Here is a 57,250-nt window from a genome sequence, read left to right on the forward strand (position 1 = left end):
GGGGAGGAGGCGGCTCATGGTGACGCTGCTACTGACGATCGCACTGGTGCTGGCGGTGCTGGCGTTCATCGTCTTCGTCGTCGGCTACAACAAACTGCGCTCGGCCGACGTACGCGTCGCCGAGGCGCTGAGCGGAATCGACGTCGAGCTCACGCGTCGCGCGTCGCTGATCCCGAGCCTCGTGCACACCGTGCAGACCTTCGCCGCGCACGAGAAGGGCATCCTCGACCACGTCACCAACGCGCGCGCCGCCCTGACCTCGGCCACCACCGGCACATCGGTGGCACAACGAAGCGCCGCCGAGAAGCAACTCGACACCGCGCTGGCCCCGCTGTTGGCGCTCGGCCAGGACTACCCGCAGCTGAACTCGTCGAACAATTTTCTCAACCTGCAGGAAAATCTCACCGACAGCGAGAACAAACTGGCGTTCGCGCGCCAGTACTACAACGACTCGGTCGCCACACTGAACCGGTTGATCACCACGATCCCGTGGATGTTCGTCGCACCCATGACCGGCGTGTCCGAACGCGAGTACTACCAGACCCCGCGCTGAGCACCCGGACGTCGTCACCGCCGCCGTCTCTAGACTGGCGCGGTGCGCATCGTCTTCGCCGGCACCCCGGAACCCGCCCTGCCTGCGCTGCGCCGTCTGATCGAATCGCCACGTCACGATGTTGTCGCGGTGCTGACCCGCCCCGATGCGGCATCGGGTCGGCGCGGCAAGCCTTCACCGTCGCCGGTCGCGAGGCTGGCGCTCGAGCACGACATCCCGCTGCTGCGGCCGTCGAAGCCGAACTCCGACGAGTTCATCGCCGAACTGACCGAACTGGCGCCGGAATGCTGCGCGGTGGTCGCCTACGGCGCTTTGCTCAGCGAGCGACTGCTCGCCGTGCCCGAACACGGCTGGGTGAACCTGCACTTCTCGGTGCTGCCGGCGTGGCGCGGAGCCGCGCCGGTGCAAGCGGCGATCGCGGCGGGGGACACCGTGACCGGCGCGACCACGTTCCTCATCGAACCCGCCCTCGACTCCGGTCCCGTCTACGGTGTCGTCACCGAAACCATCCGACCGACGGACACGGCAGGTGATCTCCTTGAGCGACTGTCGATTTCAGGTGCGGAGCTGCTCGATCGCACGCTCGACGGAATTGCCGACGGCACGCTGACGGCGGTACCGCAGCCCTCGGAGGGAGTGACGATCGCTCCCAAGATCACCGTCGACGAGGCGCGCGTGCGGTGGGATCTGCCCGCCCATGTCGTCGAGCGGCGGATCCGCGCCGTCACACCGAATCCTGGTGCCTGGACGATGATCGGCGACCTCCGCGTCAAAGTCGGTCCCGTTACCGTCGACGAGGACTCGCAGGCCATGGCGCCCGGCGCGATCCGCGTCAGCCGCGACGGCGTGCGCGTCGGCACCGCGTCGCAGCCTGCGCTGCTCGGACAGATTCAACCACCGGGCAAGAAGCTCATGGACGCGGCCGACTGGGCCCGCGGCGCCCGCCTCGATAATTCGGCACGAGCCGAATGACCGCCGAATGATCAAGCCGCGCAGCAACCGTCCGCAACGGCGCAAGCCTCTGGACCCGGCTCGCCGGGTCGCGTTTGACGTGTTGCGCGCCGTCTCGGAAAAGGACGCCTACGCCAACCTCGCCCTGCCGGCGTTGTTGCGGGAACGCGGCATCAGCGGCCGTGACGCGGCCTTCGCCACCGAACTCGCGTACGGCGCCTGCCGAACCAAAGGACTGTTGGACGCGGTCATCAGTCACGCCGCGGGCCGCGCCACCGACAGGATAGACCCCGTTCTCCTGGACCTCCTGCGCCTCGGCGCCTATCAGCTGCTGCGCACGCGGGTCGAGCAACACGCTGCGGTGTCCACCACCGTGGAGCAGGCCGGTATCGAGTTCGATTCGGCCCGTGCCGGTTTCGTCAACGGCGTGTTGCGCACCATCGCCTCGCGAGACGAACAGTCCTGGGTCGCGGAGCTGGCGCCCGACGCGGCGACCGACCCCATCGGTCATTCGGCGTTCGTGCATGCGCACCCCCGGTGGGTCGCGCAATCGTTCGCCGATGCGCTGGGCGTCGACGCCGGTGAACTCGATGCGCTGCTCGCCGCCGACGACGCTCGGCCCGCCGTGCACCTCGCCGTGCGCCCAGGGGCGTTGACCGCGCAGGAACTGGCCACGCAGGTCGACGGCACGGTCGGCCGGTATTCGCCCTACGCGGTGTACCTCACCGGCGGTGACCCGGGCCGGTTGCAGGCGGTGCGCGACGGCAATGCGCTGGTGCAAGACGAGGGCAGCCAACTCGTCGCGCAGGCGCTGACCCTGGCCGGAATCGACGGCGCCGACGGCGGACGCTGGCTGGATCTGTGCTCGGGCCCCGGCGGGAAGACGGCCATGCTGGCCGCGTTGGCGCCCGACGGCGCACGGGTCACCGCGGTGGAACCCGCGCCCGCGCGCGCCGATCTCGTCGAACAGAACACCCGCGGCCTCCCCGTCGACGTGCTTCGCGTCGACGGTCGCGAGCCCGGCGTGGAACCCGGCTTCGACCGGGTGCTCGTGGACGCCCCCTGCACGGGCCTCGGTGCGCTGCGGCGCAGGCCCGAGGCACGGTGGCGGCGCAGGCCCGGGGATGTGCCGCCGCTCGCGAAACTGCAACGTGAACTCTTGGCGTCGGCGATCCGGCTGACGCGGCCGGGCGGCGTGGTGCTCTACGCCACATGTTCGCCGCACCTGGCCGAGACCGTGGGCGTCGTCGCTGACGCGCTGCGCCGACACCCCGTGACGGCGCTGGACACCCGGCCGCTGTTCGCGCCCGCGGACAATCTCGGAGCTGGGCCCTATGTCCAGTTGTGGCCGCACCGCCACGGCACCGATGCGATGTTCGCCGCCGCGCTCAAAGTAGGGTAGGCCCATGGCAGGACCCCTGATCGCGCCGTCGATCCTGGCGGCCGACTTCGCCAGGCTCGCCGACGAAGCCGAGGCCGTGCGCGGTGCGGACTGGCTGCACGTCGACGTGATGGACAACCACTTCGTGCCGAACCTGACCATCGGTCAGCCCGTCGTCGAATCGCTGCTGAAGGTGACCGACATCCCGATGGACTGCCACCTGATGATCGAGAACCCCGAGCGGTGGGCGCCGCCCTACGCCGAAGCGGGCGCCTACAACGTCACGTTCCACGCCGAGGCCACCGACAACCCGGTCGGCGTCGCCCGCGACATCCGCGCCGCGGGCGCCAAGGCGGGGCTGTCGGTCAAGCCGGGCACCCCGCTGGAGCCGTACCTGGAGATCCTGCCCGAGTTCGACACGCTGCTGATCATGTCGGTGGAGCCGGGATTCGGCGGGCAGAAGTTCATCCCGGAAGTGCTGGTGAAAGTGGGTACGGCCCGGCGCCTCGTAGACGCGGGCGAGTTGACGATCGTCGTCGAGATCGACGGCGGCATCAACGCCGACACCATCGAGCAGGCGGCCGAGGCGGGGGTGGACTGCTTTGTCGCGGGCTCGGCCGTATACAGCGCAGAGGACCCCGCCGCGGCGGTGGAGTCGTTGCGCAGGCAGGCCGCCGCCGCCTCCAAGCATCTGCGGGCATGAATCTCGAAGCCGCGATGCGGCTGGCGGTCCAACAGGCGGAGAAGGTCAAGGGCACGACCTATCCCAATCCGCCGGTCGGAGCGGTCATTCTGGACCGCGACGGCGAGGTCGCCGGTGTGGGGGCCACGGAGCCTCCCGGTGGGCCGCACGCCGAGGTGGTCGCCTTGCGTAGGGCGGGTGAGCGCGCCGCCGGAGGCACCGCCGTCGTGGCGCTCGAACCGTGCAATCACTACGGCCGCACCCCGCCCTGCGTGGATGCGCTTGTCGCCGCCGGTGTTTCGGCGGTCGCGTATGCGGTCGCCGACCCGAACCCGATCGCGGCGGGTGGGGCAGCGCGGCTCGCCGAGGAGGGGGTGGCCGTGACCGCGGGTGTGCTCTCCGACGCGGTGGCGGGCGGCCCGCTGCGCGAGTGGCTGCACAAACAACGCACCGGGTCGCCGCATGTGACATGGAAATTCGCGACCAGCGTTGACGGTCGCAGCGCGGCGGCCGACGGCAGCAGCCAATGGATCACCAGCGAAGCCGCCCGCGCGGATGTGCACCGCAGGCGCGCCGTCGCCGATGCGATCGTGGTCGGAACCGGCACCGTGTTCGTCGACGATCCGGCACTGACGGCGCGACTCCCCGACGGCGCCCTCGCCGATCGTCAACCGCTGCGGGTCGTCGTCGGAGAGCGTGAGATCTCGCAAGAGGCAAGGGTTCTCAACGACGACTCACGCACCATGGTGATCCGCACCCGCGATCCCCACGAAGTGATCAAGGCGCTGTCCGATCGCACCGATGTGCTGCTCGAAGGCGGTCCGACGTTGGCAGGCGCATTCCTACGCGCCGGCGTCATCAACCGGATCCTGGCCTACGTCGCACCGATCCTTCTCGGTGGCCCGATTACCGCGGTCGACGATGTCGGTGTGCTGAGCATCGCGCACGCCCAGCGGTGGCGCTTCGATCAGATCGACCCCATCGGCCCCGACGTGCTGCTGAGCCTCATTCCGGGGTAGCCGCGTCCTCGGCGTCCGGCGCGCTATCGTCCTTCTCGCTCAGCGGGCTCCCGTCTAATTCGCCGCTCAGCGGGCGGTGCTCGATGAGGTCGCGGACTCCGGTCATCCCCAACCGTTTTCGGAAAGCCTGCACGGTGTAGCCCACCACGGTCGCCTCGGTGCGCGCCTTGGCCGTCGCGGACCGAGGCAGATGGAACAGCGGCCCGATCTCGCCGAAGTAGTCGCCTTCGGTCGCCACCTTCAGCGATTCCTCACCGCCGCCGGCCAGTTCACGCATGATTTCGATCTCGCCGTCATCGACGATGTAGATCTGGTCGCCCATGGTGCCCTGCTCGAACAGCACCTGACCGGCTTCCAGCTTTACGGTCTCCGGTGGGCGGTCGGTGGAGGCGAAGTTCGGCACCATCTCGACGACCCGATCGGCCAGCGGCAGGATCCGGCTGTCATGTGTCGCCACGACCACCATCCGATTATCGGACGCCAGCTCGCGGATCAGCTTCAGCACCTCTTCGACCTGGATGAAATCCAGATGTGCCGTGGGCTCGTCGGCCAGAATCAGCGGGGGATCGAGCGCGATCGCCCGGGCCACCGCCACCCGCTGCTGCTGTCCGCCGCTGAGGTCACCTGGCCGGTGGTCGAGACGGTCCTGCAGCCCCACCCGTGCCAGCAGCTGTTCGGCCCGCTTCCGGGAAGCCCGGCGCGACATGCCGTTTGCGCGAAGCGGCACCATCACGTTCTCGACCGCGGTCAGGCTGGGCACCAGGTTGAAGGCCTGGAACACGAATCCCACCGTCTCGCGACGGTATGTCGCGAGCTCGTTGGCGTCGAGCGAGGTCACCTCGACGTCGCCGAATTTGATCGCACCCGAAGTGGGTTGCAGGATCCCGCCGAGGCACGACAACAGCGTTGTCTTCCCACATCCGCTGGGGCCCATCAGGATCACCAGCGAGCCGGCCGCGACGTCGAGGTTCAAGCCGTCGATCGGGCGCACGGCGTGCCCGCCGCTGGTGTACTCGACGACGAGATTCTGGATCGACAGATCGCCCATGGGCTCACGGCCCCCCGAACGCCAGGGCGGGATCGACTGACACCGCACGACGTAACCCCGCCGCGCTGGCGATGAGGCCGATCACCACCGCGACCACCGGCAGCGCGACGAAGGCCTCTGTGGGCACGATCACCTGCATGGGGAACAGCGGTCCAAGCAACAGCGACAGCCCGGCGCCGACCAACGCGGCCAGCAGCGCCACGATCACCGCCTGCAGGGCGAGTCCGGCCATCACCGAACGGGTAGGCACCCCAATCGCTTTGAAGACGGCGAAGTCCCGCAGCCGTTCCAGCGCGGACAGGTAGACGACCGAACCCACGATCAGCGCGGCGACGATCCACAGCAGGACCGCGACGATGGTGATGGAGTTGACGGCCACCTTCAACGGCCGCAGCAGATCCTCGATCGCTCCGGCGCGGTCGACCGCTCGATAGCCGTTCGGCACCTGCTCAAGGGAACCGCGGACGCCGATGGAGGCAACCAGTCGCTCACCGCCGTACACCAACTGCTGTGCGCCCTCTGTGGTGAGAAACACATTGGGCAGGTTCGCCAATGCGGTCGAGTTCTCCACCAGGCCGACGATACGCAGCGTCTGCGAGGCGATCTCGACCTCATCGCCGACGCCACGACCCAATGTGGTGGACACCGCGACTTCGTCGGGGGTCGTGGGCGCGCGCCCTTCGATGACGGCCGGCATACCCGGTCCGCGTTCGGGCGCGCCGAAGATGTCGACGTTGCGCGTCGCCCCGTCGAGAGTGGCCGTGCCGCCGGCATAGGCCAGGGGAGCGGCGGCGTCTACGCCGGGAGCGGCAGCGATACGGCGTAATTCCACGGGCGCGAACGGTGTGGCACCCACGAACGGACCCGACGCGCCCGCCTTCACGATGAACTGGTCGACACCGAGGCTGTCGACGGTTCTTTCGGCCTCGGTCTGGAAACCGTTGGCCAAACCCGTGAGCACCAGCGTCATCCCGAAAATGATCGCGGTGGACAACACCGCGATGGCGAAACGTCGCCTTCGCCACTGCATGTCGCGCAGCGCGGCGATGAGCATGTCGGCGACGTTACCCCGGCTGTGGTCCTCGGCGCGTGGGGTTTCGGCTACTTCGCGAAAGCGCTGACCAACGTGTTGCAGAAGGCCGGCAGGTCATCGGGTTTGCGGCTGGACACCAAAGTGTTTGGCCCGCGCGAGCATTCGACGACCTCGTCATCCACCCAGTTGGCTCCGGCATTGACCAGGTCGGTCTTCACGCTGGGCCACGACGTCATGGTGCGTCCGCGCACGACGTCCGCCTCGACGAGGGTCCACGGTCCGTGGCAGATGACCGCGACCGGTTTTCCCTCATCGAAGAAACTCTTTGTGAACGCGACCGCGTCGGCGTTCATGCGCAGGTTGTCCGGGTTGGCCACGCCGCCGGGCAGCACCAACGCCGCGTAGTCGGACGCCGACACCGAATCGGCGGACTTCTCGGCGTCGAACGTGTCGGCGGGGGTCAGGTGGTTGAACGCCTGGATCTTGCCGACCTCCGTCGACACCAGTTCAGGGGTGCCCCCGGCCTGCTCGACGGCCTTCCACGGCTCGGTCAGCTCGACCTGCTCGACACCTTCGGTCGCAACCAGGAACGCAATCTTCTTGCCATTCAGTGAACTTGCCATGAGCTTTCTCCGTTGACGTTAGGTGTGATGCCCCGCATACCCCGCGCGTCGAGGAGTCAATCAGCACGTTCACGTCGGTACACTCGTACCAGAGTGGGCCGCGTACGGCCCGCCGCAATCGCGCTTTCACCGACGATTTGCGCGCTGGTGAGCACGAACAAAGGACGACGACCCATGACTGCACTGCAGGACTGGCTCAGCTATCGCCCGATGCACCCCCGGACCCTCAAGGCGTTGATCTGCGGCACCTTCCGGGCTCAGCCCGACCAGGCTGTCGCAGAGGAGGCCGCACCGGTCAAGCCGGCCGAGCCGATGCTGCTGCGCCCCGGCCTCGAGCGCTGCTAGGCGCCGTCGCCGCGATCGGCGGGCGTTTCCCCGACCAATTCCGCCGGTTCGTCGGCGTGCTCCTGCTTGCCGCCGATGAGCAGGCCCAAAAGAGCGCCGACGACGCAGACCACGACCGTGACGAGGAAGATGTCGCCGTACTGCAGCACGTAGGCCTCGCGGTAGCGGGTCGCTTCGGCGGCCAGTCGTTCGGCGAGGGTGTCGGCCCCGGCCGGGAACGGCAGCGTCTGTAGGTGCTGGTTGAGCCGGTAGAGGCCCCACGCGGTTAGCGCGGCCAGGCCGATCAGCATGCCGATCATCCGGGCCACCACCACAGCCGCCGACGCGATGCCGTGCTGGGCGGCGGGAACCACGCGTAGCGTCGCCGACGTCAACGGCCCGATCACCAAGCCAAGGCCGAGACCGGCGATCGCCAAGTCGGTGTCGAGCACCGGCAGAGTGATGAACCCGAGGTCGTGGTGGGTGCTCAGCACGTCCGTGCCCCACATCGAGATCAGGTAATAACCGCCTCCGGCGATCATCAGGCCGACGAAGGCCACCAGTCGGTCACCGATGCGGGTCGCGACCCACCCGCCGATCACGGCGCCGATGGGTAGCGCAATCAGGAAGCGCAGCAGTAGAAGGACGGCGTCGGTCTGGTTCTTGCCGAGCACGCCCTGCCCGAACAGTTCCACGTTGACCAGCGTCACCATCAGCGCCGCGCCCGCGCACAGGGACGCGCCCAGCGCAGCGAGGAACGGTCGGAAATGCACGCCGGCGGGTTCGATCAGGCGTGTGCGGGAGTACCTCTCCCAGACGAAGAAGGCCACGACGGCCACCAGTGCGGCCAAAAGCACCGGAAGCCCGTAACTGGGCAGGATCTTGCGGCCGTCCGGTGCCGGGTTGTAGAGCCCGATCACCGCCAGGCCGAGCGCGGCGGCCAGCAGGACTCCGCCGACGACGTCCACCCGTTCAGGGTTCTCGGGTTTGAGGCGCGAGGGCAGGCTGAAGTGAATCAGCACCATGGCGACGGCCGCCAACGGCAGGTTGATCCAGAAGACGTCGCGCCAGGTGTTCAGCACCGCCACCACGGCGATGCCGTACAGCGGCCCCAGCACACTGCCCAACTCCTGCGCGGCGCCGATCCCGCCGAGCACCGTGGCGCGGTTGCGGCTGGCCCACAGGTCGGCGGCCAGCGCCAGCGTGACCGGCAAAAGCGCACCGCTGGCGACACCCTGGATCGTGCGACCGATCACCATGGGGACCAGGTCGTTCGACATCGCGGTGACGACTGACCCGACCGCGAAGCCGGCCAGGCTCACCTGAAGGATGAATTTGCGGCCGAACCGGTCCGAGGCGCGGCCCAGCAGCGGCATCGCGGCGATGTAACCGAGCAGGTAGCAGGTGATGATCGGGGTCACCCGCTGCAGCTGGTTTATCGGGATGCCGAGATCGATGATGATGTCGGTGATGATCGCGACCACGACATAGGTGTCGAGCGCACCGAGCAGTACCGCGAGGCTGCCCGCGCTGATCGCGATCCGGCGGCGGTTCGGCGTCGTCGCCGCCAGAGCCGCTTCGTGGCTGGTGGCCTGCGCTGGAACCGCCATCAGGCCGCCGGCTTGGTGACCGTCACCGGCTTACCCCATTCCGACAGGGTCATCGTGAGGCTGGTGTCGGCGTCGATCTGCAGGCTGACCTGCTGGAGCTTGTGATCGCCGCCCTCCTCGATCCAAGCCGAACCGGGCACCGGGCCGGTGGCCTCGATCTGCGGCGCGATCTTGTTCACCGCGTCGGCGCTGACGTTTCCGTTGACGCGGACCGACTCGACTCCGTTGATCGTCTCGCGGCTCTCGGCCTTGGGGTCGGCGTAATTGCGCAACGCGTTGGCCAGGCCGGTTTCGGGGTTGAGCACGGCCGAGGCGTCGAAGATTTCAGCGGCCGGGCCGAAGTCCTGGAACCCGCTGCCTGCGCTCATCGCGGCATACAGGTTGCCGTCGGCGACCACGAACTCCACACCCTCGAGGCGCTGGCCCATGAACATGAGGTTGGCCTTGCCCTGCGCGGCGACCGCGGGGGCGTTGGTGAGGTCGGCCTCGAGCTGCTCGATCGGCAACTTCTCGATCGTGCCCTGCACCTGCAGCTTCAGGTGCACGCTGGTCTGCTTCTCGGTCGTTTCGCTGGACTGCTGCAGCAGGGTCGCGCCGTCGGGGAGGTCTTTCGTGGACTCCTCCGATGTGGAGGAGCAACCGGCCAGAAGGGCGATGACGGCAACGAGGGCGGCGAAGATCGTCAGGAGGCGCGTGGGCATGAGTGCATCGTAAAGGGTCCGAGCGCACCGACTCGGCGCGCGGGCGCTGCCAGGGCGAACAGGTCCACGCCGGAGGAGGCGGCGATATCGATAGTCTGGCGAGGTGTTCACCGGAATCGTCGAAGAGGTCGGCGAGGTCGTCGCCAAGGAGGATCTCGGCGATTTCGCGCGGCTCGCCATCCGCGGGCCCCTCGTCACATCGGACGCCCGCCACGGGGACTCGATCGCGGTGAACGGCGTCTGCCTCACCGTGGTCGAGGTGCGCCCGGATGCGACGTTCACCACCGACGTGATCGGGGAGACGCTGAACCGGTCGAGCCTGGGCCGGCTCGCGTTGGGCGGCCGGGTCAACCTCGAGCGTGCGGCGGCGGTGAACAGCCGCCTCGGCGGGCACATCGTGCAGGGCCACGTCGACGGCACCGGCCACGTGATCGCGCGCACCCCGTCGGAACGCTGGGTCGTGGTGCGCATCGCACTTCCGACCGCGCTGTCGCGGTATGTGGTGGAGAAGGGCTCCATCACCGTCGACGGTGTCTCGCTGACGGTGTCCGGGCTCGGACACGACTGGTTCGAGGTGTCGCTGATTCCCACGACGCTCGATCTCACGACGCTCGGCCGCGCCGAGGTCGGTACGCTGGTCAATCTCGAGGTGGACGTGATCGCCAAGTATGTCGAGCGGCTACTCGCTCCCCAAAGCGATTGAGCCGCCGCCACTTTGGAGCAGCGGTGGTCAACGTCTAGTAGCCGAGTGGCCCACGGAACTGCTGAATGATGGTGAAGAAGTCGCTGACCTGAGTCGCGGTCGGAACGAAATCGTTGAAGAACCGGTCGACCGCGCCCATCTGGTCGGGCGGGGCCACGTTTCGGGGCACGTACTGCTGCCACATTCCTTCGAGCACTCCCACTGCCGGGATGACGTCGGACGCGGTGGGGCCGGGTCCCGGAGGAGCAATGTCGCTCGGCTGGGCGGCCGCCGACGGTGCGACGGCAAGGAACACACCGGAGGCGGCCACAGCGCACGCGGCGAAGAGCAGCCTTCCAGCGGTGAAACGTGACGCATTCATATGAGTCCCTTTGAGCGTGACCAGGAAACGTAGCGTAGACATCCGGCGACTCGGCCAAGGAGCAATCCCGAAAATACACAGAGGTTCCACAGAGCGCCGCCGACGGCGAAAGCAGGAGTAAATGCCCAGCTCAGCGGCCTGGCAATAAGTTTTGAACCCCGGTGGTTCATACTGATGTGGTGACGAGGCTTGACACTGTTGAGCGCGCGGTGGCAGATATCGCCGCGGGCAAGGCCGTCGTCGTGATCGACGATGAGGATCGCGAGAACGAGGGCGATCTCATCTTCGCCGCCGAAAAGGCGACGCCGGAGCTTGTTGCGTTCATGGTTCGCTACACCTCGGGCTACCTCTGCGTTCCGCTGGACGGCGCGATCTGCGACAAGCTGGGTCTGCTGCCGATGTATGCGGTGAACCAGGACAAGCACGGCACCGCCTACACCGTCACGGTGGATGCGAAGAACGGTGTGGGGACGGGTATCTCGGCTGCCGACCGGGCAACGACGATGCGGTTGCTCGCGGATCCGTCAAGCATCGCAGACGATTTCACGAAGCCGGGCCACGTCGTGCCACTGCGGGCGAAGGACGGAGGCGTGCTGCGCCGCCCCGGCCACACCGAGGCCGCCGTCGACCTGGCCCGCCTCGCCGGGTTGCAGCCGGCCGGCGCGATCTGCGAGATCGTCAGCCAGAAGGACGAAGGCTCGATGGCGCAGACCGACGAGCTGCGCATCTTCGCCGACGAACATGACCTCGCGCTGATCTCGATCGCCGACCTGATCGAGTGGCGGCGCAAGCACGAGAAGCACATCGAGCGCATCGCCGAGGCCCGGATACCAACCCGCCACGGCGAATTCCGCGCCGTCGGCTACACCAGCATCTACGACGACGTCGAGCATGTCGCGCTGGTCAAGGGTGATATCGCAGGCCCGACCAGCGACGGCCACGACGTGTTGGTGCGGGTGCACTCCGAATGCCTCACCGGTGACGTGTTCGGCTCTCGACGCTGCGACTGCGGACCCCAACTCGACGCGGCCATGGCGATGGTCGCCCGCGAAGGCCGCGGCATCGTGCTGTACATGCGCGGCCACGAAGGCCGCGGTATCGGCCTGATGCACAAGTTGCAGGCCTACCAACTGCAAGACGCCGGTGACGACACGGTCGACGCCAATCTCAAGCTCGGCCTGCCCGCCGACGCCCGCGACTACGGCATCGGAGCGCAGATCCTCGTCGACCTGGGCGTGCGATCGATGCGGCTGCTCACCAACAACCCGGCCAAGCGGGTCGGGCTCGACGGTTACGGGCTGCACATCATCGAACGCGTGCCGCTGCCGGTGCGGGCGAACAAGGAGAACATCCGCTACCTGATGACCAAGCGGGACCGGATGGGCCACGACCTGAGCGGTCTGGACGCCTATCACGAGGCCACCACCATGGCCGACTACGACGAGGGCGTATACCTGCTCGGTGACCGCCGGCCGACCGATCTCGGTGGAGCCCTGTGAGTGGTACAGGCGTACCCGATCTTCCAGACATCGACGGATCGGGTCTCAAGCTAGCCGTCGTGGCGAGCACCTGGCACGAGACCATCTGCGACGCACTGCTCGACGGGGCACTCAAAGTGGCTGCCGGCGCGGGGATCGACAATCCCACGGTGGTGCGGGTGCTGGGCGCCATTGAGATTCCCGTTGTGGCACAGGCGCTGGCGGCCGACCATGACGCGGTCGTGGCGCTGGGCGTGGTGATCCGCGGGGAGACACCGCATTTCGACTATGTGTGTGACGCGGTGACGCAGGGCCTGACCCGGGTGTCGCTGGATGCGTCGACACCGGTTGCCAACGGCGTGCTGACGACCAACAGCGAGCAGCAGGCCCTCGACCGGGCCGGGCTCCCGTCGTCGTCTGAGGACAAAGGCGCGCAGGCGGCGGCGGCCGCGTTGTCGACCGCGCTGACGTTGCGCGACATTCATTCGCGCTCATGACCGGCTGGGATGTCGAGATACGCCCGCACCTGGCACCGTATTTCGCTTACGGAGCCGCAGCGCTGATCCTCGCCGCGCATGTGACGGTCGGCGCATTGTTGAAGATCAGCTCGACCGGGGTGATCTTTCGGACCGCCGACCAGGTGGCGATCGCGCTGCTCGGCGTCGTCATTGCCGGGGTGGTCTCGATGTTCGCCCGGCCCCGGCTTCGAGTCGGCGCAGCCGGTGTGAGCGTGCGGAACCTCGTCAACGACAAGACGATTCCGTGGTCCGACGTGGTCGACATCTCTTTCCCAAGGGGCGCGCGGTGGGCGCGCGTGGACCTGCCCGACGACGAGTACATTCCGATCATGGCGATCCAGGCCGTCGACAAGGGACGAGCCATCGACGCGATGGACCGCGTCCGCGACGTCCTCGAACGTTACAAGGGCCTCAACTCACGCTGAGTGACATCGCGAGTTCGTCGCGCTCGGAGGTGGTTTGGTCGTCGGCGACGGTGAACCCGATGCTCTCGTACACCTGACGCGCGGCCGCGTTGTCGATCGCCACCCGTAAGCGGACCGTGTGCACGTTGCTGGTGCGCGCCCAGTCGAGAGCCGCGGCGACCAGTTGCCGCGCCAGGCCCCGACCCCGTGCCGCGGGTTCCAGCCACAGCGAGTACAGATACACGGTCTCGTTGTTCTCCTGCTGCGCCCCGATCATTCCGACGGGACGGTCACCGTCGAGCGCGACGAACTGCGCATGGTCGCGCAACCGCCGCCGCCACTGCGCTGCGGTGAAGGCCGCCTCGTCCCGGTAGCTTGGATCATTCTCACCCAGCGAGTCGGCCAGCGCCCTCAACCGGATGGCAGCGAATGTCTGCCAGTCGATTTCGCCGATCCGGGCCACACATTCGGTCATCGGGTGTCGCCCATGACCAACCCTTCCCGGCGCGGATCCGCCCCGCCGATGAGGCCTGTGCTGTCTCGGGTGATCGCCGACAGGCCGCTCGACTGGTCGGCCAGATCCACCTGATGGCCGAGTGCCCGCAACCCCTGCACGAGCGGGTCGTGACCGCCGTTATCGGAGGTGTCGATGATCGGATGCTCACCGCCGACATTGGTCTTCGGGGTGTTCGCCGCGCCGAAGTCGACCATCGACACCGCCTGCTGCGGGTCGAGCCCCCAATCCAACATTCCCACAATGGTTTTCGCCACAAACTGGATGATCACCGCACCGCCGGGCGAACCCAGGACCGCATAGAGGCGTCCGCGCTCGCCGGCCCGGCCCTGTGCCTGGTCGAAGATCAGAGTCGGCGCCATCGTGCTGCGCGGTCGCTTGCCGGGCTGGACCCGGTTCGCCACGGGCGCCCCGTCGGGGCCGGCCGGCTCGGCCGAGAAGTCCGTGAGCTGGTTGTTGAGGAGGAACCCGTCGACCATGTGGAACGAGCCGAACGCCGACTCGACCGTGGTGGTCAACGACGCGGCGTTGCCCTGCGAGTCGACGATGCTGACCTGGCTGGTGCCGTGCTCGGGGACGGGCGGTCCGGGGCTGGTCGGCGGTCCGAACTCACCGGGTTTCGCGGTGCCCATGCTGTGCTGCTCGGAGATCAGCGCGGCCCGACCGGCGAGGTAGTCACTGCCGAGCAGCGTGTCGGGTGAGCCGCCCGGCAGCGGCACGAAATCGGTGTCGGCGACGTACTTGTCGCGGTCGGCGTACGCCAGTCGTTCCGCCTCGGATATCAGGTGTACGCCCATGACCGACGGTCGGCCGCCGTTGAGGTCGACGTCGCTGGGCTTGTGATCGGCCATCGGGAAGTGTTCGAGAATGCCGAGAGTCGCCAGCACGGCGATGCCGCCTGACGACGGCGGTGGCATCCCGCAGATCTCCCGTCCGCGGTACGGCCTGCACAGCGGTTCGCGTTCCTTGACCGAGTAGTTGGCGAGGTCTTCGACGGTCATCAGGCTCGGCGTCCGGCCCCCGGAGGCGTCGGCCGCTGCGGCGACGATGTCGCGGGCGATGGCGCCGGTGTAGAACGCCTGAGGGTCGGTGGCGATGACGCCCAACGTCTTCGAGTACGCCGGGTTGGTCAGCCGGGTGCCCTCCGTCTTGGGGCTGCCGTCGCCGTTGAGGAAGTATTCGGCCGCTTGGCGGTCGAGCTTGAGCTCGGGGGCCGCGTCATCGATGGCCGCGGCCAGCCTCGGGCTGATGTCGAAGCCGTCGTCGGCCATCCGGACTGCGGGAGCGAACAGGTCGCGCCAGCCCGTCTTGCCGTGATCGGCGTGCACCTCGGTGAGCATCCGCACGATGCCGGGCACACCGATCGAACGCCCCGAGGCCCTGGCGTCCGGTTTGGGCTCCGTCCGGTCGGTTTCGGAAACCCAGCGCAGATAGTTCTCCGTGGCCGCAGCGGGCGCGGTTTCGCGGCCGTCGTAGGCCTGGACCTCACCGGCGGCCGCATCGAAATAGAGCAGGAAGCCGCCGCCGCCGAGGCCCGACGCCTGCGGCTCGACGAGGCCGAGCACGGCCTGCGCGGTGACGAGTGCGTCCGCCGCGGTGCCGCCGTCGCGGAGCACCTCGCACGCGGCCTGCGTGGCCAGCGGATTAGCGGTGACCACCGAGAAGCTGCTGGTTCGCACCGGCGTCATGTCGGTGCGGTAACCCGTGGCCACCTCGGGATTGGTGGAGATGTCGCGGGACGTCGGCGGCCCGGGAGAGGGTCCGGCGGTGGTCTTGACCACCGGGGTGCCGTTCTCGACGATCGCGCACGGTCCGGCGGCCTCAGACTCGGTGCTGCTGTCGTCGCTCGAGCAGCCGGCGAGCACCAGCACCAACCCGGTCAGCGGGGCCATCACCTTGGTCAGCGAGGAGATCCGCATCACCCGACGGTAGTGGATCGGGCCGGTCGGAACGCGGCAGTAACCTGGATTGCGTGCCTGATCCTTCGACGTACCGACCCGCCCCAGGGTCGATTCCCGTCGAACCGGGCGTCTACCGATTCCGCGACCCACACGGCAGGGTGATCTACGTCGGCAAGGCGAAGAGCCTGCGCAGCCGACTGAACTCCTACTTCGCCGACGTCGCGAGCCTGGCGCCACGCACACGTCAGATGGTGATGGCTGCGGGCAGCGTCGAGTGGACGGTGGTCAACACCGAAGTCGAGGCGCTGCAGCTCGAATACAACTGGATCAAGGAGTTCGATCCGCGGTTCAACATCAGGTATCGAGACGACAAGTCGTACCCGGTGCTCGCGGTCACACTCAACGAGGAGTATCCGCGGCTGATGGTGTACCGCGGGGCCCGGCGCAAGGGCGTCCGGTACTTCGGACCCTATTCGCATGCGTGGGCGATCCGCGAAACCCTCGACCTGCTGACGCGGGTGTTTCCGGCGCGCACATGCTCTAACGGAGTGTTCAAGCGCCACAGGCAAATCGATCGGCCCTGCCTGCTCGGCTATATCGACAAGTGTTCGGCCCCCTGCATCGGTCGGGTGAGCGCCGAAGAGCACCGCCAGATCGTTCTCGATTTCTGCGACTTCCTCGCCGGTAAGACCGATCGGTTGGTCCGCGACCTCGAACACCAGATGAACGAGGCCGCCGAGGAACTGGATTTCGAGAGGGCCGCACGCCTGCGCGACGACATCGGCGCTTTGAAACGGGCGCTGGAGAAACAGGCGGTGGTGTTCGGCGACGGCACCGATGCCGACGTGGTGGCATTCGCCGACGACGAACTCGAAGCGGCCGTGCAGGTTTTCCACGTCCGTGGGGGCCGCGTGCGCGGCCAGCGCGGTTGGATCGTGGAAAAGTCCGGTGAGCCGGGAGAATCGAGCCAGGAACGTTTGGTGGAGCAGTTCCTGACCCAGTTCTACGGCGATCAGGCCGAATTGGGCGGCGCCAGTGACAGCGGCGGGGACGAGGCGACCAATCCCGTGCCGCGTCAGGTGCTGGTTCCGTGCCTGCCGAGCAACTCCGACGAATTGGCCGCTTGGCTCAGCCAGTTGCGGGGCTCTCGGGTGTCGTTGCGCGTGCCGCAGCGGGGCGACAAGCGCGCCCTCGCCGAGACGGTCCGCCGCAATGCGCAGGATGCGCTCGCCCAGCACAAGCTCAGGCGTGCCGGTGACTTCACCGCGAGAACCGCTGCGCTGCAGAGTATTCAGGACGCGTTGGGGCTGGCCGAGGCGCCGTTGCGCATCGAGTGCGTCGACATCAGCCACGTGCAGGGCACCGATGTGGTGGCCTCGCTGGTGGTCTTCGAGGACGGCTTACCGCGCAAGTCCGATTACCGGCACTATGCAATCCGAGAGGCCGCGGGCGACGGCCGTGCCGACGATGTCGCCTCCATCGCCGAGGTGACAAGGCGCCGGTTCTACCGTCACCTGCACGACACCCAGCATCCGACAGAGCTTGCGCCGGAAGGAAAGTCACGCAGGTTCGCCTACCCACCCAACCTGTTCGTCGTCGATGGCGGTGCGCCACAGGTCAACGCCGCACAAGCGGTGCTCGACGAGCTGGGTATCACCGACGTCGCGGTGATCGGCTTGGCCAAGCGTCTGGAGGAGGTGTGGGTTCCGTCGGAGCCCGATCCGCTGATCATGCCGCGCAACAGTGAAGGGCTGTACCTGCTGCAGCGTGTACGCGACGAGGCGCACCGGTTCGCGATCGCCTATCACCGCAGCAAGCGTTCCAAGCGGATGACCGCGTCGGCGCTTGACTCGGTTCGAGGACTCGGTGAGCATCGCCGGAAAGCACTGGTCACCCACTTCGGATCGGTGGCCCGACTGAAGGAGGCGTCGATCGAGGAGATCACCGCGGTACCCGGCATCGGCGTCGCCACCGCCCGTGCCGTGCTCGACGCGCTTGGCGTACCGCCCGAAAGCGACGCGCCCGAGTCGGCGGTCGACGATGATCAGAGCAAGGTATCGGGATGACGGACCAGGGAATGCACGAGGATCTTCGCGACGAGGCCAGCGCCGACTCCGGCATCGACGTGGTTCTGGTCACCGGCCTCTCGGGTGCGGGTAGGGGTACCGCGGCCAAGGTGCTCGAGGACCTGGGGTGGTACGTCGCCGACAACCTTCCGCCGGAGCTGATCGCGCAGATGGTCGAGCTGGGGCTGGCGGCCGGCTCACGGATCACCCAGCTGGCGGTGGTGATGGACGTGCGCTCACGCGGGTTCACCGGAGACCTGGACTGGGTGCGCAACGAGCTCGCGACCCGCAACATCGCGCCGCGGGTGTTGTTCCTGGACGCTTCGGACGAGAGCCTGGTGCGCCGCTACGAACAGAACCGCCGAAGTCACCCATTGCAGGGCAATCAGACTCTGGCAGAAGGCATTGCGGCCGAGCGCGCGCTGTTGGCCCCCGTCCGCGCGTCGGCCGATCTGGTGATCGACACCTCGACGCTTTCGGTGCCCGCGCTGCGCGAGAGCATCGAGCGCGCCTTCGGAGGCGAAACCATCGCCCACACGAACGTCACGGTCGAGTCCTTCGGCTACAAGTACGGGTTGCCGATGGATGCCGACACCGTGATGGACGTCCGGTTCCTGCCGAACCCGCACTGGGTGGACGACCTGCGCCCGCACAGCGGCCAGCATCCCGCGGTCCGCGACTATGTTCTCGGGCAACCGGGTGCAGGCGACTTCCTGGAGACCTATCATCGGCTGCTCGACGTAGTCATCGACGGATACCGTCGCGAGGGGAAGCGATATATGACCGTCGCCATCGGATGCACCGGCGGCAAACATCGAAGCGTGGCGATCGCCGAGGCACTGGCGGCGCGGCTGCAGGGCGGTGATGACCTGACGGTGCGGGTGTTGCACCGGGATCTGGGGCGCGAATGACTTCATCTGATTCGCGGCTCGCCGCGGCGCGGATCGTTGCGCTCGGTGGTGGGCACGGGCTCTATGCGACCCTGTCGGCGGCGCGCAGGCTGACGCCGCACGTGACGGCCATCGTCACGGTCGCCGACGACGGCGGCTCGTCAGGGCGACTGCGCAACGAGCTGGATGTCGTGCCACCGGGTGATCTTCGAATGGCGTTGGCCGCTTTGGCATCTGACAGCCCGCACGGCCGACTGTGGGCGACGATCATTCAGCACCGGTTCGGTGGCAGCGGGGCGCTGGCCGGGCATCCGATCGGCAACCTGCTGCTCGCCGGCCTCAGCGAGGTGTTGGCCGACCCGATCGCCGCACTCGACGAACTGGGCCGCATCCTCGGCGTGAAGGGTCGCGTGCTTCCGATGTGCCCGATGGGGCTCGGCATCGAGGCCGACGTGGCGGGTCTGGAATCTGACCCTCGCATGAGTCGGGTGATTCGCGGCCAGGTGGCGATCGCCACCACCGTGGGCAAAGTCCGTCGCGTGCGGCTGCTGCCGGGGGATCCGCCCGCCACCCGACAGGCCGTCGACGCGATCATGGCCGCGGACCTGGTGGTGCTGGGCCCCGGCTCGTGGTTCACGAGCGTGATCCCGCATGTACTGGTTCCCGAGCTCGCGGCAGCGCTGCAGGCGACTGCGGCGCGCCGGGCGTTGGTGCTCAACCTGGTGGCCGAACCGGGGGAGACGGCGGGCTTTTCTGTCGAGCGACACATTCACGTGCTCGCGCAGCATGCGCCCGACTTCACCGTGCACGAGATCATCGTCGACGCCAGTCGGGTGCCCAGTGAACGCGAGCGCGAGCAACTGCGTCGGACCGCGAACATCCTTCGTGCTCAAGTTCAGTTTGCTGAGGTGTCCAGACCTGGTACACCTTTACATGACCCGGCGCGCTTGGCCGCGGCATTGGAGAGTGTGCGTCTTCGCGGCGCCGCCGCTCCGGCGCCGGCAGTGCCCACGTCGACAGCGAATGGACCGAGAGGTGACGACCCGTGGCGATGACAGCCGAGGTCAAGGATGAGTTGAGTCGGCTGATCGTCAATTCGGTCAGTGCTCGGCGCGCCGAGGTGGCCTCCCTGCTGCGATTCGCCGGCGGACTGCACATCGTTTCGGGCCGCGTCGTCGTCGAGGCGGAGGTCGATCTCGGCATCATCGCGCGGCGGCTGCGCAAGGACATTTACGACCTGTACGGCTACAACGCCACAGTGCACGTCGTGTCGGCCAGCGGAATCCGCAAGAGCACCCGATACGTGGTCCGGGTGGCCAAGGACGGCGAGGCGTTGGCCAGGCAGACCGGTCTTCTCGATCTGCGGGGCCGACCCGTGCGCGGGCTGCCGGCTCAAGTTGTCGGCGGCAGTGTGGCCGACGCCGAAGCCGCCTGGCGCGGAGCATTTCTGGCGCATGGATCACTCACTGAACCGGGACGCTCGTCGGCGTTGGAAGTCAGCTGCCCGGGTCCTGAGGCGGCGCTGGCTCTCGTCGGCGCCGCCCGCAGGTTGGGGGTGAGTGCGAAAGCGCGTGAGGTGCGCGGTACCGACCGGGTGGTGGTGCGCGACGGCGAGGCGATCGGTGCGCTGTTGACGCGCATGGGTGCGCAGGACACCCGGCTGACATGGGAAGAGCGCAGGATGCGGCGCGAGGTGCGGGCCACCGCCAACCGGCTGGCCAACTTCGACGACGCGAACCTGCGGCGCTCGGCACGGGCGGCGGTCGCCGCGGCAGCGCGCGTGGAACGGGCGCTGGAGATCCTCGGCGATACGGTGCCCGACCACCTCGCCGCCGCGGGCAAGCTGCGCGTCGAGCACCGGCAGGCGTCGCTGGAGGAGTTGGGCCGGCTCGCCGATCCGCCGATGACGAAGGACGCTGTGGCGGGCCGCATTCGGCGGTTGCTGTCCATGGCCGATCGCAAGGCCAAGCAGGACGGGATTCCGGACACCGAGTCGGCCGTCACGCCGGACCTGCTCGAGGACGCCTAGCGCCGACCGGCCACTTGTCAGGCGCATTTCGGTGAAAGGCGTATGACAAGCGCTCTCTCGGCCGACAATTCACTTGTGTCCGCGGGTGTCCCGCCCACCGGCGTCGTGACGTTCCTGTTCACCGATATCGAGGGCTCGACCCGTCGGTGGGAGTCCGACGCGGATGCCATGCGGGTCGCGCTTGCTTGCCATGACAAGGTGTTGCGCTCGGTGATCGAGGCGCACGGCGGGTATGTGTTCAGCCACAGCGGGGACGGTGTCGCGGCCGCGTTCGCGTCGCCGAGCGCCGCGGTCGAGGCCGCCGTCGATGCCCAGCGTGAATTGGAATTGCCGGTGCGCATGGGTGTCGCAACCGGTGAGGCCGAGGCTCGCGACGGCGACTACTTCGGCACGGTACTCAACCGCGCGGCGCGGGTGATGGCGGCCGGGCACGGCGGCCAGATACTCGTGGCCGAGTCGACGGCAGGGTTGCTCGGTTCGTTCGATCTGCTGAATCTAGGGCCCAAGCGCTTGCGCGATGTCACGCATCCCATCACCATTTTTCAGCTGCAGGCGCAAGGCCTTCCGTCTGAATTTCCGCCGTTGCGTACTTTGGATGCCGACCGAGGAAATCTCCGACCTGTTGGAGCACCTTTGGTCGGTCGCGATGACGAAGCGGCCGGCATCGCGGTGGCGTTGCGCACCAATCGTTTCGTCACATTGACCGGCGTCGGAGGAGTTGGCAAGACACGGCTGGCACTCGAGGTCGCCGGGCGGTTGGCCAACGACTTCAGTGACGGTGTATGGGTTTTCGAGCTTGCATCCGTGACCGACGCAAGCGCCGTTCCTGATTCGGTCGCAGCGGTTCTCGGTATCGCGCAGCAACCCGGCAAGAGCGTGGGCGAATCGGTCGCGGCTGTCTTGGAGAACCGGAACCGGCTGCTGATCTTCGACAATTGCGAGCATGTCCTCGATGCAGCTGCCGAACTCGTGGAAGCCATTCTCGCGCACTCCGCGACCGTGAGCATCCTCGCCACGAGCAGGGAAGGTTTGGGCGTCGCCGAGGAGAAGATATGGCCCGTCCACTCACTGCCTGACGATGCGGCGGCGGACTTGTTCGTGGAACGCGCCGGAAGCCTGGCTCCCGGTGCCGTCGTGGGCGATACGGAAGTGGTACGGGAGATCTGTCGCCGCCTCGACGGCATCCCGCTGGCGATCGAACTCGCTGCCTCCCGTGTTTCCGCGATGACATTGACCGACCTCCGAGACCGCCTCGACAAGAGATTCAGGCTCCTCGTGGGGTCGCGGCGAAGCCTGGAAAGGCATCAGACACTTCGGCACGCAGTCCAATGGTCTTACGACCTTCTCGATGACGACGAGAAGGAACTACTAGAACGGTGCTCGGTGTTCGCCGGAGGATTCGACATCCGAGGCGCCGGCGCGGCAGCGGGACGCGAGTCTGTTGACGAGTTCTCTGTTGTGGATCTTCTCGATTCCCTGGTGCGCAAGTCGCTGCTTACGGTCGACCGATCGGCGGACCGGACTCGGTTCTCCATGCTCGAGACCGTCCGCCAGTTCGCCGAGGAACAACTCGCCGCGCGCGGGGCGGCCGACGATGCACGATTCGCCCATGCTCGCCACTTCGCGCAGCTCGAAAGCACGATCTTGTCCTTGTGGGACAGTCCTGGGCAGCGAGACGCGTACCGTTGGCTGTCCAGCGAATTGGCCAACCTGCGCAACGCTTTCCGCTGGGCGGCCGACAACGGCGACATCGACATCGCCACGACGATCGCAACCTATGTGGGGCTGCTCGGCATGGGTGTCGAGAACTACGAGCCGGTCGGGTGGGCCGAGGAGATGCTCAAGCCTGCCGTCGCTGCGGAGCACCCTCGAGTGCCGAGTCTGTATGTGATCGCCGCGGTGTGCTGGATGGCCGGTAGGTTGGAGAACGCGCTTCGGTATGCCGAGGCCGGTGGAGCCGAGTTGGCGCAAAACCGCAACGCGCCACCGTATGGAATGGAGGGCTGGCTTGGAGCGGCCTACCTCCCCGCGGGAGAGCCCTTGCGGTGGGCTGAAATATGTCGAGCCCAACTCGAACGGCGCGGCGATGACCATGTGTACATACGTGGTTGCCGCGTGTTCGCTCTGGCCTTCGGAGGACTGATCGACGATGCGATGGAAGCCACGGTAGGGCTGATCGAAGCAGGGGCCGCAACCGGTAATCCTTACATGCACACATTCGCTATCGCCGCCAGCTCATATCCCCTCCATGCCAAACGCTCCAGTGCCGGCGTGCAGGCTTGCCGCGAGGGTCTGGCTCTTGCCCTCGACAGCGACAATCGTTTCAACGCATCGATTCTCGCACTCGCCATGGCCAGGTTCGAGGCGTTGGATGCTGTCACCGAAGAGGCGCTCGAGCATCTGACATTGGTCATCCGCAATTACCACGATTCGGGCAACGTCGAAAGTATCCGCAGCCCACTTGCCGTACTGAGTACATTCCTCGACCGCCTAGGCCGTCATGAACCGGCGGCCATCATCAGCGGGTTCTCGTTGAGCCCTCTGGCTCAGGTGGTGCTTCCCGAGTTCATGACGTCCATCGCCCACCTTCGCGCAGTGCTCGGTGACAATACCTACGAATCACTGGCAGCCAGAGGCGAGTCGATGACGATGGCCGTCATCGTCGCGTTCGCCTACCGCGAAATCGACCAAGCCCGAGAAGAACTCCGGTCGACATGAATGCGCCATCGGGAGTCGTGACATTCCTGTTCACCGACATCGAGGGGTCCACTCGTCTGTGGGAGTTCGACGCGGACTCCATGCGCGTAGCGCTCGCTTGCCACGACAAGGTGTTGCGGTCGGCGATCGAGGCGCACAACGGGTTCGTGTTCAAGCACACCGGCGACGGAGTTTGTGCCGCCTTCTCATCTCCGAAATCGGCTGTGGAGACAGCGCTAGCCGCGCAGCGAGAACTCGACCTACCGGTTCGCATGGGCATCGCAACAGGAGAAGCGGAGCTTCGTGGCGGCGACTACTTCGGAAGCGTGCTCAATCGCGCCGCACGAGTGATGGCGGCCGGCCATGGGGGGCAAGTCCTCATAGCCGATTCCACTGCAGGGCTTCTCGGCGGTGTCGACCTCCTCGATCTGGGTCCGCGTCGGTTGCGCGACGTATCGGTGCCGGTCACGTTGTTTCAGCTGAGGGCGCCCGGATTGCGCACGGAATTCCCGCCACTTCGGACACCTGACACGGGCGGCGGAAACCTACGCAGCGTGCCCTCCGAACTGATCGGACGGCACACCGACGTCGTAGAGCTCGCGAGCATGATCCGAACTCGGCGATTGGTCACTTTGACCGGTGTGGGCGGGGTCGGCAAGACACGGTTGGCGCTTGAGGTTGCAGAGCAGATGTCCAGTGATTTCCCGGATGGCGTATGGGTTTTCGAGCTCGCCGCCGTCAACGATGCCGCCGCCGTGCCCGATGCCGTGGCGGCGGTGCTCGGGGTGACCCAGCAGCCCGGCAAGTCGATGAGCGATTCGATTGCGACCACGCTCGAGGGCCGCCTGCGCCTTCTCGTCTTCGACAACTGTGAGCATGTGCTCGACTCGGCCGCGAGCCTCATCGAAGCGATCCTTGCGTCCTCGACCACTGTGAGAGTGCTTGCCACGAGTCGCGAAGGCCTCGTGCTGAGGGACGAGCAGATGTGGCCGGTGCGGTCGCTGGACATCGATGCCGCCGTCGATCTGTTCACTCAACGCGCCCACAATGTCGCCCCAACCTTGGCGCTCGATGACGGACCGGTCGTTCGGGACGTATGCCGGCGTCTCGACGGCCTGCCGCTCGCGATCGAATTGGCGGCGTCACGGATTTCATCCATGGGGGTCGAAGAAATCCGAGATCACCTCGACCACCGGTTCAAACTGCTGGTCGGGTCTCGTCGAGCGCTGGGCCGCCACCAGACACTGCGCAACGCGGTGGCATGGTCGTACGACCTGCTGAACGACGTGGAAAAGCGACTGCTTGAACGTTGTTCGGTCTTCGGGGGCGGCTTTGATCTGAAAAGTGCCTGTGCCGTGGCAGGTTCCGATGATGCGGACGAGTATACGACCCTTGATCTGTTGGATTCGTTGGTCCGCAAGTCTCTGCTGGCTGCCGACAGAGCGGTGGTTCCGACACGGTTCTCCATGTTGGAGACGATCCGCGAGTTCGCCGAAGAGCGGCTCGCCGCCGCCTCGCAAGCAGAGCAGGCGCGAGACCGGCATGCACGCCATTTCGCGGCGCGATCGGCAAGCGTGATCGATCTGTGGGACAGCCCCCGCCAAAGCGAGGCCTATGACTGGTTCATGACGGAACTGCCCAATCTCCGCATCGCCTTCCGCTGGGCGGCCGATCACGACGACATCGACACCGCCGCGGTTATCACCACGTTCGCCGGTTTCCTCGGCATGTGCGTCGAAAACTACGAGCCGACGTCGTGGGCCGAAGAGATTCTCGAATCGGCCGAGGTGGCCCGCAATCGGTGCCTCGGATACCTGTATGTCATCGCGTCGCTGTGCTACTTCGTGGGACGGATCGAGGACGGCCTGCGTTATGGCGATGCCGGCAATGCGACCCTGCGCGATGACGGTGGTGGCTGGCAGGCGCCCTTCATCAGCATCCAGTGCAATCTCGGTGGTGCCTATCTCTCGATCGGCCGCCCGGACCTGTGGGTCGACGTGTGCCGAGCGGAGCTCGAGCTGGGGCACGATAGGCGCTCATTCGTCAGGTCAAGCCTCGCGATGGCGCTCTCCGTCGCGAACCGTTCGGCGGATGCCATGGCCCTCACGGCCCAACTGTTCGACGATCCCGAGACAGAGCAAAATCCGTACGCGTGGTCATACGCGCTTCTGGCGTATGGATACGTGTGGCGGGACACCGACCCCGCAGCCGCGCTCGCGGCGCTGCGCCGCGGTCTGAAAATCGCGCAGGACCACAAAGTTCGGGCGAACGAGTCCATTCTGGCGATGACGCTCGGCCGCGTGGAAGCCGAGCACGGCGATCCGCTCGCAGCACTGGACTGCATTGCTCTTGCCATCCGCAATTACCGCGACTCGGGCAACGTCGCCGTGATCGGTGTGCCGTTCGCCAACCTCGCCGTCCTTCTTGACCGGCGTGGGAGGCATGACGAAGCCGCGACGCTCCTGGGCTTTGCACACAGCCCCATGACGGTGGTGACGGTTCCGGAGATCGAGGCCACCGTTACGCACCTGCGGCAGGTGCTGGGTGACGAAAGGTACGAAGCGCTCGCCCGACGCGGGAAGTCGATGACGACATCGGCCATCGCGACCTACGCGTATACGCAAATCGACCAGGCCAGGGCGCAGCTGCAACAATTACGGTAATTTCATGGAGACACTGAGAGTCGGAGTGGCAGAGCCCGACCCTCCCTTCAATTCCACGAGGGAGGGGACGCACGACGACGGTGGCCTCGACATCGACCTGATGCACGCACTCGGCGAGAAGGTCGGCGCGACAGTCGAATTCATACTGTACAGCGGTGCCGACTTCGACGGCATCTTCGACGGTATCGGATCGAAGTACGACTGTGTCGCGGCGGGAACCACCGTCACACCGGAACGCGAGAAGAAGGCGGCGTTCCTGCCTCCGTACCTCATATCCGGTCAGGCGCTGGCCGTCGACACCCGCCGGTTGCCGCGCGTAACGTCCGTCGAAGACCTCGAAGGCCTGACCATCGGCGTGCAGCAGGGGAATACCAGCCAGCCGATTGCCGAGCGACTTGTCGCCGATGGAAAGGCAGGCGGGGTCCGTCTTTACGGGTACGGCGCGATACACGACGCGTTGGCCGATCTCTCAACCGGTGGCTGCGACGCCATCATGAAACTCGCACCGGTGCTGACAGAACTGGTGAGGCCCCTTCCTGGGGTCGAAGTGGTGCAGCGCGGCATCACCGTCGAAGACATCGCGGTCGCCGTGGGGCGCGGAGATCAGGCGCTGCTGGGGAGACTGACCGTCGCGCAGGCCGAGTTGGAAGCCGACGGCACTCTGCAGGCGATCCGTCGCAAATGGCTCGGCAACCCGTACGCCGACCAGAAGCTCGGAGCGCTCTGACGGCCGGCGTCCGGCTACCCGGCGCCCGCCATTCGCCATGCCACCTCGGCGCCTTCGTAGTCGGCGTCGCGTGCGGCTTCGTGAATCGCGACTGCATTCACCCGGCAGATGTCCTGAGATCCGGGCGCCTGTCCGATCAGTGCTGACCAGGTGGCACGTGGCCGCTATCACACCACTAGGCTGGCGGTCGAGCACTACACGTTGAGGCGACTAAGGGAGAGACCAGTGACCATCCGGGTAGGCGTTAACGGCTTCGGCCGCATCGGGCGCAACTTCTACCGGGCGCTCGCCACGCAGAAAGCCGAGGGCAAGAGCACCGACATCGAGATCGTCGCTGTCAACGATCTCACCGACAACGCCACCTTGGCGCATCTGCTGAAGTTCGACTCGATCCTCGGCCGCTTCCCGGCGGAGATCAGCCTCGAGGGCGACGACACCATCGTCATCGGCGATCAGAAGATCAAGGCGCTCGAGGTCAAAGAGGGCCCGTCGGCCCTGCCGTGGGGCGACCTAGGGGTCGACGTGGTCGTCGAGTCCACCGGCATCTTCACCAAGCGCGACAAGGCGCAGGGCCACCTCGATGCCGGCGCCAAGAAGGTCGTCATCTCCGCACCTGCCACCGACGAGGACATCACGATCGTTCTGGGCGTCAACGACGACAAGTACGACGGCAGCCAGAACATCATTTCCAACGCCTCGTGCACCACGAACTGCCTCGGCCCGCTGGCCAAGGTGCTCAACGACGAGTTCGGCATCGTCAAGGGCCTTATGACGACTGTCCACGCCTACACGCAGGACCAGAATCTGCAGGACGGCCCCCACAAGGACCTGCGCCGCGCCCGTGCCGCCGCGCTGAACATCGTTCCGACCTCCACCGGCGCCGCCAAGGCGATCGGGCTGGTCCTGCCCGAACTGAAGGGCAAGCTCGACGGCTACGCACTGCGCGTGCCGATCCCCACGGGTTCGTGCACCGACCTGACCGCCGAGCTGTCCAAGTCGGCCACCGCCGATGAGATCAACGCGGCGTTCAAGGCCGCCGCGGACGGTCCGCTCAAGGGCATCCTCAAGTACTACGACGCGCCGATCGTGTCCAGCGACATCGTCACCGACCCGCACAGCTCGATTTTTGATGCGGGGCTGACCAAGGTGATCGACAACCAGGCCAAGACCGTGTCCTGGTACGACAATGAGTGGGGTTACTCCAACCGGCTGGTCGACCTGGTCGCCCTTGTCGGCAAGTCGCTGTAACGCCGTGGCTTCGTCTTCCATCAAGACTCTGGAAGACCTTCTCGGTGAAGGTGTTTCGGATCGGGGAGTACTCGTTCGGTCGGACCTCAACGTCCCGCTCGACGATGACGGCAACATCACCGACCCGGGTCGCATCACCGCGTCGGTGCCCACGCTCAAGGCGCTCTCCGACGCCGGCGCCAAGGTGATCGTCACCGCGCATCTCGGTCGGCCCAAGGGCGGACCCGACCCGAAACTGTCGCTCGCTCCGGTCGCAAAGGCATTAGGGGAGCAGCTCGGTCGCCACGTGCAACTGGCCGGCGACGTCGTGGGTACCGATGCGCTGGCCCGCGCCGAAGGATTGACCGACGGCGATATCCTGCTGCTGGAGAACGTCCGTTTCGACGCCCGCGAGACCAGCAAGGACGATGCCGAACGGATGGCGTTGGCCCGACAACTCGTCGAACTCGTGGGTGAAGACGGTGCATTCGTCTCCGATGGCTTCGGGGTGGTGCACCGCAAGCAGGCGTCGGTGTACGACGTCGCGACCTTGCTCCCGCACTATGCGGGCACCCTGGTGGCCGCCGAGGTCAAAGTGCTCGAGCAGCTGACCACCTCCACCGATCGGCCTTACGCCGTCGTGCTCGGCGGGTCCAAGGTGTCGGACAAGCTGGCGGTCATCGAGTCACTCGCAAAGAAGGCCGACAGCCTGATCATCGGTGGCGGCATGTGTTTCACCTTCCTTGCCTCACAAGGTGTTTCGGTGGGCAGCTCGCTGCTCGAAGAAGGCATGATCGAGACGTGCCGGAAGTTGCTTGACACCTACGCCGACGTGATCCACGTTCCGGTCGACATCGTGGTGGCAGACAAGTTCGCCGCCGATGCGACGGCTGAGGTCGTCGCCGCGGACAAGATTCCGGACGACAAGATGGGTCTGGACATCGGGCCCGGCTCGGTCGAGCGGTTCACCACGCTGCTGTCCAACGCCAAGACCGTCTTCTGGAACGGCCCGATGGGCGTCTTCGAGTTCCCGGCCTTCGCGGCGGGCACCAAAGGCGTCGCCGAAGCGATCATCGCGGCGACCGGGAAGGGTGGCTTCAGCGTGGTCGGCGGCGGCGATTCGGCTGCCGCGGTCCGTCAGCTCGGCCTGGACGAAGAGGGCTTCTCGCACATTTCCACCGGGGGCGGGGCCTCGCTGGAATACCTTGAAGGCAAGAAACTGCCCGGCATCGCTGTTTTAGAAGAAGAGTGAGAGGTCCTGGAATCGTGAGCCGCAAGCCGCTGATCGCCGGCAACTGGAAGATGAACCTCAACCACTTCGAGGCGATCGCGCTGGTGCAGAAGATCGCGTTCGCATTGCCTGCGAAGTACTTCGACAAGGTCGACGTGACGGTGATCCCGCCGTTCACCGACCTGCGCAGCGTGCAGACCCTGGTCGACGGCGACAAGCTACTGCTCACCTACGGCGCGCAGGATCTCTCCGAGCACGATTCCGGCGCCTACACCGGCGACATCAGCGGCGCGTTCCTGGCCAAGCTGGGATGCACCTTCGTCGTCGTCGGACACTCCGAGCGGCGCACCTACCACCACGAGGACGACGCCGTGGTGGCGGCCAAGGCGGCGGCCGCCTTCCGGCACGGGCTGGTGCCCATCATCTGCATCGGCGAGCAACTCGAAGTGCGCGAGGTGGGCAACCACGTCGAGCACAACGTCGAGTCGCTGCGCGGGTCGCTGGCGGGCCTTTCGAACGAACAGATCGGCCAGGCCGTGATCGCCTACGAGCCGGTGTGGGCCATCGGCACCGGCCGGGTGGCCAGCGCCGCCGATGCCCAGGAGGTCTGCAAGGCGATCCGCGACGAGCTGGGCAAGCTGGCGACGCCGCAGGTGGCCGCCGGTGTTCGCGTGCTCTACGGCGGGTCGGTCAACGCCAAGAACGTCGGCGACATCGTCGCGCAGGAGGACATCGACGGCGCTCTCGTCGGGGGCGCCTCGCTCGACGGCGAGCAGTTCGCCACCCTGTCGGCCATCGCGGCCGGCGGCCCCCTGCCCTGACCGTCCGATTGGTGAGCATCGCCGTCGATTAGGTAGTCTTGCGCCCATGGAATTGGCCCTGCAGATCACCCTGGTCGTGACCAGCCTCCTGGTCGTGCTCCTGGTGCTGCTGCATCGCGCCAAAGGCGGCGGTCTGTCCACGCTCTTCGGCGGCGGCGTCCAGTCCAGCCTGTCGGGGTCGACGGTGGTCGAGAAAAACCTGGACCGGCTGACGTTGTTCGTCACCGGCATCTGGCTTGTCTCGATCGTCGGCGTCGGGCTGCTCATCAAGTACAGCTGATTCCCAGCACCTCGCCGTGCGGGCCGACTGTGGCCCGTCGATACTTGAGTCATGTCTGAGATCGCCGGGCTCGAACCGATAGGCGCGGTCAGGCGGACCAAGGTGGGGCGTGACGCCACCGAGCCGATGCGCGAGGACATCCGTCTTCTCGGCGCGATACTCGGCGACACCGTGCGCGAGCAGAACGGCGACGAGGTTTTCGACCTCGTCGAGCGCGCCCGCGTCGAGTCGTTCCGGGTGCGCCGCTCCGAGATCGACCGCGCGGAACTGGCGGGGATGTTCGACGGCATCGACATCCGTCATGCGATCCCGGTGATCCGTGCTTTCACCCACTTCGCCCTATTGGCCAACGTCGCCGAGGACATTCACCGAGAACGTCGTCGGGCGATCCACGTCGAAGCGGGCGAGCCGCCGCAGAACAGCAGCCTTGCCGCCACCTACGCCAAACTCGACGCCGTCGACCTCGATTCCGGCACCGTCGCCGAAGCCCTTGCCGGGGCGATGGTGTCGCCAGTGATCACTGCGCATCCGACCGAGACGAGGCGCCGCACGATCTTCGACACCCAACATCGCATCACCGAACTGATGCGCTCACGCCTGCACGGGCGCAGCGATGCCGACGGTCGCGACATCGAGGTCGAACTGCGTCGCCACATCCTGACTCTGTGGCAGACCGCGCTGGTTCGGTTGTCGCGCTTGAAGATTCAGGACGAGATCGAGACAGGTCTGCGGTACTACCCGGCCGCGTTCTTCGATGTCATACCGCAGGTGAACGCCGACGTCCGCAATGAACTGCAGGCCCGTTGGCCCGATACCGGGCTGCTCGACGAGCCGATCGTGCGGCCCGGGTCGTGGATCGGCGGGGACCGGGACGGCAACCCGAACGTCACCGCTGACGTCGTCCGGCGCGCGACCGGCAGAGCCGCCTACACGGCACTGGACCACTACTTCACCGAGATCACCGCGCTGGAAGAGGAGCTGTCGATGTCCGCGCGGCTGGTGCGAATCAGCGACGGGCTCGAAGCGCTGGCCGCCCGATGCGAGGAACCCGCGCGGGCCGACGAGCCTTACCGGCGAGCGTTGCGCGTGATCCACTCCCGGCTGACGTCGACGGCGAAGGAGATTCTCGACGAGCAGCCCGAGCACGAACTCGATCTGGGGCTCGAGCGCTACGAGTCGCCCGCCGAGTTGCTCGCGGACTTGGATGTGGTCGATAGCTCGCTGCGGAGCAACGGTAGCGCGGTCTTGGCCGACGACCGACTGGCCAGATTGCGGGAGGCGGTGCGCACGTTCGGGTTTCACCTCTGCGGCCTCGACATGCGGCAGAACTCCGATGTGCACGAGGAGGTCGTCGCCGAGCTGTTGGCGTGGGCGGGTGTGCACCAGGACTACGGCTCGCTGAGTGAGGAGGACCGGGTAGAGCTGCTCGCGGGTGAGCTGTCGACCCGTCGGCCGCTGGTCAAAGCCGGCGCGGAACTGTCCGAACTGGCCCGCAAAGAACTCGACATCGTCGCGGCGGCCGCGCGGGGGGTGCGGGTCTTCGGGTCTCGGGCGATTCCGAACTACATCATCTCGATGTGCGAGTCCGTGTCGGACATGTTGGAGGCGGCGATCCTGCTCAAAGAGGTCGGGCTGCTCGATGTCTCGGGGGAGAGGCCGTATGCCCCCGTCGGCGTGGTGCCGTTGTTCGAGACCATCGACGACCTGCAGCGTGGCTCGTCGATTCTCGAAGCGGCGCTGGATCTTCCGGTGTATCGGTCGATCGTGTCGGCGCGCAACGCGAGCCAGGAGGTGATGCTCGGCTACTCGGACTCCAACAAGGACGGCGGTTATCTCGCGGCGAACTGGGCGCTGTACCGGGCGGAACTGGACCTGGTGGAGTCGGCGCGCAAGACCGGAATTCGGTTGCGCCTCTTTCACGGTCGCGGTGGCACCGTGGGTCGAGGCGGTGGGCCGAGCTATGACGCCATCTTGGCCCAGCCTCCTGGCGCGGTGAACGGATCGCTGCGCCTCACGGAGCAGGGTGAGGTGATCGCGGCGAAGTATGCCGAACCGCAGGCCGCGTACCGCAATCTCGAGACCCTTCTGGCCGCCACGTTGGAGGCCACGCTGCTCGATGTGGAAGGTCTCGGTGATGAGGCCGGCCCAGCCTACGAAGTGCTCGACGATCTGGCCGCACGCGCTCAGCGCGCTTACGCCGAATTGGTGCACGAGACACCGGGATTCGTGGACTACTTCAAGGCGTCGACGCCGGTGAGCGAGATCGGCGCGCTCAACATCGGTAGCCGGCCGTCGTCGCGCAAGCCGACGACGTCGATAGCGGACTTGCGGGCGATCCCGTGGGTGCTGGCGTGGAGCCAGTCGCGGGTGATGCTGCCCGGCTGGTACGGCACGGGCACGGCTTTTGAGGAGTGGATCGCCGAGGGTCCGCAGTCGGAGGAGGACCGCGTAGAGGTGTTGCGGGACCTGTACCGGCGGTGGCCGTTCTTCCGTACCGTGCTGTCGAACATGGCGCAGGTCATGGCCAAATCGGACCTGGGGTTGGCGGCCCGCTATTCCGAGCTGGTCGACGACGAGGAGTTGCGGCGGCGGGTGTTCGACAAGATCGCCGCCGAGCACGAGCGCACCATCCGGATGCACAAGCTCATCACCGATCAGGACGATCTGTTGGCGGACAATCCGGCGCTGGCCCGTTCGGTGTTCAACCGCTTTCCGTACCTGGAACCGCTGAACCATCTCCAGGTCGAGTTGCTGCGGCGCTACCGGTCCGGGGACGACGACGAACTCGTCCAGCGCGGGATCCTGCTGACGATGAGCGGGTTGGCAAGCGCCCTGCGCAACAGCGGCTGACACGGGTCAAGCGTTGACACTGCTGCCGTGAGGTGTCACAGTCGAAGCGTCTTAAGTGAAAACATGGTTTTCATTTAAGCTTGCGCGACGGTTGGAGAGACTCGTGGGCGACGCGAACCCGATGGCGTGGCTGCCGTTCTCCGTTGCCCAGGCGGGGCTGACCGGCCCGGGTAGCGACGGGGGTGAGCTGGCCCCGGCATGGGGGCATCTGTTGGATCGCTTGAGGACCGCCGGCTCGATCGTCTCGTCCACCGACGTCAACCGAAACAACGTCGACTACGCATCCGGAATGCGCCACTTGTTGGTGCTGTTGGCCGTCGGCATCGACGAGGCGCTGCGGGCCGAACGTGATCCGGTGTTGGCGGTGACCCGCACAAGCACCGATGACGTGCTGACGTGGGGCATGGAGTGCCCGGACTGTCTCTACCTGCGAGCCACGCTGCGCAACGGCGAGACATACCGACTGTTCGGAAATCGGGGCACGGCACGGTATGTCGGTCTGCAGACCATGGACGGGATCGCGTCCACTTCCAATTGCCTGGTCGATGAGCTCGAACCGGACGCCGACGGGAATTTCGAAGTGGTGCTCTCGGCCGATGAACAACCGGGCAATTGGATGCGACTGGACGGCGACCATCCCACTCTGGTGGTGAGGCACTTCTTCTACGACTGGGAAACGGAGAAGCCCTCCTCGCTAAAGATCGAGCGCATCGGCGATGAGGTCGAAGCGGGGGACCGGCACGCAGCGACCGGCGTGGCCGTCGCACGCCAGATCCACGCGCTGGGGGACTTCGTCCACGACAACCTCAAATTCTTTCTCGACTTCAACGCGGGCCCGCCGGCCAACGGGTTCATGCCTCCCATCGACCGCTCCGATATCGGTGCGGCAGCGGAGAACCGCCCCGTCATCGGTCGCTACGAACTCGATCCCGGCGAGGCATTGATCATGGAGGTCGAACCACCGCGCGGCGTGTACTGGAGTTACTCGCTGGGCAACCCGTGGTGGGAGACCATCCATTACGGTCGGCATCAGTCCAGCCTCAACGCCCACCAAGCGACGATCGACGCCGACGGGATTCTGCGAGTGGTCGTCAGCCCGCGCGATCCCGGCGTCGCCAATTGGCTTGACACGGCGGGGCACAGCAACGGGGCGATGATCCTGCGGTGTGTGCGCACGGAGACCGCGCCGACCCCGGATGTACGAGTGGTCAAGTTCGCCGATGTCCGCTCCGAACTGCCTGCCGACACCGCGACCGTCAGTCCCGAGCAACGTGCGGCCGTCATCGCGGCGCGGCGGCGTGCGGTCCACGAAAGATTTTCCGCATGACCTTCATCGTGGACGAACTCGAGGAAGGCGCCCGGCTGGCCACCGGCCTCGACGACTTCGGTTCGCCCTACTACCGCGAGGGTTTGGAGCGCACCGTCGACGCACTGAACAATGAAGCAGACCTCAACGAGATGGGAAACGTCATTCAGCATGCGACCATCAGCAACGCACTCATACAACGGTTGCGGATCGTCGAAACCTATCGGCAGCATCCCGAGATCGACGACGAGGTCGTCGGTGGCCCGGTGTTCGTCATCGGGTTACCGCGAACCGGAACGACGGCGCTGAGCCAACTGGTCGCCAGTGATCCGCAGTTTCGCTCGCTGCGGATGTGGGAGTCTCAGGCGTGCACTCCGCCACCGGAAGCGTCGTCTCAGCACGACGATCCGCGGATCGCCGAGGCGGCCGAGTCGATCGCCATGATGGACAGCATGTTTCCGCGCATGCGGACCATGATGAATTCGGAGCCGGAGGCTCCCACCGAATGCCAGGACCTGATGGGCATGAGCTTTCGCACGTTCCACTTCGACGGGGTGGTGCGGGTGCCCGGGTACCTCGCCTGGCTGATGCAGTGCGATATGCGCGAGACATACGCTTTCCACCGCCAGGTGCTCAAACTCCTGCAGTGGCATTGCCCGCCGACGTTATGGCACCTGAAGACGCCGGTGCACATGTTCTCGCTCGGCGCTCTTGTCGAGGCGTATCCGGAGGCGAAGTTCTTGTGGTGCCACCGCGATCCGGCGAAGGTACTCGGCTCGGTGTGCAGCTTGATCCGGTACGTCCGCAGTTGGAGCAGCGATCGCGACGACCCGCATGAACTGGGCGCCGAGCAACTCCAGTGCTGGGTCGAAGCCGTAAGGCGCGCAATGAACTTCCGGAAGCGCTTCGGAGATGACCGGTTCACCGACGTGTCGTTCGCCGACTTGAACGCCGACCCGATCGGCGCCCTCGAGAACAGTTACGAGCGGCTGGATCTGACATTCACCGACGAAGCGCGCAGGCAGGTGCAGGAGTGGGCGGACGGCCACCGTCCCGGCGCGCGCGGCGAGCACACATACGAGCTCGCCGACTACGGTTTGACTCCCGAGCAGGTGCACGAAGCCTTCGCCGACTACCTCACGAGTTACGACGCCACCGCGTGATGGAAACGGTAGCCCGGCGGAGACGCAAGAAGATGGACCCCGATCCGGGCGTACGCGACGCTCTGGTCCGCGCGGCCACCGAGATTCTTCGCGAGGAGGGCATCGCATCGGTCAACGTGGCCCGGGTACTCGAGCGAGCCGCGTTGAGCACACGTGCCTTCTACCGCCATTTCGGTTCCAAAGACGAACTGGTGTCTGCGGTCTTCCTGCAATTGGCGCGCACCGAGATGCGCAGGCTGACGCGGAACATGGCCGCGGCGGCCGACCCGGTTGAAGCGGTAGCGGCATGGATCGACGGGCGCCTGGATCTGGCGTTCAATCAGGAGATCCGAACAGACTTGCGGCGAATGTCGCTCGAGGCGCAGACGCAGATGTCCTCGGCGCCCGAGTTGGTCGGCGATGCCTACCGTGAGATCCTCAAGCCCCTCGTCGAGCAGCTCGAGAAGGGAAGGGCCGCCAGGCTTTTCCCGGGTATCGATCCGGTGGCCGACGCGTTGTCGATCCACGGCGCGATCTGGGCGAGCGTCGAACGCCAATGGACGACCGGCGATGGCGATCAGCGCGCGGTGCGCGAACACATCATCCGCTTCTGCATGCGCGGACTCGGCGTAGCAGAACCCACGCGAAGGTGAATCGATGGACTTGGGTCTAGCAGGATCGGCTGCCGTCGTGACGGGCGGCAGCAAGGGTATGGGCCTGGCGATAGCGACGACGCTAGCGCAGGAGGGGGCCCGGGTCGCGGTGATGGCCCGGGGCGTCGAAGCCCTCGACGCGGCCACGGCGACGCTTCGCGAGGCGGGTGCGCCCGACGCCGTCGGAATCAGCGTCGACATGGCCGACCCTGAGTCCATTACCGCCGGCTTCGACACCGTCGCCCAGCGATGGGGGGAGATCAACAGCCTGATTCACACGGTCGGGCCGGGAGACGGATACTTCGAAGATCTCGACGATGCACAGTGGGAGCAGGCTTTCACCCTGGGCACGATGGCGGGTGTCCGGGCGATCCGGGCCGCGTTGCCGATGCTGCGGGCCGCGGAGTGGGGCAGGATCGTGACGCTCTCTGCGCACTCGATACAGCGCCAGAACCCGCGGATCGTCGCGTACACCGCGTCGAAGGCGGCGCTCAGCAGCGTCACCAAGAATCTGTCGAAAAGCCTTGCCAAGGACGGAATTCTGGTCAACTGCATCTGCCCCGGCACGATCGTGACGGCAAGCTTCACCGAGGCACTCAAGGATATTCTGGCCGCCGACGGGCTCGACGCCACCGACCCGACCGATGTGATGACCTGGATCGACAACAATTTCCATCAACCGTGCGATCTCGGCCGGGCCGGCCTGCCCGAGGAGATCGCGTCGATCACCGTCTATCTGGCGTCGAGGCGCAACGGCTACGTCACCGGAGCCACCGTCAATGTGGACGGCGGCTCCGATTTCGTCTGAGCCTCGCCGCCACTAGAGACCTGCGGAGCGGCGCACCTTGTTGACTGCGCCCCGCACCACCTGCTCCGTCGCGGCGAGCGGCGAGATCACCGACTCACCGAGGCCGACGATGCGTTCCACCCGCCCGACGATGCCCTCCATGCGGTCCACGACGGCGTTCAGACGCGGCGCGAGCTGATTGATCTGGTTGATCGTCTCGTTGAACCGCTCCAAGGTGGCGTCGAGGTTGGCGGTGGAGCTGTTGAGGTCCTCGAGCGTCTCGCTCAGCCCCTCCAGGATGGTGTCGACCTGCTCGACGGTGACGTCGGCGTTCAGCGCCGCCTGGGCGAGCTTCCTGATGCGTTCGGGTCCGGTGCGCACCGGCTTACCGCCCTTGTCTGCCATGACCGTCATTATGACGGCAGTAGGGGAACCGCTGGGCGTAACCCGTCGTCTGAACAGATGTGAACCAAGACGAAACCGCGTCCCGGCAGTGCCCCGTGGATCCGCGAATGGTCATGGCCGGATCGGATACCAGGACCGCAAGGGCCGACTACGACGCAGGCTTTCGCGACGGTCACGACGATGATCTCTCGGTCCTCTCGGGCTGAACGCTGGTCAGAACGGCGGTGGTTCGTCGTCCCTGGCGAGCCGTTCGGCTAGCAAGAACTGAATGCGGCGGTTGCGCGCGGCGTTGTGCTGACGTTCCAGCGCAATCCGATACGCCTTGTCCTCTGCGCGGGTCCGCCTGCGGGTTGGCATCTTCGCGCCGCGATGAAGGTCGTCTGGTCCGCTCGGGTGCGATGCCACCGTGATGTCGCCCGTGGGCCGACCCAGCTGTTCGAAGAACTCGGCACCGCCGGGGGTGGTGGTGTACGTCTGCCCGTTGGGCGCCGTCCATATGACAGTGCCGTCCGCGAATTGTCGGTCTGACCACCCGTCGGAGCCGCACCAGAAAGTCTTCAGCAGATGGTGAAAGCCGCAGAGCAGCTTCAAGTTCGACGGATGAGTGGGCCCCATTGGGTACGGGACCGTATGGTCGATCTGGCACGCGGATGCGGGCACATCGCAGCCGGGAAAGCGGCAGGTCAGGTCGCGCCATCGGATGAAACGAGCCAACGCCGCAGACGGCCGGTAGCCCTCCTCGGCGCAGGGTTCGGGTAGCGGAACCGGGCGCACCTGCGCGGTCGCGATCATCTCGCGCAACATCGAGGCGGGCACCGCGCCGAAGCCTGGCAGGTACCCCGGATTGTCCGACCGGCCCTCGATCGTGGCCTGCTCGGCGATGACATTGATGACGACCTGACTCGTAGGCCCGCCGGGGGACCTGTTCTGGCAATCCTCGGCCCCGCAGCCGCACTCGAGCCGCATCTGCCCCGCGCTCATCGCCGTCATCGCGTCCGCACGGCGCTGCGAAACGGTGCGCGGATCGTCGCGGCATACGGTTGCAGCGATCTCATCGAGTCGCGTGTCGAAAGCCACGCCGTCGGCGAAGGCGAGTTTGGCCCAGACCCCGACCATGCCAGGACCGATCGGACCGACCTCGACGTAGCGGTCGTCGTTGGGCGGCTTCGGTTCCCGAACCCCGTCCGGGTCGAACTTCTCCACCCACATATCGATGCGTTCGTGCAGTTTCGGCCCGGACAGCTTCATCCATTTCGGCGACCATTTCGCGAAGGCCGCATCGAGCCGGGCGAGGCGATCGTCGTCCTTGACGTTGGAGCTGCGGTTGACCAGCGCGGTCATCATCCGAAAGTCGATCTGCCCACGCGCGAAGACCTCGGCGACCTTGGGCAAGCGCTCGTGCAGGTCGATGGCGTAGTGCAGGCGACTGGCGGCTCGCCCGCGGCTGATGTTGAGCGCCGCCGCGACCTCGGCGACCACATTGGCGTGGCCGTCGATCGCCCAATTCGCTCGTTCGTCGTCGTCCTCGGGGGCGCGGCGGGCGTAGAGCTCACCGATCGCCATGAGTTCACGGCCGCTGGCCGCGCTCTGCTCGCGCGAAGACGCGGTGATGGACTCAACCACCGCCGCGTCGTCGAGTGCTTCGAACATGTGTGCGATACTACTCGCGACCACCGACAGGTCGCGCGTCCGCTCCTTCGATGACGCACGTCCGTTCCATCGGGGGGAATGCACCTCGTTACCGGAACGAAGGCGGGCCGTGAGAACTTTCGTCCGACGGCACACCGCCTCGATCAGTTGGTCAACAGGATCAGCGGAGGTAGATACAGCTCCATCGCCTCAATCAGCCAAGCTTGCTCGCCGCGGCCTCGTCGAGCAGCCACACGGTCGCCTCACGGCCCACCGCGCCCGCCGCGGGCACGTCGTCGGCGTCAGCGCCGCCGATCGCCGCCGCGACCGCGTCGGCCTTCCCCTCGCCGGAGACCACCAGCCACACCTCCCGCGACCGGCGAACCGCGGGCAGCGTCAACGTGATTCGCCGCGGCGGCGGCTTGGGGGAGTCCTCGACACCGACCACCAGGCGCTCGGTCTCACGCACCGCGAGGGTACGGGGGAACAGCGAGTTGATATGGCCCTCGCCGCCCATTCCGAGAAGATGTACGTCGAAGTCCGGGGCGGGCTCGCCGCTCTGGGCGTTGGCGGCCAGCACCTGCTCGTATGCGGCCGCGGCAGCGTCGAGGTCGTCGCCGAACTCCGCACCGCTGGCGGCCATCGGGTGCACGTTGCCGGCCGGGATGCTCACACGATCCAACAGCGCCTCACGGGCCTGCTTGTAGTTGCGCTCGTCATCGTCTGCCGGCACGAAGCGATCGTCACCCCAGTAGAGATGCACCTTCGCCCAGTCGATCTCGGTGCCCTTCTCCGCCACGCGCTTGAGCAGCTTGGTACCGGTGCCCCCGCCCGTCAGCACAATGTGCGCTGAGCCCCGCTTGTCGAGGGCCGCGATGATGGCTGCGACAAGCCGATCACCTGCGGCCGCCACCAGTGTCGCGGTGTCGGGATGACGCTCGATGGTCGCGGTCATGCGTATTGCACCTTATCGATTCCCTGCAGGGCTTCGTGGTAGATCTCATCGGGGTCGAGCCTGCGCAAATCCTCGGCCAGGCACTCTCTGGTTTCCCTGCGCGCTAACGGGATTCGCGCCTCGGGCCGGTTGGTTCGGCTCAGTGTCGCGGTGACGCCGGTCTGCGGCCGACGCAGAGTGATCGTCTCACCGTCGCGCAGCAGCTCTACTTTCAGCTCGCCCACCTCGCGATGCACCGGACCGTCGATTCGAGCGGCGAGCCAACCCGCGAGCACATCGAGCGACGGCTCGTCCCGTAGACCCGACACCACCGCAGAAGCGATCGGCGCGTGCGGTTCCTGGTCGACGGCCGCGGCCAGCAGGGCCCGCCAGTACGTGATCCGCGCCCAGCAGAGGTCGGTATCCCCGGCGGTATAGCCGGCCAGTCGGCCTTTGATCGCGGACAACGGATCGGAGCACTGCGTCGCGTTGGTGATCCGCCGAATCGCCAATCGCCCCAACGGATCCTTGGCGGGTACCGCAGGCCCGCCAGCCGGCCACCACGCCACCACCGGCGTATCCGGCAACAGGAAGGGCAGCACCACGGCGCTCGCGTGGTCGGCGAGTTCGCCGTGCAGGCGCAACCCGACGATCTCCCCGGCGCCGGCGTCCCCGCCGACGCGTAGTTGCGCGTCCAACCGCGCGTCGCCGGCGTTGCGGTCCCCGGGCACCACGATGATCACCCGGCAGGGGTGCTCGCGGCTGGCGAAGTTGGCGGCTTCGATGGATTCTTCGAGCAGCTCGTCGGAGTCGAGCGAGACCACAAGGGTGAGCACTCGGCTCAACGTGATCGCGCCGCCCTCCTCGCGCAGATCGGTGATCTTCTTGTTGATGTCGTTGGTGTTCGTGTCCGGCAGGTCGACAATCATTGCTGTCGGCTCCTCGCGCTAGAGCTCGTCACGGCCGCCTCCATTCCCGGCCCATGCGATGCAACATCTCGTCGGCGGAGGCTGGGCCCCAGGTTCCCGATTCGTAGGCCTCGGGCTTACCGTGCGCGGCCCAGTAGTCCAGCACCGGATCGAGGATCTCCCAGGACAATTCGACCTCCCGGTTCACCGGGAACAGCGACGGTTCACCGAGCAGCACGTCGAGGATCAGCCGCTCATAGGCTTCGGGGGAGTCCTCGGCGAACGCCGACCCGTAGGAGAAGTCCATATTGACGTCGCGGACCTCCATGGCGCTGCCGGGCACCTTGGAGCCGAAGCGGGTCGTGATGCCCTCGTCGGGCTGCACCCTGATCACCAAGGCGTTCTGGCCGAGTTCCTCGGTCATGGTCTTGTCGAAGGGCAGGTGCGGCGCCCGCTTGAAGATCAGCGCGATCTCGGTGACCCTGCGCCCCAATCGTTTTCCGGTGCGCAGGAAGAACGGCACACCGGCCCACCGCCGGGTGTCGACCTCGAGCGCGATGGCCGCGTAGGTCTCGGTTTTCGAATCCTTCGAGAAGCCTTCCTCTTCGAGCAGGCCCACCACTTTCTCGCTACCCTGCCAACCCGACGCGTACTGCCCGCGCGCGGTGGTCTCGTTCAGCGGCTGCATCGGCCGCGTGGCCGAGAACACCTTGATCTTCTCGATCTGCAGTTCCTTCGGACCGAAGCTGACCGGCTCCTCCATCGCGGTCAGGGCCAGCAGTTGCAGAAGGTGGTTCTGGATGACGTCGCGCGCGGCGCCGACCCCGTCGTAGTACCCTCCGCGTCCGCCCAGCCCGATGTCTTCGGCCATCGTGATCTGCACGCTGTCGACGTAGTTGTTGTTCCAGATCGGCTCGTACAGTTCGTTGGCGAACCGCAGCGCGAGGATGTTCTGCACCGTCTCCTTTCCGAGGTAGTGGTCGATGCGGAACACCGACTCCTCGGGGAACACGCTGTTGACGACCTCGTTGAGTTCCTGCGCACTCTGCAGGTCGTGACCGAACGGCTTCTCGATCACCACCCGGCTCCAGCGACCCTCCTGCGGATTGGCCAGCCCGGACTTCTGCAGCTGCTCACACACCTGCTGGAACGCATTCGGCGGAATGGACAGGTAGAAAACGTGATTGCCACCCGTTCCCCGTTCCGCATCGAGTTTTTCGAGCGTCTCGGCAAGCCGGCCGAATGCCGCATCGTCGTCAAAGGTGCCCTGGACGAACCGGAATCCTTCGGACAGGCGGTCCCACACCTCCTGACGGAACGGCGTGCGGGCGTGCTTTTTGACCGCCTCGTAGACCACTTGACCGAAATCCTCGTCGGCCCAGTCTCTTCGGGCGAATCCGATCAGCGAAAAGGACGGGGGCAGCAGGCCGCGGTTGGCCAAGTCGTAGATCGCAGGCATCAACTTCTTGCGCGACAGGTCACCGGTGACGCCGAAGATGACGATCCCGCAGGGCCCCGCGATCCGGGGCATCCGCTTGTCGCGCTTGTCGCGAAGCGGATTCACCCAGTCCGTCATTTTTTGGCTGGGGGCTTGCTCATGTTGAGCTGTTCCTGCGTCGCCTCGAGCAATTCGAGCCACGACTTCTCGAATTTCTCCACACCCTCGTCCTCGAGGAGTCGGAAGACGTCGGGCAGGTCGATACCGACGGCGGCCAGCTTGTCGAACAGCGCCTGTGATTCGTCGGCCGTGCCAGTCACGGTGTCGCCGGTGATCACGCCGTGCTCGGCGACCGCGTCGATCGTCTTCTCCGGCATCGTGTTGACCGTGTTCGGGGCGACCAACTCCGTGACGTACAAGGTGTCCGAGTACTCGGGGTTCTTCACGCCCGTGGAGGCCCACAGCGGACGCTGCACACGGGCACCATCACCCTTGAGCGCTTCGTATCGTTTGCCGCCGACGAACACTTCTTCGTATGCGGCGTAGGCGAGGCGCGCGTTGGCGACGCCGGCCTTACCCCGCAGATCCAGCGCCTCCTGCGATCCGATCTTCTCAAGGCGCTTGTCGATTTCGGTGTCGACCCGCGACACGAAGAACGAAGCGACCGAATGGATCTTGGACAGGTCGTGGCCGGCCTCCTTGGCCTTCTCCAGGCCTTCGAGGTAGGCGTCCATCACGAGCCGGTGGCGTTCCACGGAGAAGATCAGCGTGACGTTGACCGAGATGCCTTCGGCGATCACGGCGGTGATCGCGGGAAGGCCCGCCATGGTGGCGGGGATCTTGATCAGCAGATTCGGCCGGTCGACGGTCTTCCACAGATCGATCGCCTGCAGGATGGTCTTGTCGGTGTCGTGCGCGACCCGCGGGTCCACCTCGATCGACACCCGGCCGTCGACGCCGTCGGAAAGCTCGTACTGCTTGGCCAATACATCACAGGCGTTGCGGACATCGTCGGTGGTGACGGTGCGAATCGTGGCGTCCACGTCCGCGCCCCGCTCGGCCAGTTCGTTGACCTGATCGTCGTAGGCGTGTCCTTTGGACAGCGCAGCCTGGAAGATCGACGGGTTGGTGGTCACTCCGACAACGCTCTTGGTGTCGATGAGTTCCTGCAGGTTTCCCGTCTGCAGTCGGTCGCGCGACAGATCGTCGAGCCACACCGACACGCCTGCCTCGGATAATGCCGCAAGATTCGGATTCTGAGCCATAGCTGTGCCTTTCCTAGACCTCAGTTGTCTATCGATCGCTCCGCGGCGGCCACCACAGCCTCGGGAGTGAACCCGAACTCGCGGAACAACGTCTTGTAGTCGGCGGACTCGCCGTAGTGCTCGATCGAGATGATCTCCCCGGTGTCGCCGACGAGCTTGTACCAGCTCTGCGCGACGGCCGCCTCGACCGCCACGCGCGCCGAAACACTGGGCGGCAGAACCGAATCGCGGTATTCCCGCGGTTGCGACTCGAACCATTCCACACATGGCATCGACACCACGTAGGCCGTGATGTCCTTTTCCGCCAACTGCTTTTGCGCCTCCACCGCCAGCTGCAATTCCGAGCCCGTCGCGATGATGATCACGTCCGCGTCGTCGGCGGGATTTCCGCCGCCGAGGACGTAGCCGCCGCGGGCCACCCCGTCGGCGTCGGTGCCCTCCAGCACTGGGATGCCCTGACGGGTCAGGATGAAACCGACCGGACCGCTGCCGTTGCCGCGGGCGATGATGCTGCGCCAGGCGTATGCCGTTTCGTTGGGGTCACCCGGTCGGACTACGGACAGGTTCGGGATCGCGCGCAGCGCCGCCAGGTGTTCGATCGGCTGGTGCGTCGGGCCGTCCTCGCCTAGACCGATCGAGTCGTGGGTCCAGATGTAGATGGTATCGATGTCCATCAGCGATGCGAGTCGCACGGCGGGCCGCATGTAGTCGGAGAACTGCAGGAACGTGCCACCGAACGCGCGAGTGGGGCCGTGCAGCACGATGCCGGACAGGATCGCGCCCATAGCGTGTTCGCGGACGCCGAAGTGCAGCACGCGGCCGTACCAGTCCGCCGTGAAGTCGTCGGTCGAGATGGACGGCGGGCCAAACGAGTTCACGCCCTTGATCGTGGTGTTGTTGCTGCCCGCGAGGTCCGCCGAACCGCCCCACAACTCGGGCAGCTTCGGCGCGACGTCGTTGAGCACCTGGCCGAACGCGGCGCGGGTGGCCAACGGCTTGGAGCCCGGCTCCCAGTAGGTCAGGTCCGAATCCCAGCCGTCGGGCAGTTTCTGAGCCAGCAGCCGGTCCAGGAGGTCCTTGCGCTCGGGCTCACGCTCGGCCCATGCGTCGAAGTCGGTCTCCCACTTGGCGTGTGCCTCTTTGCCGCGATTCACGAGCTTGCGGGTGTGCTCGATGACCTCGGGCCGCACCTCGAAGGTCTTGTCGGGGTCGAAGCCGAGAATCTTCTTGGTGGCCGCGACCTCGTCCTCGCCGAGCGCCGAACCGTGCGCGTCGCCGGTGTTCATCTTGTTGGGCGCCGGGTAGCCGATGATCGTGCGCAGCGCGATGAACGACGGTTTGTCGGTGACCTTCTTGGCCTCGGCGATGGCCTGTTCGATGCCGACGACGTTCTCGCCGCCCTCCACCTCCTGGACGTGCCAGCCGTAGGCGCGGTAGCGGGCCGCGACGTCTTCGGACAGCGCGATGTTGGTGTCGTGTTCGATCGAGATCTGGTTCTTGTCGTAGAACACGATCAGGTTGCCGAGCTGCTGGGTGCCCGCCAGCGACGACGCCTCGCTGGTGATGCCCTCTTCGATGTCGCCGTCGGAGGCGATCACATAGATGTAGTGGTCGAACGGGCTCTCACCCCACGGCACGTCGGGATCGAACAGCCCGCGCTCGTAGCGCGAAGCCATCGCCATGCCGACCGCTGATGCCAGACCCTGCCCGAGCGGGCCGGTGGTGATCTCCACGCCGTCGGTGTGGCGGAACTCCGGATGGCCGGGGGTCTTGGACTTGAACGTCCGCAAGGCTTCGATGTCGTCCAGCTCGAGCCCGAATCCGCCGAGATAAAGCTGGATGTAGAGGGTCAGGCTGGAATGGCCTGCCGACAGCACGAACCGGTCGCGGCCGAGCCAGTGCACGTCGCTGGGGTCGTGGCGCATCTGGCGCTGGAAGAGCGTGTAGGCCAGCGGCGCCAGGCTCATCGCGGTTCCGGGGTGGCCGTTGCCGACCTTCTGCACCGCGTCGGCCGCCAGCACCCGGACGGCGTCAACCGCCGCCGAGTCCACCTCGCTCCAGTCCTCGGGGTGATTCGGGCGGGTCAGCGCGGAGATTTCTTCGAGTGTGGTCACAGGCGCACTCCTGGTCGGCATAGAGCATTTCTCAGCTGCACGTCCAACCACCCTAGTGCGGGATGGTCGTCCAATGCAGGCTGCTGGGGCGAGACGCCGGGCAGGATTAGGACGGTGTTGTCGTGCGGTCTACCATCGTCTGTAGTAGATGCCCGCGCGCTGGGACCATTTCGACAGGAGTAACTGCGTGAGAGTTCGCGACGTTCACCTCGTCGACGGGGCGCAGATTCGGATTCGCGACAAATTCCTCGGCTACGTCTCGCTGACCAAGCCGCGGGTCATCGAACTGCTTCTGGTCACCACGATCCCGGCCATGCTGCTGGCGAGCCGGGGCACGGTCGATCCGCTGCTGATCCTGAACACCCTGTTCGGCGGGCTGCTGGCCGCGGCGGGCGCCAACGCATTGAACTGCGTTGCCGACGCCGACATCGACAAGGTCATGAAGCGCACCGAGCGCAGGCCGCTGGCGCGTGCCACGGTTCCGCGCAGTCACGCGCTGATCTTCGGGCTGGCCCTGTCCGTCGCGTCCTTCTTCTGGCTGTGGTGGACGACGAACATGCTGTCGGCCCATCTCGCCGGCGCGACGATCGCGTTCTACGTGCTCGTCTACACGCTGTTGCTCAAGCGCCGCACCTCGCAGAACGTGGTGTGGGGCGGCGCGGCCGGCTGCATGCCGGTGATGATCGGCTGGTCTGCGGTCACCGGGACGATCGCCTGGCCCGCGCTGGTCATGTTCGCGATCATCTTCTTCTGGACTCCGCCGCACACCTGGGCGCTGGCGATGCGCTATAAGGAGGACTACCGCGCCGCGGGCGTCCCGATGCTTCCCGCGGTCGCCACCGAACGTCAGGTCACCAAGCAGATCCTGATCTACACGTATTTGACGGTGGCCGCGACGCTCGCGCTGACGCCCGTCACCGGCTGGCTGTACGGGGCGGTGGCGCTGCTGGCGGGCGGGTGGTTCCTGGTGATGGCGCACCAGCTCTACAACGGCGTGCGTCGCGGCGAGGCGGTCAAGCCGCTGCGGCTGTTCCTGCAGTCGAACAACTACCTCGCCGTGGTGTTCCTGGCGCTCGCTGTCGACTCCGTCCTGGCGCTGCCCACCGTGTTCTAGCCCCTACGGCACCAGCACCACCGAACCGACCGTCTTGCGACCCTGCAGGTCGCGGTGCGCTTGCTCGGCATCGGCTAGCCGGTAGCGCTCGCTGACCGTGATCGTCAGCGTGCCCGAGGCGATCGCATCGAGAAGTTCGCCCGCACGCCAGGCGAATTCGTCGGCCGTGCGGGTGTAGTGCACGAGTGTCGGACGGGTCAGGAACAGCGAGCCCGCGGCGTTGAGCAGCTGCGGGTCGAACGGCGGCACCGGCCCGCTCGAAGCGCCGAACAACGCCAACGTGCCCCGCACCCTGAGACTGGCCAGGCTGGCTTCGAACGTGGCCGCCCCCACCCCGTCGTACACGGCCGCGACGCCACCGTCGGTCATGTCCTTGATCTCGGCGCCGAACGCGGCCGGATCGTCGGGATAGTCGAGCACTTGCACCGCACCCGCCTGACGCGACAGCTCCGCCTTCTCCGACGTCGAGACGGTGGTGATCACGCGTACCGCCATGCTGGTCGCCCACTGGGTGAGGATGAGCCCGACGCCGCCGGCGCCCGCGTGCACCAGAACCGAGTCGCCCTGCTGTACCGGATACAGCGACTTGATCAAGTAGTGCGCCGTCATACCCTTGAGCAGGGATGCGGAGGCCGCGTCGGGAGCCACGCCTTCGGGCACATAGGCCACGAAATCGGCTGGGGCGACACTGTATTCGGCATAGGCCCCGTTGGCTTGAGCGGTGACGACGCGATCGCCGACCTTCAGCGCGGCGACGTCTTCGCCGATCGCCGCCACGGTGCCGCACACCTCGTTGCCGACGATGAACGGCGTCTCCCGCGGGTACTGGCCGGACCGGAAGTAGGTGTCGAGGAAGTTCACGCCGATGGACTCGGCCTTGATGAGCACCTCCCCGGGGCCCGGCGTGGGCTGTGGCTTCTCGACGTAGGTGAGGACTTCGGGTCCGCCGGTCTGGGCGACTTCGATGGCATGCATGGTTCTATCGTGCCAACTATGAAGCTCGCGCGGCCTGACGTGTTCCATCCGCGGATCGTGTTGGCCGGATGCCCCGCCCTGCCGGAGGGGGACGGCGACGACGCCGGCCTGGTCGCGGCCCTGGGAAAGCACGGACTCCACGCGCGCTGGATGTCCTGGGATGACCCGGCGACCTTGGAGGCGGATCTGGTGATCCTGCGGGCGACGTGGGACTACATCGACCGGCTCGACGAGTTCCTGTCCTGGACGCGACGGGTTCGCCATCTGCTCAACCCCGCCAGGGTGGTGCCCTGGAACACCGACAAGCGCTACCTGGCCGACCTGGCGGCAGCAGGTGTGCCGACGGTCCCCACCCGATTCGTCGCCCCCGGCGACGCAGTACGGCTGCCGAACAGCGACGAAGTCGTGGTCAAGCCTGCGGTCGGCGTGGGATCGGTTGAGGGCCTTCGCTTTTCGGATCGCGACGAGGCGCGACGACACGCCGATCGGCTGCTGGCCGCCGGCCGGACCGTATTGATCCAGCCCTACGATGAGCGCATCGAAGACGGCGAGACCGCTCTGGTGTTCATCGGCGGTGCGCAGTCGCATGCCTTCGCGAAGGGCCCCACCGATCCCGATTTCGAGGTCTGGGACGTCGGGCACCAGGCACTTGCGGCGGCGGCCGCACACCTGGACCTGTCCCCGGAGGAGTTGCTCTACGCGCGCGTCGACGTCATCGGCGGGCACGCGGACCCGCGCGTGCTGGAAGTCGAACTCATCGAACCGTCGCTGGGCTGGATGCAGCTGGACGAAACGACAAGGGGCCGGCAGCACCGCGAGTTCGTCGTCGCCGTCGAATCAGCGCTCGACCGGTTCGGGCTTGGCCCGCTCTCGCATCGACGCCCATAGCGCGGCGGTCGCCGCGGTGCAGAGCGCGGCACCCGCGACGTGCACCGCCACCAACGCGGCGGGTACGCCGGTGAAGAACTGCACCGTGCCGACCAGACCCTGACACACCACCAGCACGAGAAGGACAACCAGCCGCAGCAGGACCGGACGGGGTGCGCGCACCGCCAACAGGCCGAAGCCGAGGCCGATCAGCAGCGACAGGTAGGCCACCATCAGCGCTGAGTGCGCGTGCACCAGCGTGGTGATCTCGACCTCCAGCCGGGGAATCGTGCGGTCAACACTCTTGTCTCCGGCGTGGGGCCCCGCGCCGGTCACCAGGGTGCCCGTCACCAGCACGGCGGCCAGGGCCGCGGCGCTGAGCAGAGCCAGCTGTCGCAACGCCTTGGGCGCCCGCCGGACGAGGACACCGTCGTCGGGCTCGCCGATCTTGACGAACAGCAGCACCGACAACCAGACCATGGTCATCGACGCCAGCAGGTGAATCGCGACCGTCCACCACAGCAGTCCGGTCAACACCGTGATGCCGCCGATCACCGCCTGGACCACGGTCGACACCGGCATCAGCCACGCGTAGACGAGCACCTCGCGGCGGCGACGGGCCCGCGTCACGGCCAGCACGGCCGCCGCCGCGGTGAGCACGACGAGGAAGGTGACCATCCGATTGCCGAACTCGACCGCCTGATGCACCACCGGCACCTCGGCGACCGGCACCGGTGTGAAACTGCCCGGGAAGCACTGCGGCCAGGTAGGGCAGCCCAGCCCCGACGCGGTGACGCGGACGATGGCACCCGTCACCGAGATCCCACCCTGGGTCAGGATGACGAGGAAGGCGATGACGCGCTGGGCCCGCAGGCTGGGCAGCGGCAGCAGATCGACCAGCCGCAAAAAGGCGCGTCGCACGATTCGATGGTAGAGCAGCGCAACTACAAGCCGTAGTAGCGGGTGAGCGGCTACCGCGGCGCCACGAACGGCACCAGCACCTCATCGACCAGTTGCACGACCAGATCGTCGTCGATGCGGTCGCCGGTGATCAGCAGCCGATGCCACAGCACGCTTTGCCCCAATTCGCGGGCGAGCTCGACGGGAACATCGGCGCGAACGTCGCCGCGGGTGATACCGCGCGCCAGCAGTGCGGCCATTTCTTGCTTTCGCCAGCCGATAACGCCGTTGCGGAAGGCCTCGGTGAGGTCCGGGTCGCGGGCGCCGGCCGCAATCGCGGCCCGAATCACCGGTGCCCGAGGACCGGTGAACAACGCGGCCCACCCACGCAACACGGCGAGCATGTCGCCGCGGTAACTGCCCGTGTCCTCGTGCGGAATCGCGTCGGTGGCGATGCCGAGCAGGGTGTCGCGGAGCAGTACGGTGGCGTCCGGCCAGCGCCGGTACAGCACGGGTTTGCTCGTCGCGGCTGCCGCGGCGACGGCCTCCATCGTGACGCCGACCGGACCGTGCCGGGCGATCAGATCGAGCACGGCGTCACGGATCGCGGCGTCGAGTTCTTGTCCGCGGCGACGCGGCATCCGACACTCCTTAGAAGAAACGCTTGCGTATCTTATCGCGAGAGCTTAGCGTCATGTCTTAAGAAACGCTTCCGTATCTTAGGAGGATCGCATGGCGCGTCCCCTGCTCTATCCATTGCGCTCCGTCGACACCGCGACGGTGCAGTATCTCGACCATCGCCACGGCAGGCGCCGTATCACGATCGACCACCGGCCGCTGGCGGGCGTGACCCCGGCGATGCTGCTGGACTGGTTCACGCAACTGGGCGAAACGATGGTGTACGGGGGACAGGTCATCGACCGCTATCTCGCCTGGCATCCGATCGATCACATCCACTGGGCGCTGGCGCGTCCGGCGCCGGGAGGGGGAGCGGCCGACGGTGCGCGTTTCCGCATGGTCGAGGCGTTCGGCGGACGGCCCGAGTACAGGATCGACGAAATCGCGCGGGTCGAGAAGCTCGACGAGACCGGTATCCGACTGGTCAAACGCCTCGCGGGGATTGCGATCTTCCAGCTCGAGCACACCTGGTCCGCGGGCGCCGACGGTGCCCATTACGTGACGGTGATGGATCTCGGCGCGCGCTCGCCGCTGCTCTCTGTCGTCAACAGGGTCGTACGCCGACGGTTCCCGGCGGACAAGATGCACGCGTGGGTGAAGCACAACATCGAAGAGGTCGGACAGCTCGAATACCTGCTGCCGCTGTTGGCTTCAGGTGAAGCGGAACCAGCGCAGCGCGCACAGCGCGGCGACGGCGCCCCAGACCGCGAGCACCAGAAGGCCGAACCAGTCCACTGACAACGTCATCGCCTGGGTCAGCGCTTCGGTGAGGGCGCCGGACGGCGTCAACCGGGCCACCCACTGCGCGGCGGACGGCACCATGCCGCCCTCGAGCGTCAGCGCGCCGAGCCCAGCGAAGACGAACCACAGCAGGTTCGCCAAGGCCAGCACGATCTCGGCGCGCAGAGTGCCGCCGAGCAACAGGCCCAGCGCTGCGAAAACCGCTGTGCCCAAAGCGATCACCGCTGCGCCGAGCGCAAGCCCCGCCAGGTGCGGTCGCCAGCCGAGCGCCACCCCGATGGTGCCCAACACGATCGCCTGCAGGAACACGACCGCCACCACCGCCAGCGACTTGCCCGCGATGATGCCCCACACCGGAAGCGCCGTGGCGCCAAGGCGTTTGAGGGCCCCGTAGCGGCGATCGAATGCCACGGCGATCGCCTGCCCGGTGAACGCGGTGGAGATCACGGCCAGCGCCATGATCGCGGGCACGAACGTCGCCGCCCGGTTCGGCCCGAACGACCCCAGCGGCAGCAGCGTCAAGCCCACCAACAAGGTGATGGGGATGAACATCGTCAACAGCAGCTGTTCGCCGTTGCGCAGCAGCAGCCGCAGCTCCAGGCCGAACTGCGCGGCGAGCATCTTCTGCACGGTCGCCGGTCCCGGATCGGGTGTGAAGGTGCCCGGCGCAAAGCGATTCGTCATCACGGCCGCAACTCCCGGCCGGTCAGGTCGAGGAACACATCCTCGAGGCTTCGCTGTTCGACGCGCATATCGGTGGCCAGTACGTCAAGACGTGCGCACCACGCCGTCACCGTCGCCAGCACCTGCGGGTTGATCGCGCCCTCCACCAGGTATTCGCCAGGGGCGGTCTCGGTTGCCTTGTAAGTCTCGGGCAGTGCGGAAACCAGCAGGGACAGGTCGAGCATCCGCGGCGCGCGGAATCGCAACTGGTTCTCGGCGCCGCTGCGCATCAGCTCCTCGGGCGAACCGGTGGCCACCGGAACGCCGTGGTCGATGATCATGATGCGATCGGCCAGCTCCTCGGCCTCGGTGAGCTGATGGGTCGTCAGCACCACGGTCACGCCGTCGCGACGCAGCGCATCGATCAAGTCCCACACCACGATTCGGGCATGCGCGTCCATACCTGCGGTCGGCTCGTCGAGGAACACCAGCTCCGGGCGGCCGACCACCGCACAGGCGAGCGCCAACCGCTGCTGCTGACCACCGGACAGCCGCCGGTAGGTCGTGCGTGCCGCCTCGGTCAGACCGAGGGTATTCATCAGCCATGCCGGATCGAGCGGGTTGGCCGCGTAGGACGCCACCAGGTTGAGCATCTCGCCTGCGCGGGCCGCCGGGTATCCGCCGCCGCCCTGCAGCATCACGCCGATGCGCTCGCGCAACCGGGCGTTGTCGCCGAACGGATCCAGGCCGAGGATCTCGATCGTGCCGGAGTCGGGCCTGATGAAGCCCTCGCACATCTCCACGGTCGTGGTCTTCCCTGCGCCGTTCGGCCCGAGCAGCGCGAACACCTCGGCGGCCCCCACCTCCAGGTCGAGTTCGGACACCGCGACCGTCGACCCGTAGCGCTTGGTGACCCCGCGCAGGCGTACGGGGGCGGGGGACGACGCCCCGGATCCAGAGTGGGTCACGGGGACTCAGCGTATGCGTCGGGCCGCGCGGGCTGTGGCTGCGGTGGCGGCGGTCGTTCATGCGGCGGGCTCGCCACGCTGCGCCAGGGCAACCGATTGTAGGTGAGCAGAAACAGCGCGACGACGATCACCGTGCTCGCCGCGGTCGCGAGCAGGATCTGGAACACCGTGAAGCGGTCGCCGTTGGCGGTCGGGCCGAAGATGCCTACGGCCAGCGTCACCACGATCGTCGTGCTGCGGAACGCCGGCCGGGTCGCCCAGGCCGCGAGGGGCAGGACCGCCCACAGCACGTACCAGGGCTGGACGACCGGGAACAGCAGCACCGTCACACCCAACGCGACGCCGAGCCCGCCCACCGGATGCAGGCGTCCCCGCAGCACCAGCAGCAACAGCCAGGTCACCAGGATCGCGATGATGAACACGCCGATCGCACGGGTGAGGCCCAGCACCGCCGTGGTGTGATCGCCGAGGCCCAGCAGGATGCCGACCTGACCGGTGCCCAGGGCCAACAGGGTGGGCAGCGACATCCAACTACGCACGACGTTCGCCGTGCCCAGCGTGTTGAGCCAGCCGAACCCGAGGCCACTCGCCCACCCGATCAGCGCCATCACCACCACCGACACCGCCGTCAACGACCCGCCGGCCAGGAAGAACGCCTTGACCGTCCCGCCCCAGCGGCAGGCCAGCGCCATCGCCACGAAGCCGAGCGCCAGCAGCGACGGCAGTTTGACCTGTGACGACAGCGTGATCAGCACCACGCCGACCAACAGCATCGTCAGCGGCCACCATCGTGCCCACTGCTCGCGGCGGTCCGGCCAGGACCACGGCCTGGGAAGCAGCGGCGCGGCGGCGTCGACCCCGCGCAGCGCGAACTCGGTACCTGCGAGCATCAGGCCGAGCATCAGCGCTTCGTTGTGGATGCCCCCGACCAGATGCATGATCAGCAGCGGATTGGCGGCGCCGAGCCACAGCGCGCTCACCTCGGCGACGCCGCAGCGCCGCGCGAGGCGCGGGGTCGCCCAGACGATCAGGCCCACGCCGAACAGCACGACCAACCGGTGGCACAGCACCGCGGCGACGATGTTCTCGCCGGTCAACGCCGAGATACCCTGACCGATCCACAGGAACAGCGGCCCGTACGGCGCGGGTGTCTCGCGCCACATGTTCGGCACCGAGAGCGTGAACACGTGGTCCAAACCCAGGCCGGTGGCCGGGCCGACCCGGTATGGGTCGAGGCCTTTGACGCCGATCTCGCTCTGCGCCAGATAGGAGTAGACGTCGCGGCTGTACATCGGCGGCGCGATCAGCAGAGGCAGCACCCACAGCCACAACAGCCGGTCGAGCTGGCTGCGCGACATCCGCCGGTCACCCAGGGTGAAACGCCCGAGCATCAGCCAGCCCAGCGCCATCATGACCGCCCCGGTGGTGGTCATGGTCAAGCTCACGGTCTGGAGGCGCGAGGGTAGGTTGAGCAGTCGCACGCCGAACGTCGGGTCCTGCACCACCGGTCTGGCCCCGACGCCCAGCGCGCCGATCGCCATCAGGACGGTGCCGGCCGCTCCGAACAGCCGGGTCCGGCGCAGCGCGATGACCTCGGCGTCGTTGAGGGGCGATCCCACCGGGGGTTCGTCGGCGTGCCAACGGGCGATCGACGAGCTGAACGACGGGAGGCGGGCTGCCACCTCAGCAGCGTAACCGTCGGCGTTACGGCTCAAGTCACGCTAAGGGTGCCCTTGCTTTACAGGGGTTTCCGAATTCCGTCACAATAGTGTTGTGAAATTCGGTCCGGAGGCAGGAGCCGATCGCCACACGCGTGGGGCGATCGTGCAATTGCTGCTTGAATCCGGGCCGATCACCGCCGGTGAGATGGGCGAACAGCTCGGAATCTCGGCCGCAGGTGTGCGTCGCCACCTCGACGCCTTGATCGAGGCCGGCGACGCGCAGGCCAGCGCCGCAGCGACCTGGCAGCACTCCGGACGCGGCAGGCCCGCGAAGCGGTATCGGCTCACTGCGGCGGGTCGCGCCAAGCTCGGCCACGCCTACGACGACCTGGCCGCAGCGGCCATTCGTCAGCTGCGCGAGATCGGCGGCGACGACGCCGTGCGGACCTTCGCGCGGCGCCGTATCGACGGGATCCTCGCGGGAGTAACCGAGGGGCCCGATGACTTTGTATCCAAAGCCGACCGGGTGGCCGACGCGCTGACCAAGGCCGGCTACGCGACCAGTGTGACTTCGGTGACACCGGCGCCTGGATCGATCCACGGAATCCAGCTGTGTCAGCATCACTGTCCGGTCTCACACGTCGCAGAGGAGTTCCCCGAGCTGTGCGAAACCGAGCGCGAGGCGTTCGCGGAGATTCTGGGAACCCACGTGCAGAGGCTCGCCACCATCGTCAACGGCGACTTTGCGTGCACCACGCACGTACCCCTGGTCGAAAAGATCAGTGCTTCAGCCCCAACAGCCCCCACTAACAAGCAAGGAGCGTCGAGATGACGACGACACCTGAGGTCCACAAGGTAGGCGAACCGCTCAGCCAGGACGAGGCGATCGCCTCGCTGAGCCGGTACGGCTACGGCTGGGTGGACTCCGACGTCGCGGGCGCCAGCGCGCAGCGCGGGTTGTCCGAGGCGGTGGTTCGCGACATCTCCGGCAAGAAGGACGAGCCGCAGTGGATGCTCGACATCCGGCTGAAGGCGCTGCGCACCTTCGAGAAGAAGCCGATGCCGACCTGGGGTTCCAATCTCGAGGGCATCGACTTCGACAACATCAAGTACTTCGTGCGGTCCACGGAGAAGCAGGCCGCCACGTGGGATGACCTGCCCGAGGACATCCGCAACACCTACGACAAGCTCGGCATCCCGGAGGCGGAGAAGCAGCGCCTGGTCTCCGGTGTCGCGGCCCAGTACGAGTCCGAGGTGGTCTACCACCAGATCCGCGAGGACCTGGAGGCGCAGGGCGTCATCTTCCTCGACACGGACACCGCGCTGCGTGAACACCCGGAGATCTTCAAGCAGTACTTCGGCACGGTGATCCCGGCCGGCGACAACAAGTTCTCCGCGCTGAACACCGCGGTGTGGTCGGGTGGTTCGTTCATCTACGTCCCGCCCGGTGTGCACGTCGACATCCCGCTGCAGGCCTACTTCCGGATCAACACCGAGAACATGGGCCAGTTCGAGCGCACGCTGATCATCGTCGACGAGGGTGCCTACGTGCATTACGTCGAGGGGTGCACCGCGCCCATCTACAAGAGCGACTCGTTGCATTCCGCGGTCGTCGAGATCATCGTCAAGTCCGGCGGCCGCTGCCGCTACACGACCATCCAGAACTGGTCGAACAACGTCTACAACCTGGTCACCAAGCGGGCCAGGGCGGAGGCGGGCGCGACGATGGAGTGGGTCGACGGCAACATCGGCTCGAAGGTCACCATGAAGTACCCCGCGGTGTGGATGACCGGTGAGCACGCCCGCGGTGAGGTGCTCTCGGTGGCGTTCGCCGGCGAGGGGCAGCACCAGGACACCGGTGCCAAGATGCTGCACCTGGCGCCCAACACGTCGAGCAACATCGTGTCCAAGTCCGTCGCGCGCGCCGGTGGCCGGGCCTCTTACCGCGGCCTGGTCCAAGTCAACAAGGGCGCCCACGGATCGCGGTCGAGCGTGAAATGCGATGCGCTGCTTGTCGACACGATCAGCCGCTCCGACACCTACCCGTACGTCGACATCCGCGAGGACGATGTCACGATGGGCCACGAGGCCACGGTGTCGAAGGTCAGCGAGGATCAGCTGTTCTACCTGATGAGCCGCGGCCTGACCGAGGACGAGGCGATGGCGATGGTGGTGCGCGGCTTCGTCGAGCCGATCGCCAAGGAGCTTCCGATGGAGTACGCGTTGGAGCTCAACCGGCTGATCGAGCTGCAGATGGAAGGCGCGGTCGGATAGTGACGGCACAGAATCTGACTGCGGTGGCGGAGGGGACATCGGCGGGCTCGGCACTCAACAAGGGCGAGATCTTCACGTCGTTCGACGTGAACGCCTTCGAAGTGCCCGGCGGCCGCGACGAGATCTGGCGGTTCACGCCGTTGAAGCGCCTGCGCGGTCTGCACGACGGATCCGCGGTCGCTTCCGGTAGCGCCGGCATCACCGTGAGCGAGCGCCCCGGCGTCGCCATCGAGACGGTCGGTCGCGACGACGAGCGGCTCGGCCAGGGCGGCGTGCCCGCCGACCGCGTTGCGGCACAGGCGTACTCGTCGTTCGACAGCGCGACGATCGTCACGGTGGGCCGTGACACCGAGGTCGCCGAACCGATCGAGATCGACATCCACGGGCCCGGCGAGGGTGCGGTCGCCTACGGGCATCTGCAGATCCGCGTCGAAGAACTCTCCCGCGCGATCGTCGTGGTGGACCTGCGCGGCAGCGGGACCTACGCCGACAACGTCGAGATCATCGTCGGCGATTCGGCACGCCTCGGGGTGATCTGGATCG

Annotated in this window: 53 protein-coding genes (1 of these 53 cut by a window edge); 32 read left to right on the plus strand and 21 right to left on the minus strand. The window is 66.7% G+C overall.

What is annotated here, in order from left to right; all coding sequences use genetic code 11:
* The first annotated feature begins 16 nt into the window (after positions 1-16).
* Genes CEX87_RS07690 through ribD form a run of 5 tightly spaced genes read left to right on the plus strand, consistent with a single transcriptional unit; the run spans position 17 to position 4,586 of the window.
* Complete coding sequence (locus tag CEX87_RS07690; protein WP_064419857.1) at positions 17-553, plus strand: LemA family protein; 537 nt, start codon at positions 17-19, stop codon at positions 551-553.
* 42 nt (positions 554-595) lie between these two features.
* Positions 596-1,525, plus strand: a complete 930-nt coding sequence (gene fmt / locus CEX87_RS07695) for a methionyl-tRNA formyltransferase (RefSeq protein WP_064419856.1) — start codon at positions 596-598, stop codon at positions 1,523-1,525.
* A gap of 10 nt (positions 1,526-1,535) precedes the next feature.
* On the plus strand, positions 1,536-2,906 hold the full coding sequence (locus CEX87_RS07700; RefSeq protein WP_165593284.1) for an RsmB/NOP family class I SAM-dependent RNA methyltransferase: 1,371 nt from the start codon (positions 1,536-1,538) through the stop codon (positions 2,904-2,906).
* Positions 2,907-2,910: 4 nt separating this feature from the next.
* Positions 2,911-3,588: a ribulose-phosphate 3-epimerase gene (gene rpe / locus CEX87_RS07705; protein ID WP_064395458.1), complete on the plus strand. Its 678-nt coding sequence runs from the start codon at positions 2,911-2,913 to the stop codon at positions 3,586-3,588.
* Entirely contained in the window at positions 3,585-4,586 is a 1,002-nt protein-coding gene (ribD, locus tag CEX87_RS07710) for a bifunctional diaminohydroxyphosphoribosylaminopyrimidine deaminase/5-amino-6-(5-phosphoribosylamino)uracil reductase RibD (protein ID WP_064419855.1), read from the plus strand. Before rpe ends, ribD begins: the two co-directional genes overlap by 4 nt.
* Here ribD and CEX87_RS07715 read toward each other — a convergent pair.
* The 3 genes from CEX87_RS07715 to CEX87_RS07725 are packed head-to-tail and all read right to left on the minus strand — an operon-like array spanning position 4,573 to position 7,290.
* The gene (locus CEX87_RS07715; protein ID WP_094286602.1) at positions 4,573-5,634 is read right to left on the minus strand and encodes an ABC transporter ATP-binding protein; all 1,062 of its coding nucleotides are present in this window, start codon (positions 5,632-5,634) and stop codon (positions 4,573-4,575) included. The genes ribD and CEX87_RS07715 overlap by 14 nt on opposite strands.
* Positions 5,635-5,638: 4 nt before the next feature.
* Entirely contained in the window at positions 5,639-6,688 is a 1,050-nt protein-coding gene (locus CEX87_RS07720) for an ABC transporter permease (RefSeq protein WP_094286604.1), read from the minus strand.
* 47 nt (positions 6,689-6,735) lie between these two features.
* Positions 6,736-7,290, minus strand: a complete 555-nt coding sequence (locus CEX87_RS07725) for a type 1 glutamine amidotransferase domain-containing protein (protein WP_198957176.1) — start codon at positions 7,288-7,290, stop codon at positions 6,736-6,738.
* 174 nt (positions 7,291-7,464) lie between these two features.
* On the opposite strand from CEX87_RS07725, the gene CEX87_RS27345 reads away from it, so the two are divergent.
* A complete protein-coding gene (locus CEX87_RS27345; RefSeq protein ID WP_164673994.1) occupies positions 7,465-7,635 on the plus strand; it encodes a hypothetical protein in 171 nt (56 codons plus the stop codon).
* On the opposite strand, the gene CEX87_RS07730 is transcribed toward CEX87_RS27345, so the two are convergent.
* Positions 7,632-9,224: an MFS transporter gene (locus CEX87_RS07730; RefSeq protein WP_094286606.1), complete on the minus strand. Its 1,593-nt coding sequence runs from the start codon at positions 9,222-9,224 to the stop codon at positions 7,632-7,634. The two genes, CEX87_RS27345 and CEX87_RS07730, sit on opposite strands and share 4 nt — an antisense overlap.
* Entirely contained in the window at positions 9,224-9,925 is a 702-nt protein-coding gene (locus tag CEX87_RS07735; protein WP_064395461.1) for an LppX_LprAFG lipoprotein, read from the minus strand. The genes CEX87_RS07730 and CEX87_RS07735 overlap by 1 nt, the downstream gene beginning before the upstream one ends.
* Positions 9,926-10,028: 103 nt before the next feature.
* On the opposite strand from CEX87_RS07735, the gene CEX87_RS07740 reads away from it, so the two are divergent.
* Positions 10,029-10,628, plus strand: coding sequence for a riboflavin synthase (locus CEX87_RS07740; RefSeq protein ID WP_094286608.1), 600 nt, complete (start codon positions 10,029-10,031; stop codon positions 10,626-10,628).
* Between the two features lie 34 nt (positions 10,629-10,662).
* Here CEX87_RS07740 and CEX87_RS07745 read toward each other — a convergent pair whose 3' ends face one another.
* Positions 10,663-10,989, minus strand: a complete 327-nt coding sequence (locus tag CEX87_RS07745; protein ID WP_142301074.1) for a hypothetical protein — start codon at positions 10,987-10,989, stop codon at positions 10,663-10,665.
* 179 nt (positions 10,990-11,168) lie between these two features.
* Here CEX87_RS07745 and CEX87_RS07750 point away from each other — a divergent pair, with 179 nt between their 5' ends.
* The 3 genes from CEX87_RS07750 to CEX87_RS07760 are packed head-to-tail and all read left to right on the plus strand — an operon-like array spanning position 11,169 to position 13,410.
* Complete coding sequence (locus CEX87_RS07750; protein WP_064395633.1) at positions 11,169-12,488, plus strand: bifunctional 3,4-dihydroxy-2-butanone-4-phosphate synthase/GTP cyclohydrolase II; 1,320 nt, start codon at positions 11,169-11,171, stop codon at positions 12,486-12,488.
* Positions 12,485-12,964 carry a 6,7-dimethyl-8-ribityllumazine synthase gene (ribH, locus tag CEX87_RS07755; RefSeq protein ID WP_066809053.1) on the plus strand — a complete coding sequence of 160 codons (480 nt, stop codon included), beginning with the start codon at positions 12,485-12,487 and terminating at the stop codon, positions 12,962-12,964. The genes CEX87_RS07750 and ribH overlap by 4 nt, the downstream gene beginning before the upstream one ends.
* Complete coding sequence (locus tag CEX87_RS07760; protein ID WP_064419849.1) at positions 12,961-13,410, plus strand: PH domain-containing protein; 450 nt, start codon at positions 12,961-12,963, stop codon at positions 13,408-13,410. The genes ribH and CEX87_RS07760 overlap by 4 nt, the downstream gene beginning before the upstream one ends.
* Here CEX87_RS07760 and CEX87_RS07765 read toward each other — a convergent pair.
* Positions 13,397-13,864, minus strand: coding sequence for a GNAT family N-acetyltransferase (locus tag CEX87_RS07765; protein ID WP_094286612.1), 468 nt, complete (start codon positions 13,862-13,864; stop codon positions 13,397-13,399). The two genes, CEX87_RS07760 and CEX87_RS07765, sit on opposite strands and share 14 nt — an antisense overlap.
* Positions 13,861-15,822, minus strand: coding sequence for a gamma-glutamyltransferase family protein (locus CEX87_RS07770; RefSeq protein ID WP_198957177.1), 1,962 nt, complete (start codon positions 15,820-15,822; stop codon positions 13,861-13,863). Before CEX87_RS07770 ends, CEX87_RS07765 begins: the two co-directional genes overlap by 4 nt.
* 53 nt (positions 15,823-15,875) lie before the next feature.
* Between CEX87_RS07770 and uvrC the strand changes: the two genes are divergently transcribed.
* The 16 genes from uvrC (at position 15,876) to CEX87_RS07850 (ending at position 37,194) form a co-directional block, all read left to right on the plus strand.
* Positions 15,876-17,870, plus strand: a complete 1,995-nt coding sequence (gene uvrC / locus CEX87_RS07775) for an excinuclease ABC subunit UvrC (RefSeq protein WP_064419847.1) — start codon at positions 15,876-15,878, stop codon at positions 17,868-17,870.
* Positions 17,871-17,881: 11 nt separating this feature from the next.
* Positions 17,882-18,781 (plus strand): RNase adapter RapZ, encoded by a 900-nt coding sequence (gene rapZ, locus CEX87_RS07780; RefSeq protein ID WP_198957181.1) that lies wholly within the window; start codon positions 17,882-17,884, stop codon positions 18,779-18,781.
* Positions 18,778-19,815, plus strand: a complete 1,038-nt coding sequence (gene yvcK / locus CEX87_RS07785) for a uridine diphosphate-N-acetylglucosamine-binding protein YvcK (protein WP_064419845.1) — start codon at positions 18,778-18,780, stop codon at positions 19,813-19,815. The genes rapZ and yvcK overlap by 4 nt, the downstream gene beginning before the upstream one ends.
* Positions 19,812-20,789, plus strand: coding sequence for a DNA-binding protein WhiA (gene whiA / locus CEX87_RS07790; protein ID WP_094286752.1), 978 nt, complete (start codon positions 19,812-19,814; stop codon positions 20,787-20,789). The genes yvcK and whiA overlap by 4 nt, the downstream gene beginning before the upstream one ends.
* A gap of 75 nt (positions 20,790-20,864) precedes the next feature.
* Positions 20,865-23,507: an ATP-binding protein gene (locus CEX87_RS07795; protein ID WP_233151311.1), complete on the plus strand. Its 2,643-nt coding sequence runs from the start codon at positions 20,865-20,867 to the stop codon at positions 23,505-23,507.
* Between the two features lie 17 nt (positions 23,508-23,524).
* A complete protein-coding gene (locus CEX87_RS07800) occupies positions 23,525-26,149 on the plus strand; it encodes an NB-ARC domain-containing protein (RefSeq protein WP_332888877.1) in 2,625 nt (874 codons plus the stop codon).
* A 4-nt stretch (positions 26,150-26,153) separates the two neighbouring features.
* Positions 26,154-26,876: an ABC transporter substrate-binding protein gene (locus tag CEX87_RS07805; protein ID WP_094286618.1), complete on the plus strand. Its 723-nt coding sequence runs from the start codon at positions 26,154-26,156 to the stop codon at positions 26,874-26,876.
* 225 nt (positions 26,877-27,101) lie between these two features.
* Positions 27,102-28,124, plus strand: a complete 1,023-nt coding sequence (gene gap, locus CEX87_RS07810; protein ID WP_094286620.1) for a type I glyceraldehyde-3-phosphate dehydrogenase — start codon at positions 27,102-27,104, stop codon at positions 28,122-28,124.
* Between the two features lie 4 nt (positions 28,125-28,128).
* Positions 28,129-29,355 (plus strand): phosphoglycerate kinase, encoded by a 1,227-nt coding sequence (locus CEX87_RS07815; RefSeq protein WP_233151312.1) that lies wholly within the window; start codon positions 28,129-28,131, stop codon positions 29,353-29,355.
* A 14-nt stretch (positions 29,356-29,369) separates the two neighbouring features.
* The gene (gene tpiA, locus CEX87_RS07820; protein ID WP_064395473.1) at positions 29,370-30,155 is read left to right on the plus strand and encodes a triose-phosphate isomerase; all 786 of its coding nucleotides are present in this window, start codon (positions 29,370-29,372) and stop codon (positions 30,153-30,155) included.
* A gap of 46 nt (positions 30,156-30,201) precedes the next feature.
* Positions 30,202-30,435, plus strand: a complete 234-nt coding sequence (secG, locus tag CEX87_RS07825) for a preprotein translocase subunit SecG (protein ID WP_064395474.1) — start codon at positions 30,202-30,204, stop codon at positions 30,433-30,435.
* 51 nt (positions 30,436-30,486) lie between these two features.
* Positions 30,487-33,285, plus strand: coding sequence for a phosphoenolpyruvate carboxylase (gene ppc, locus CEX87_RS07830; protein WP_094286624.1), 2,799 nt, complete (start codon positions 30,487-30,489; stop codon positions 33,283-33,285).
* A 103-nt stretch (positions 33,286-33,388) separates the two neighbouring features.
* Positions 33,389-34,612: a DUF1214 domain-containing protein gene (locus tag CEX87_RS07835; RefSeq protein ID WP_233151313.1), complete on the plus strand. Its 1,224-nt coding sequence runs from the start codon at positions 33,389-33,391 to the stop codon at positions 34,610-34,612.
* A complete protein-coding gene (locus tag CEX87_RS07840; protein WP_094286626.1) occupies positions 34,609-35,754 on the plus strand; it encodes a sulfotransferase family protein in 1,146 nt (381 codons plus the stop codon). Before CEX87_RS07835 ends, CEX87_RS07840 begins: the two co-directional genes overlap by 4 nt.
* Positions 35,754-36,386, plus strand: coding sequence for a TetR/AcrR family transcriptional regulator (locus CEX87_RS07845; RefSeq protein ID WP_094286628.1), 633 nt, complete (start codon positions 35,754-35,756; stop codon positions 36,384-36,386). The genes CEX87_RS07840 and CEX87_RS07845 overlap by 1 nt, the downstream gene beginning before the upstream one ends.
* Before the next feature lie 4 nt (positions 36,387-36,390).
* Positions 36,391-37,194, plus strand: coding sequence for an SDR family NAD(P)-dependent oxidoreductase (locus tag CEX87_RS07850; RefSeq protein ID WP_094286630.1), 804 nt, complete (start codon positions 36,391-36,393; stop codon positions 37,192-37,194).
* 12 nt (positions 37,195-37,206) lie between these two features.
* Here CEX87_RS07850 and CEX87_RS07855 read toward each other — a convergent pair whose 3' ends face one another.
* The 7 genes from CEX87_RS07855 to tkt all read right to left on the minus strand — a co-directional run bounded on the left by CEX87_RS07855 (position 37,207) and on the right by tkt (position 45,866).
* Positions 37,207-37,578 carry a hypothetical protein gene (locus CEX87_RS07855; protein WP_064395637.1) on the minus strand — a complete coding sequence of 124 codons (372 nt, stop codon included), beginning with the start codon at positions 37,576-37,578 and terminating at the stop codon, positions 37,207-37,209.
* 213 nt (positions 37,579-37,791) lie between these two features.
* Entirely contained in the window at positions 37,792-39,228 is a 1,437-nt protein-coding gene (locus tag CEX87_RS07860; protein WP_094286632.1) for an HNH endonuclease signature motif containing protein, read from the minus strand.
* Between the two features lie 193 nt (positions 39,229-39,421).
* The gene (gene pgl, locus CEX87_RS07865) at positions 39,422-40,162 is read right to left on the minus strand and encodes a 6-phosphogluconolactonase (protein ID WP_094286634.1); all 741 of its coding nucleotides are present in this window, start codon (positions 40,160-40,162) and stop codon (positions 39,422-39,424) included.
* Positions 40,159-41,070, minus strand: a complete 912-nt coding sequence (gene opcA / locus CEX87_RS07870) for a glucose-6-phosphate dehydrogenase assembly protein OpcA (RefSeq protein ID WP_094286636.1) — start codon at positions 41,068-41,070, stop codon at positions 40,159-40,161. Before opcA ends, pgl begins: the two co-directional genes overlap by 4 nt.
* 28 nt (positions 41,071-41,098) lie before the next feature.
* Positions 41,099-42,625 (minus strand): glucose-6-phosphate dehydrogenase, encoded by a 1,527-nt coding sequence (zwf, locus tag CEX87_RS07875; RefSeq protein ID WP_064395482.1) that lies wholly within the window; start codon positions 42,623-42,625, stop codon positions 41,099-41,101.
* Positions 42,622-43,752 (minus strand): transaldolase, encoded by a 1,131-nt coding sequence (gene tal, locus CEX87_RS07880; protein ID WP_064395483.1) that lies wholly within the window; start codon positions 43,750-43,752, stop codon positions 42,622-42,624. Before tal ends, zwf begins: the two co-directional genes overlap by 4 nt.
* 20 nt (positions 43,753-43,772) lie before the next feature.
* The gene (gene tkt / locus CEX87_RS07885; RefSeq protein WP_094286638.1) at positions 43,773-45,866 is read right to left on the minus strand and encodes a transketolase; all 2,094 of its coding nucleotides are present in this window, start codon (positions 45,864-45,866) and stop codon (positions 43,773-43,775) included.
* Between the two features lie 187 nt (positions 45,867-46,053).
* Between tkt and CEX87_RS07890 the strand changes: the two genes are divergently transcribed.
* Positions 46,054-46,980 carry a heme o synthase gene (locus CEX87_RS07890; protein WP_064395485.1) on the plus strand — a complete coding sequence of 309 codons (927 nt, stop codon included), beginning with the start codon at positions 46,054-46,056 and terminating at the stop codon, positions 46,978-46,980.
* Between the two features lie 3 nt (positions 46,981-46,983).
* Here the strand turns inward: CEX87_RS07890 and CEX87_RS07895 are convergent, their stop codons facing one another.
* Positions 46,984-47,955, minus strand: coding sequence for a quinone oxidoreductase family protein (locus CEX87_RS07895; protein WP_198957178.1), 972 nt, complete (start codon positions 47,953-47,955; stop codon positions 46,984-46,986).
* Positions 47,956-47,973: 18 nt separating this feature from the next.
* On the opposite strand from CEX87_RS07895, the gene CEX87_RS07900 reads away from it, so the two are divergent.
* Positions 47,974-48,843 carry an ATP-grasp domain-containing protein gene (locus CEX87_RS07900; protein ID WP_094286642.1) on the plus strand — a complete coding sequence of 290 codons (870 nt, stop codon included), beginning with the start codon at positions 47,974-47,976 and terminating at the stop codon, positions 48,841-48,843.
* Here CEX87_RS07900 and CEX87_RS07905 read toward each other — a convergent pair.
* Positions 48,793-49,722 carry a COX15/CtaA family protein gene (locus CEX87_RS07905; RefSeq protein WP_198957182.1) on the minus strand — a complete coding sequence of 310 codons (930 nt, stop codon included), beginning with the start codon at positions 49,720-49,722 and terminating at the stop codon, positions 48,793-48,795. The genes CEX87_RS07900 and CEX87_RS07905 overlap by 51 nt on opposite strands.
* 71 nt (positions 49,723-49,793) lie before the next feature.
* A complete protein-coding gene (locus tag CEX87_RS07910) occupies positions 49,794-50,363 on the minus strand; it encodes a TetR-like C-terminal domain-containing protein (RefSeq protein ID WP_094286644.1) in 570 nt (189 codons plus the stop codon).
* Between the two features lie 91 nt (positions 50,364-50,454).
* Between CEX87_RS07910 and CEX87_RS07915 the strand changes: the two genes are divergently transcribed.
* Positions 50,455-51,138, plus strand: coding sequence for a hypothetical protein (locus tag CEX87_RS07915; protein WP_064395490.1), 684 nt, complete (start codon positions 50,455-50,457; stop codon positions 51,136-51,138).
* On the opposite strand, the gene CEX87_RS07920 is transcribed toward CEX87_RS07915, so the two are convergent.
* From CEX87_RS07920 to mptB, 3 genes are read right to left on the minus strand one after another with little or no spacing between them, the layout of a single operon-like run.
* Positions 51,052-51,825 (minus strand): ABC transporter permease, encoded by a 774-nt coding sequence (locus tag CEX87_RS07920; protein ID WP_064395491.1) that lies wholly within the window; start codon positions 51,823-51,825, stop codon positions 51,052-51,054. The two genes, CEX87_RS07915 and CEX87_RS07920, sit on opposite strands and share 87 nt — an antisense overlap.
* The gene (locus CEX87_RS07925; protein ID WP_064395492.1) at positions 51,825-52,772 is read right to left on the minus strand and encodes an ABC transporter ATP-binding protein; all 948 of its coding nucleotides are present in this window, start codon (positions 52,770-52,772) and stop codon (positions 51,825-51,827) included. Before CEX87_RS07925 ends, CEX87_RS07920 begins: the two co-directional genes overlap by 1 nt.
* The gene (gene mptB, locus CEX87_RS07930; protein WP_064395493.1) at positions 52,769-54,454 is read right to left on the minus strand and encodes a polyprenol phosphomannose-dependent alpha 1,6 mannosyltransferase MptB; all 1,686 of its coding nucleotides are present in this window, start codon (positions 54,452-54,454) and stop codon (positions 52,769-52,771) included. Before mptB ends, CEX87_RS07925 begins: the two co-directional genes overlap by 4 nt.
* A 91-nt stretch (positions 54,455-54,545) precedes the next feature.
* On the opposite strand from mptB, the gene CEX87_RS07935 reads away from it, so the two are divergent.
* The 3 genes in view from CEX87_RS07935 to sufD are tightly spaced (each overlapping or abutting the next) and all read left to right on the plus strand, a layout consistent with a single transcriptional unit that may run on beyond the window.
* Entirely contained in the window at positions 54,546-55,265 is a 720-nt protein-coding gene (locus CEX87_RS07935) for a helix-turn-helix transcriptional regulator (RefSeq protein ID WP_094286646.1), read from the plus strand.
* Positions 55,262-56,707, plus strand: a complete 1,446-nt coding sequence (sufB, locus tag CEX87_RS07940; protein ID WP_064395495.1) for a Fe-S cluster assembly protein SufB — start codon at positions 55,262-55,264, stop codon at positions 56,705-56,707. The genes CEX87_RS07935 and sufB overlap by 4 nt, the downstream gene beginning before the upstream one ends.
* Positions 56,707-57,250, plus strand: partial view of a Fe-S cluster assembly protein SufD gene (gene sufD, locus CEX87_RS07945; protein WP_094286648.1) — the start only. It continues 653 nt past the right edge of the window; only the first 544 of its 1,197 coding nucleotides appear in the window; its start codon is at positions 56,707-56,709; the stop codon falls past the right edge of the window. Before sufB ends, sufD begins: the two co-directional genes overlap by 1 nt.

It is taken from the genome of Mycobacterium lehmannii (assembly GCF_002245535.1).
GTDB lineage: Bacteria > Actinomycetota > Actinomycetes > Mycobacteriales > Mycobacteriaceae > Mycobacterium > Mycobacterium lehmannii.

What these genes read in the sequence shown, in the direction of transcription:
- CEX87_RS07690 (WP_064419857.1), top strand. Translation starts at nt 17, where the DNA reads ATGGTGACGCTGCTACTGACGATCGCACTGGTGCTGGCGGTGCTGGCG.
- rpe (WP_064395458.1), top strand. Translation starts at nt 2,911, where the DNA reads ATGGCAGGACCCCTGATCGCGCCGTCGATCCTGGCGGCCGACTTCGCC.
- ribD (WP_064419855.1), top strand. Translation starts at nt 3,585, where the DNA reads ATGAATCTCGAAGCCGCGATGCGGCTGGCGGTCCAACAGGCGGAGAAG.
- CEX87_RS07715 (WP_094286602.1), bottom strand. Translation starts at nt 5,634, where the DNA reads ATGGGCGATCTGTCGATCCAGAATCTCGTCGTCGAGTACACCAGCGGC.
- CEX87_RS07720 (WP_094286604.1), bottom strand. Translation starts at nt 6,688, where the DNA reads ATGCTCATCGCCGCGCTGCGCGACATGCAGTGGCGAAGGCGACGTTTC.
- CEX87_RS07725 (WP_198957176.1), bottom strand. Translation starts at nt 7,290, where the DNA reads ATGGCAAGTTCACTGAATGGCAAGAAGATTGCGTTCCTGGTTGCGACC.
- CEX87_RS27345 (WP_164673994.1), top strand. Translation starts at nt 7,465, where the DNA reads ATGACTGCACTGCAGGACTGGCTCAGCTATCGCCCGATGCACCCCCGG.
- CEX87_RS07730 (WP_094286606.1), bottom strand. Translation starts at nt 9,224, where the DNA reads ATGGCGGTTCCAGCGCAGGCCACCAGCCACGAAGCGGCTCTGGCGGCG.
- CEX87_RS07735 (WP_064395461.1), bottom strand. Translation starts at nt 9,925, where the DNA reads ATGCCCACGCGCCTCCTGACGATCTTCGCCGCCCTCGTTGCCGTCATC.
- CEX87_RS07745 (WP_142301074.1), bottom strand. Translation starts at nt 10,989, where the DNA reads ATGAATGCGTCACGTTTCACCGCTGGAAGGCTGCTCTTCGCCGCGTGC.
- CEX87_RS07760 (WP_064419849.1), top strand. Translation starts at nt 12,961, where the DNA reads ATGACCGGCTGGGATGTCGAGATACGCCCGCACCTGGCACCGTATTTC.
- CEX87_RS07765 (WP_094286612.1), bottom strand. Translation starts at nt 13,864, where the DNA reads ATGACCGAATGTGTGGCCCGGATCGGCGAAATCGACTGGCAGACATTC.
- CEX87_RS07770 (WP_198957177.1), bottom strand. Translation starts at nt 15,822, where the DNA reads ATGCGGATCTCCTCGCTGACCAAGGTGATGGCCCCGCTGACCGGGTTG.
- rapZ (WP_198957181.1), top strand. Translation starts at nt 17,882, where the DNA reads ATGCACGAGGATCTTCGCGACGAGGCCAGCGCCGACTCCGGCATCGAC.
- yvcK (WP_064419845.1), top strand. Translation starts at nt 18,778, where the DNA reads ATGACTTCATCTGATTCGCGGCTCGCCGCGGCGCGGATCGTTGCGCTC.
- whiA (WP_094286752.1), top strand. Translation starts at nt 19,812, where the DNA reads ATGACAGCCGAGGTCAAGGATGAGTTGAGTCGGCTGATCGTCAATTCG.
- CEX87_RS07805 (WP_094286618.1), top strand. Translation starts at nt 26,154, where the DNA reads ATGGAGACACTGAGAGTCGGAGTGGCAGAGCCCGACCCTCCCTTCAAT.
- secG (WP_064395474.1), top strand. Translation starts at nt 30,202, where the DNA reads ATGGAATTGGCCCTGCAGATCACCCTGGTCGTGACCAGCCTCCTGGTC.
- ppc (WP_094286624.1), top strand. Translation starts at nt 30,487, where the DNA reads ATGTCTGAGATCGCCGGGCTCGAACCGATAGGCGCGGTCAGGCGGACC.
- CEX87_RS07840 (WP_094286626.1), top strand. Translation starts at nt 34,609, where the DNA reads ATGACCTTCATCGTGGACGAACTCGAGGAAGGCGCCCGGCTGGCCACC.
- CEX87_RS07845 (WP_094286628.1), top strand. Translation starts at nt 35,754, where the DNA reads ATGGAAACGGTAGCCCGGCGGAGACGCAAGAAGATGGACCCCGATCCG.
- CEX87_RS07850 (WP_094286630.1), top strand. Translation starts at nt 36,391, where the DNA reads ATGGACTTGGGTCTAGCAGGATCGGCTGCCGTCGTGACGGGCGGCAGC.
- CEX87_RS07855 (WP_064395637.1), bottom strand. Translation starts at nt 37,578, where the DNA reads ATGGCAGACAAGGGCGGTAAGCCGGTGCGCACCGGACCCGAACGCATC.
- CEX87_RS07860 (WP_094286632.1), bottom strand. Translation starts at nt 39,228, where the DNA reads ATGTTCGAAGCACTCGACGACGCGGCGGTGGTTGAGTCCATCACCGCG.
- pgl (WP_094286634.1), bottom strand. Translation starts at nt 40,162, where the DNA reads ATGACCGCGACCATCGAGCGTCATCCCGACACCGCGACACTGGTGGCG.
- opcA (WP_094286636.1), bottom strand. Translation starts at nt 41,070, where the DNA reads ATGATTGTCGACCTGCCGGACACGAACACCAACGACATCAACAAGAAG.
- zwf (WP_064395482.1), bottom strand. Translation starts at nt 42,625, where the DNA reads ATGACGGACTGGGTGAATCCGCTTCGCGACAAGCGCGACAAGCGGATG.
- tal (WP_064395483.1), bottom strand. Translation starts at nt 43,752, where the DNA reads ATGGCTCAGAATCCGAATCTTGCGGCATTATCCGAGGCAGGCGTGTCG.
- CEX87_RS07895 (WP_198957178.1), bottom strand. Translation starts at nt 47,955, where the DNA reads ATGCATGCCATCGAAGTCGCCCAGACCGGCGGACCCGAAGTCCTCACC.
- CEX87_RS07900 (WP_094286642.1), top strand. Translation starts at nt 47,974, where the DNA reads ATGAAGCTCGCGCGGCCTGACGTGTTCCATCCGCGGATCGTGTTGGCC.
- CEX87_RS07910 (WP_094286644.1), bottom strand. Translation starts at nt 50,363, where the DNA reads ATGCCGCGTCGCCGCGGACAAGAACTCGACGCCGCGATCCGTGACGCC.
- CEX87_RS07915 (WP_064395490.1), top strand. Translation starts at nt 50,455, where the DNA reads ATGGCGCGTCCCCTGCTCTATCCATTGCGCTCCGTCGACACCGCGACG.
- CEX87_RS07920 (WP_064395491.1), bottom strand. Translation starts at nt 51,825, where the DNA reads ATGACGAATCGCTTTGCGCCGGGCACCTTCACACCCGATCCGGGACCG.
- sufB (WP_064395495.1), top strand. Translation starts at nt 55,262, where the DNA reads ATGACGACGACACCTGAGGTCCACAAGGTAGGCGAACCGCTCAGCCAG.